Below are 57,671 nucleotides of genomic sequence, written 5' to 3' on the forward strand. Positions count from 1 at the left end.
CATTGATTAATACTTCATCTACTACAATATTTTCTGGAGCATTACACTCTCCAAAAGTGGTAAACTCAACAGCTGTAGTTAATTCGCTCTCACTAAATTCACATATAGCTTGAATATAAACTTGATAGGTGGTATTTATCTCTAAGTTATTTACAACTACTGTAGTATCTTCAGAAGTAATTGTTCCACTAGCGATTGGGGTGGCAAAATCTGGAGATTCTCCTTCTAAATAAACAGACCAATTAAAGCTTTGTTGCGTAACATCAACTTCATCCCAGCTTAAGGTAGCTTCAGTTTGAAGAATATTTGTTACTTCAACATTTATGGGTTCTGGGCAAATTGGTGGAGTACAATTTGAAGTAAAAGAAAAGATAGTTTGACCCGGTGAAATGCTTTGGGTTGAAGAGTTGTAAATTTCTTCATTAAATGGATCAATGATGCTTATTCCAAGTTCGCTAGCAGCAATTCCTGCATTATTCCAAATTAATTCGGTTGTAACATCAGCACATAAGCTTACAGTTACTGAAGATTCGCTTCCAGTTGAAAAATTTTCTCCAATAGTTTCCACTAAAATTCCATTTTGAAAGACTTGCATGCTAGCACCGTTCCAACCGTTTCCAGCAGAATCTTCAAGCAAAAAAGTATAGGTACATTTCTCTTCTTCTTCACAAACTTCAGTTGAAAAAGTAACCGATTCAGAAAGTTCACTCTCTTCATTATTGAAACAATTAGATTGAACATATACATCGTATGTTGAAGCTGGAGAAAGTCCATCGATAAGTATAGCATTAGGTGAGTTTGTTGTTCCTGTTGCTATTGGAGTTTCAGTTTCAGGATCGGCACCAGATTCAAAAGCAAACCATGTGTAACCTTCAAAAGCAGATTCGTCTTCATTAAAAGTAAGTTCAGCTGATTCTGTAGTTATATTGTCAATACTTAAACTTAGCGGCGGATTACAAACAGGTAACTCGTCTACTCGCAAATCGTCTATCGCAAAAAAGACAGAATTTGCAGCACTTCTTGTTGCCACAAAACGAATATTTACAGTTTGATTAGCAAAGTTTGCCAAATCGAATATTTCACGAACAAATTCATCTGATAAATTTGATTGTTCTGCAGTATTATATGTTTTAAGGTTCGTCCAAGTAGAAGTAGAAATCTCTTTAATTTCTACAGCATAAGTTCCAACATCACTCCCAGTTAGTGAGTAAAAGTAATTGAAGCTTGGTTCGTCTAAATTAGACAAATCTAGTGCTGGTAATTCAATGATAGCTTGATCTCCAGAATTACCAAATTGATTGGTAATTATAATAACATTATCACCTACAGGGTTATTGATAAAATTATCTGAAAAGCTTAACCAAGAATAAGTACCTATCTCAAATTCTGGACTTCTATTCCAACAATCACCAATACTTTCGTTTCCTGAGTTTTGTGGAGACCAATCATCGCTTTCAAAATCTACTACATAAGGAGTAGCTAAAGGACTACAAGGAGTATTGAAAAATAATGGGTCTGATGCTGAGCTAACTCCTGTAAAGCCACAATCTGAGCGAATAAAAGCTTTGTAATTTGTATTTTCAGACAAACCAGAAATCACTACTGAATTTACTTCAAAATTTGTACTTCCGTTTGCTACTGGCGGTGTATTTTGTGGATTATCATCTTCATTAAAGATAAACCAATTGTAGCCACTAATTGCGCTTCCGATGTTATCCCAAGATAATTCAACTGTATCTGTTGTAACTTGAACAACTTCAAAATTTAAAGGTGGGAAACATCCATCAGGAGCATCACAATCTGATGTAAATGTGGTTAGCGTACTTCCTTGAGAACCTTCGCCAGGACTTTTTTCATAAACTTCTTCATCAAAGGGGTTTAAAACTGTAACTCCTACTTCATTAGCAAAACTACCTCCAATGTTCCAGAATAATTCAACATTAACATTACTGCAAAGGCTTACTGTTTCTGTAAAATTATTTCCTGATGAAAAGTTTTCTCCTAAAACTGCTATTTCTATTCCATTTTGTAATACAGACATGGTGTTTCCATTCCAACCATCTCCAAAACCATCGAGCAATTCGAAGGTATAAACACAAGTTTCATTTGCATTACATATTAATGTAGAAAAACTAATTGGAAGTGATAAATTTGAAAATTCACCTTCATCACATTCAGCAAAAACATATGCATCATAAGTAGTGTCTGCATCTAAACCTGTAATTATGGCGGTTGTTGTATTCGAAGGAGTTGTTCCTTCGGCAACAGGTGTTGCATTTTCAGGATTGGCTCCTTCTGGGTATATCTCCCAAGTAAAACCTGTAGCAGATGCATCGGCGGGTGTCCAAGTTAATTCAGCACCATCGATATCTATATTATTTATTTCCAAGTTTTTTGGTCTCAAACATGGGTTTACTTCGTTAACTTCAATTGCATCTATAGCAATATCTGATGAAAATCCATTTCCACGGGTAGCCACAAATCTGAACTCAATTGTTTCACCTTCAAAAGCATTTAATGAAATTATTACTTCTTCCCAATTATCATCAATATTGGTTTGTTGAGCACCTACGATATTTTCTAGTTCAACCCAATTAGAAGTGTTTACCGATTTTACCTCTAGCGATAATTCGCCTATATTATTTCCACGCATAAAATAGTAGAACGAAATTCCTGGATTGGTTAAGTTTTGTAAATTTATTTGGGGAGAAGTTATAGTAGTTGTTTGGCCATTATTACCAAGTGTTCCAACAGCATAAATATAATTTGAACCCTGAAATGCTCCGCTAGGCCCAGTACTGTTAATGCTTGAAGCACCAGATTTAGTTCCCCAAAAATATCCAGTAGTTTCTCTTTCCCAACATTCACTAATTTCACTGTTGGCATTATTAAAACCTGTTCCAGATACCCATTGTGAGCTACTAAAATTTTCGAATACAGGAGCCATTAAGGTAGAGCATGACGTATTAAATGAAACTACATCCGAAAAATCACTATCATCATCTGCAGCACAATTAGCAATTACATAAGCATCGTAACTTTGTGCTGGAGATAATCCTGATATGCTTACATTATTGGTAGACTGATCTACACTTTCTGAAAAAACAGGGCTTGCTGTTGCAGGGTTTGCTCCTTGATTAAAAATTAACCAGGTGTATCCTAAACTGGCTTCAGGCTCTGCATTCCAAGATAAATCTACGCCATCATTTACTATGTTGAAGGCTTGTACATTTGTTACTTTTGGACATGTTGGTGGTGTACATGCAGACGTGAAATTAAAAATGGTACTACCTCGTTGGTTGCCAGAATCGAAATTGAGTTCGTATAACACTTCATTAAAAGGATCGACCAAGTTTAAGCCTACTTCATTGGCAAAGCTTCCTTCGTTTAACCAAATAAGCTCAATTGTACTACCTGTGCATAACAAATGTGTTTCTGTAAAATTATCACCGCTTTCAAAATCAGCACCCAAGTTAGCTACCAATTGCCCATCTTGTCGTAATTCGACAATATTACCATTCCAGCCATCTCCAAAATCATCTAATAAGTTAAAAGTAAATTCACATTGTTCTTCGATAGGACAAGCAGCTGTCGAAAAATTGATAGGCCCATCTAAAACACTAAAACCATCTACATCGCAATCGCTTCTTAAGTAAACTTGGTAATTTGTATTTTCATTTAAACCTGAAACAGTTGTATTATTACTAGCCGTAGTACCTTCTGCGATGGGTGTAGCTGTTTGTGGATTTACTCCTTCAAGAAAAACAAACCAATTTACAGGATTAGATTGTGTATTCCAGTTAATTTGTGCAGACGTATCTGAAATTTGAGTTATTGAAGCGTTAGATGGTTTAATACATGTTGTAGCTTCTCTTACTTCAATTAAATCTAAAGCAATTGCATTTGCAAATTGTAGACCACGTATTGCAGTAAATTTAATTTGAATTTTAGTATTAGTATAATTTGTCAATTCAATTTCTTGGTCTAACCACTCTTCATCAGGTGATGTCTGTTGCTCACCAGATACATTAAAAATATTAATCCAGTTTTCAGACCCAAATTCCTTAACTTCAACTTCAAGACTACCAACATCATTACCAAACATAAAATAGTAAAAACTTAATGCGGGCGTGTCTAAGTTGTTTGTATTTATAACAGGTGAAATAAATTCTGCTTGGTCTCCTAATTGTCCAAATGGTTTTGTGTATAAAAAATTATTACCTTGAAAAGCAGAACCTGGTCCTGAATTGAATATTTGAGAAGAACTATTGCCTGTTCCCCAAGCATAAATATTAATTAAGTTATCTGGGATTCTTGTCCAACATTCGTCTATACTATCTCCTGTATTTTCAAACGCGGCACCAGGAGCCCAATCTTGCCCAGAGAAATTTTCGGAAAATGGAGCTAAAGACGTAATGCATTCCCCTTGAAACGGAAGTTCTATTAAATCACCTCCTTCTGGTTGTGCTAACCACAGTCCAAATTCAGGTCCATTTTGATTTAACTCTGGATTTAAAAAACCACTTGTTAATAAAGTAACCGCTTTGTTCTGCAAAACTAATTCTGAAAGAGGCAAGTCGTATATTTCTAATTCAGTTTGTGAAGAGCTTAAAACCGGTTGAATTGAATAATTATTGGTTGCAATTTGCGTGTAATCTTCAAAATTAGTGTAAGCTAAATTGGTTATAAAATTAGGAACAGGGACTGTAATTTCATCTAAATCAATATTTGGTAAATCAGTTGCCCCATGATGGATTAATATATCTGTATTACCCGCAATGGCAATTGCATTTTCTCTTGCACCCTGAAAAACATCTAAAGAAAATTCGATATTCGAATTTTCTGAAGCATCAAACTGACCTGTATTTTGAACACCGTTGGCTACAATTAAATATTTATCTGTATCTACTAAATTTAATGTTGTAGTAAAAAAGGCTTCGGTTGCAGTTGAACTGTTCCCAAGTGCAACCCCAATATCGACTGCTTCATTAGCAGGAATACTTAAAAAAGCGGATGCAGACCTGAAATTTACATCATCTAAAAACAAACTACCATTTACATAAATATCGACTAACTCCAAATTAGGGTCTGGAGCATTATGAATAAATTGTACTTCGGTTGTTTCGTTTACAAAAAATGGTAAATAAGGGATTGTTCTCTCATTTTTAGATAACAAAATACGACCTGAACTTTCAGCATCATAAAATGATTTCGCTCCAATTGAATGAACTATTAGAAGAAATAAAAAAAGGAAAGATTTTAAGAAAAATTGATGTTGGTAATTTTTATCCATGGTTTATGATATTTTGTCGTTTAAACAATTCTGAAATATATTAAATTTATATGAATTGTAGTTTTTTTATTTATTAGACAACATAAAGACATAAACTCCTAATTTATTTTTATTTTTTTTTAAAACAAAAATAAATATCAACCATAAAAGATACTCTACATTAATTCCATTTGTACATTACAAATTATTTAATACTTTGTTGCAGAATTAACTAAATTTATCTGAAACTGTTTTGTAATATTAAAATGTTGTAACGAATAGCGATAAGAAAGAAAGGGTTTGTTAAAATTTTAAGATAATTGACAAGCTATTTTAAGATAATATTGTAATTTGCCAGAAATTTAAAATAAATATTATGAGAAATTCTATTTTATCAGTATCGCTTCTAGCTATGTTTTTTGTCTTTACATCGTGTTCTTCAGATGATGATTCTTCATCGAGCAATAACAACGACTGTTTAGTATGCGAACTAGAGTTATTTGGCCAGTCTACTAGCACCGAGTATTGTGACAATGGTGATGGCACCGTAACCGTAAACGGAGAAGGAACTGAAGACTTAGAAGGAGTTTCATTTTCTGATTTTATTTCTGCTCAAGAAGAATTTCTTGGAGCAACTTGTAATTAGGAAATTTTCGAATTTAAAATTTAAAAGCTTCCAAATTTGGAAGCTTTTTTTTGCTAAAAAAATGGTTTTTATAGAATGTAACTAAGGGTTTTATTTAAAATAATTAATCTTTATTTTTAATTATATAGGAAAGAACAGATTTTAATAAAAATTGATAGCCATATTGATTATAGTTTAATATTAATTTTTATTTTTGCAAACTCAATTGAATAACCGCTGGCGAAAATCGTGAATGTTGTTTAATGAAAACCAAATTACATATACAATGGATTTAGTACAATTTGTAGAAAACGAATTTATCGAGAAAAAAGATTTTCCTGAATTTCAGGCAGGTGACACAATCACTGCTTACTACGAAATTAAAGAAGGTCAAAAAACCAGAACACAGTTTTTTAAAGGGACTGTAATTCAGGTTAAAGGAAGTGGAGCAACTAAAACCTTCACTATTCGTAAAATGAGTGGAACTGTTGGTGTTGAGCGTATTTTCCCAATCAATTTACCTGCTCTTCAAAAAATTGAAGTTAATAAAAAAGGTAGCGTTAGAAGAGCTAGAATTTATTACTTTAGAGAATTAACTGGTAAACGAGCTAGAATTAAAGAAAAAATGACTGCTCAAACTCCTAAGGCAAAAGCCAAAAAATAATTTAAAAATCCCTTACTAAAGGGATTTTTTTTTGAACTACAAATAAATTCTTACTACAGAATCAACTCTTAGTCTATTTCCATTATTAGGCCAATTTCTTTATATTTGAAGTTCTGAATATTTAACCTAACTTTTATTAAACAACATATACAAAGCATGGAAATAAAACACAATAAAATTGTTTATACCAAAACCGATGAGGCCCCAGCCTTAGCTACCTATTCTTTTTTACCAATCATTAGAAAATTCACAAATGCCGCAGAAATTGATGTGGTTTCAAGTGATATTTCTCTTGCCGCTCGAATTCTTGCTAATTTCCCTGATTATTTAAATGAAGAACAAAAAGTTGAAGATACTTTATCTGCTTTAGGTGAATTGGCTAAAAAGCCAGAAGCTAATATTGTTAAACTTCCTAACATAAGCGCATCTATACCACAGCTTACCGCTGCCATTAACGAATTACAAGAAAAAGGATATGCAATTCCAGATTATCCAAAAGAAATAAAAACAGAAGACGACAAAGCTCTACAAAAAAGATATGCAAAAGTTCTAGGCTCAGCTGTTAACCCTGTATTAAGAGAAGGAAATTCCGACAGACGCGTAGCTGCACCTGTTAAGGAATACGCTAAAAACAATCCTCACAGTATGGGCGATTGGAGTAAAGAATCTAAAACGCATGTTGCCCATATGGAGGAAGGCGACTTCTATGGAAGTGAACAATCTGTAGTTTTAAAAAATAAAGACCAAGTTAAAATTCAATTCACGGATCAAACTGGAAAATCAAAAATTTTAAAAGATAACTTAGATTTAGAAAAAGAAGAAGTAATCGATGCATCTACCCTAGACGTTAAAAAACTAAGAGATTTCTTAAAAAAATCGGTAGACGATGCAAAGCAGAAAAAAGTACTCTACTCCATTCATTTAAAAGCAACCATGATGAAGGTCTCTGACCCTATCATATTTGGACATGCAGTAGAAGTGTTTTATGAAGAAATATTTGAAAAATACGCAAAGGAATTTGACGAAATTGGTGTAAATTCAAGAAATGGACTTGGAGATGTTTATGCCAAATTAGATCAACTACCACAAGCAAAAGCAAAGGAAATTGAAGAAGCTATTATGCAACTGTATCAAGAAAAACCAGATATGGCTATGGTAGATTCAGACAAAGGCATTACTAATCTTCACGTTCCAAGTAATATAATTATTGATGCTTCTATGCCAGCTGCAATTCGTACATCAGGTAAAATGTGGAATTGGGATGGACAACTGCAAGATATGAAAGCAATAATTCCCGATCGTAGCTACGCAAAAATGTATCAGGAAATAATTACATTTTGTAAAGAAAACGGCGCATTCGACCCAACAACTATGGGGAATGTAGCTAACGTTGGATTAATGGCAAAAAAGGCAGAAGAATACGGCTCTCACGACAAAACTTTTGAAATGGAAGCTGATGGAAAAGTAGAAGTTATTGGAAGTGAAGGTACGGTTTTAATGCAACACCATGTTCAAAAAGGAGATATATGGAGAATGTGTCAAACCAAAGATTTGCCTATTAAAGATTGGGTTAAACTAGGAGTAAGTAGAGCAAAAGCAACCACTAACCCAGCTATATTTTGGTTAGACGAAAATCGAGCTCACGATAGAAACTTAATCGAAAAAGTAAATACTTACCTAAAAAACCATGATTTAAAGGACTTAGAAATCAAAATCATGAATCCTGTTGATGCCATGCAATACACTTGCAAACGCGTAAAAGATGGAAAAGATACTATATCTGTAACTGGAAATGTGTTACGTGATTACCTAACTGACCTTTTTCCTATTTTAGAATTAGGAACCAGCGCAAAAATGCTTTCAATTGTTCCACTATTAGCGGGAGGCGGCTTATACGAGACTGGAGCTGGCGGATCTGCACCAAAACACGTACAACAATTTTTAGAAGAAGGTCACTTACGTTGGGACTCGCTTGGTGAATTTTTAGCCTTGGCAGTTTCAATTGAAGATATTGCCGATAAAGATGAAAATAAAAAGGCAGCCGTAATTGCTAATGGGCTTAATAAAGCAAATTCAAAATATTTAAGCAACAACAATTCTCCTTCTAGAAAAGTAAATGAATTAGATAATCGTGGTACGCACTTTTACATAGCTTTATATTGGGCAGAAGCACTAGCTGAACAAAATGAAGATTCGGACTTAAAGCAACAATTTGCAGAAGTAGCTGAACAATTATCGGAAAAGAAAAATCTAATATTAAACGAATTGTTAGAAGCGCAAGGAAAAGAAGTTAACATAAATGGGTACTATTTTCCTGATGAAAATTTAGTAAAAACTAAAATGAGACCAAGCCAAAGCTTGAACAAAATTATAGATTAATAATTAAAATAATTAAGATTATATCTTAGCTGCTTCTAAATTAGAAGCAGCTTTTTTTGTCGCATTTCGCAATTCATTATTTTGTATTTTTGCTATATGAAAAAGAATGTACAATTTACTCTGTTAAAATTACTTATGCTTGTATGTGCATTAATTTTGAATTTTTGCTTCATTTCTTGTAACCAAAACAAAGTAAAAGCCGAAAACTCAAACAATTTTGAATCAGATAATGTTTCTATCTCTAAAGATTTAAAAGACTATTGGTTTAGTGGTAAAGCCGAGATAACATCGTATGAACTTTCGCAAAATCGCTATGACGAAAATCATACTGGTAAGGCTGTTTTAATTTACGTAACTGAAGATTTTGACCATGAAAAACTTGTAAAAACTGATACTAAAAAAAATGAAGATTATCCAGTTTTAAAACTCAATTCTACTAAAGATTTTACCACAGGAATTTACCCTTACCACATTATGCAGAGTGCTTTTTTGCCCATCGAAAAAAATAATAGAGCTGTAAAAATAACTAGCAGTATTCAAGAATGGTGTGGACAAAGCTATATGCAACTCGAACAGAAAAATGGACAACAAATTATACAGGTTAACTCTTATTTTCAACAAATTGGAAACTTCAGCAAAAACTTAGAAAATTTCCCAACCGAAAATGCGCTTTGGCTTCAACTTAGACTATTCCCAGAACAAATTGACACCACAATTACTTCAATGATTCCTAGTTTTGAATTTCTGAGACTGCAAAATCAAGACATAAAAGCCTATCGAGTTCATATTAGCCAATTCAAAACCAATCAACTATTAAAAACACAAGTGTATTATCCCGAGTTAGAAAGACAATTAGTAATTAGTCAACAAACAACACCCCCTTTTCAAATTGAAGCTTGGAAAGAAAAAATTACAAGAAACGATACCAATTTTATAACTACAGCAAGTAAACTCAGTCTTCTTAAAATTGATTATTGGAACAAAAACACCAATCAATTTTCATTTTTAAGAGACACATTAAAGTTATAAGTATGTTTAAAAATATAATATCTGAACGTTTAGATGAAGCCATAATAAGTGTACTTTTAATATTTATACTTATTATATGGCGATTTACACTTAAAAAGTCGGCTAATCGAATTGCGCGTATTGGCGATTTTAATATTGGCCGAACAAAACTAATGTTTAAATACATTAATTTTTTAGTTTCCTTTGTTATGATTTTCGCGCTTTTATTTACTTGGGGAATAAAAGCAGAAGATTTAGCTTGGATTTTTTCTTCAGTTTTTGCTGTAATTGGAATTGGCTTATTCGCTATTTGGTCAATTTTAAGTAACGTAACTTCTGGAGTAATCATGTTTTTTTCCTGTCCGTTTAAAATAGGAGATTACATTAAAATACATGACAAAGATACTCCTATTGAAGCCCGAATAGAAGATATTAAAGCTTTCCAAATGCACTTAAGAACAGATGATGGTGAGCTCATTGTATATCCAAATAATTTAATTTTGCAAAAACCTATTTCTTTACTTAAAAAGAGTAGTACATACAACAACACTAACTAACATAAAGCTTGTTAAAGCTTCAATTATAAAATTGAATTATATTATATTTGCATTATGAAATTACTACTGATCACCATAGCCTTGTTAGGAATTGCATTTGCAGGTATTGCAATAAAAATCTGGGGTAAAAAAGACGGGAAATTTGCTGGAACTTGTGCAAGCCAAAGTCCATATTTAAATAAAAATGGACAATCTTGTAGTTTTTGCGGAAAAATGCCAGAAGAGCAAGATTGCCAAAAAGACCAAGTGAACAAAACAGCATAAATGTATGTTTTTGCTGTTTTTGAAAACCTATTTTTTTTGGCAGCTCTGCTATACATTTTTTACTTAATTAGTTTCCTTAAGTTACTCTTTTTAAAAAAAAATATTTCCTATAATAGTTCTCAGACTTTTATTAGCGTATTAATTTGTGCTAAAAATGAAGCTAAGAATCTTCAAAATAATTTAGCCTTTATTTTAGATCAAGATTATCCAAATTTCGAAGTAATAGTCGTTAATGATAAATCTACAGATCACACAGAAGCCGTTTTGCGTCAGTTTCAACAAAACAACAGCAAACTTAGATGTTTTTCTAGTACTGGTAACAGTTCTAAAAAAACAGCATTACAACTAGCTAAAACCAATGCACAAGGAAATATTTTTGTGTTAACCGATGCCGATTGTTATATTCCATCGGCTAACTGGCTAAAATTAATTACCCAACCAATAAACGATACAGAACAAGTAGTTTTGGGTTATGCTCCTAATTTTAAAAAAAATACGTTTTTAAATGCACTGCAGAACTACGAAACCTTGACAACAGCTTTACAATATCTAAGCGCTGCACTTTATAATTCGCCTTACATGGCTGTAGGACGAAATTTAGCGTATACTAAAACAATTAGCCAAGAAATTAATTTATCTAACAAAGAAAATAAACTCCTATCTGGAGATGATGATTTATGGTTGCAACATGCTGCTAAAAAAAGTAAAATTAAGATTCAAATTAAACCCGATAGCTTTGCGTATAGCCATGCTGAAGATTCCTTATTAAAATGGTGGAATCAAAAAAGAAGACATATTACCACAGCAAATTATTACAGATTAAAAGATAAAATTATACTTGCATCTATATTTATAACTAAATTTTATTTTTGGGCGTTTACGGTGGGCATGTTGTTTTTTACAACATCAACCAATTCAAAAATAGCTTTGTTGTGCGTTTTAACTTGTATGTTACTAATATACAACAAAGCTTCAACTAAGTTTAAAAGTGGGAATTTATGGCTTATTAGTCCGATATTAGATTTCAGTTTAATTTGTTTTCAAATTAGCTTATTTATATCGAATTTAGTTTCTCCAATAAAAAAATGGAAATAAATGACCGAAAATGAAATGAAACATATTCAATTAGCCCAAGAGCGAAATCAAATTGGTTTTAATTTTTTGGTGAAATACCATTGGAATTATGTGTATCATTTTATTTTTAAAAGAACTAAAAATGCCTATTTAACTGAAGAAGTCTGCATACAAAGTTTTGCAAAAGCTTTTGATAAAATCGATTTGTTTAATCCTGAATTTGAATTTAAAACATGGTTAGTTCAAATTGCTAAAAATCTTTTGATAGATGAGTACCGTAAAAAAAGTATTGAAACCCAGGAATTAAATAAAAACAGCTTACAAATTATTGAAGAATCTTCGATTGAAGATGCTCAAATTATGGAAACAAATAAGGAAAATATTGCGAGAGAACTCCGCAAACTACAAGGTGATTATCAATTAGTTTTACAAAAATATTATTTTGAGTCTATGAGTTTCAAAGAAATATCCGAAGAACTTAATATTCCGATTAATAATTTAAAAGTAAAAGCCTACAGAGCAAAACAAAAGCTTCAAAAATTACTTAAGGAAAAATAAAAATTAGGTTTTTATTAATTTTTTAGTGATTTCTTGCGAATTCGTTTTCAGTTTAACAAAATAAAAACCCGCATTAAAGTTGAAGTCTTTTAACTGGTATTTACCAGAGTTAGACAACTGAACTCTTTTTTTTAATATGAGTTTTCCAACTTGATTATATATGAGTATACTTACTTCTTGATTTGCAAAACAAGCTGATTGAATAATAAAAGAATCTTGTTTTACTGGATTGGGAGAAATTGAAAATTCTGGCTTATTGAAACCAATAGTGCTTAAAGGTTCGTCTTCAAATAACAACTGAAAACGACCATAAAATGTGCTAGCGTTTATAGATGGATTAATGGTAAAAGCATAGGTTGCATTATTTTCGTCTATAACAATTTGATCGTTAAGGTAATTATCCTTCAATTTTAATATTTTATCATCAAAATTATCATTTTGAAATTTAAACACATAAGCTGAATTGCTGAACTGACCGATATAAAGGTTTAATATTTCCCCATCGGTTGGCTGTTCTCGATTTTCAATAGTTAAAAAAGTGCCTCCGTGTAATCTTGCTAAATTTTCATCTATATTATTAATTTTAGGAGCATCACGATCATCAATACCATTAAAACCATCGTTTGTAAACTCAATTCGTATAGCGTCAGAAGATGTACTAGCAGCATCATAGGATGCTTGAGTGTAAATTTGCATTCGTAAAATACGCTCATTTTGATCTTCCTGAGCAAGCAATAATGCTGGTATACATAAAAACAACCAAGTGATTAGCGAATTTAATATGTTTCTTATAGCATGCATTTACCAAATATAGGTAAATTAAACATGAATTTTATACAAATTACTTAAAATCAGCAGTTAATCTTTTTCAAATTTCTGCTTGTAATATTACTTGCTAAAGTTGTAAAAGCAACAATACTAATTGAACTCAAAGGCATTAAAATAGCAGCAACAATTGGAGTTAATTGACCAGTTACAGCAAAATACAAGCCTATTAAATTATACAAAAAAGAAAAAAAGAAAGCCCATTTAATAATTCGTTTACCCTTTTTAGCAACTTCAATAAAAGCATCTAAGTGCAAAAGTTTTTTAGCATCAATAATAGCATCGCAGGCCGGTGTAAATACATTAATGTTTTCGGCAACAGCTATACCTAAGTTGCTTTGTTTTAATGCCCCAGCATCGTTTAAGCCATCTCCTACCATCGCTACTTTTAAGCCGCGTTCTTGCGTTTCTTTTATTCGTATTAATTTATCTGCTGGTGCCTGATTAAAATGTAAATCTTTTAAAAATGGCAACTGCGACTTTAAGTAGGCTTCTTCGGAAGCGTTGTCGCCAGAAACAATTTGAATTTGATAATTCTTAAACAAGGATTTTAAAAGTGACCAAATACCATTTCGGTAATTAGCTTGAAAGGTGAATTTACCTCGGTAAGTTTCATCTTCAGAAAAATAGACAGTAGTAGCAGTATTTTGATTTTCAGCTGGAACATTTACCCATTGAGAAGAACCTAATTTAATTTCTTTTTCGTTTACTTTAGCAACAATTCCTTTTCCTACTTCTTCTTCAAATCGATCGAGTGTATCAATTTTTTGAGATTGTAAAAAGGCATACAATTTTCGACTTAAAGGATGGTTAGAGTTTCTTAAAGTAGTTCTGAGTAAAATATAATCTTCATCGGTAAGCTGCTCGCCTTCGTATAAAATCTCATCTCCTTGCGTATGGCTTAGCGTTCCTGTTTTATCAAAAACAAATGCATCTAAATCGGCTAGCTGTTCTAGTGTATCGGTATTTTTTAAGTAAAAACCTTGTTTGCCAAAAATGCGTAACAAATTTCCTAAAGTAAACGGAGTTGCTAGGGCAATTGCGCAAGGACAAGCTATAATTAACACCGCTGTAAGTACGTTTAAGGCTAAACTAGCATCAAAAAATAACCAGAAAGTTGTTGCAATTGTTGCTATACTTAAAACAGCAATTGTAAAGTGTTTACTTATTTTATTAATTAAGCTTTTAAAAGGTATTTCTTGGTCTTTAACAAAAGCATCCTGACTCCATAATTGTGTTAAATAACTTTGTTCTACTTCCTTTTCTGCTATCAATTCGATAGCGCCGAGCTGTTGTTTACCTCCAGCGTATAATTTTTCTCCTTTGTTTTTTACAACTGTTCTTGCTTCACCAGTAACAAAACTATAATCTATTTTGGCATCACCTTCAACTAAAATACCATCTACAGGGATTAACTCATTACTTCTAATTAAAATTCGATCTCCTTTTTTAATTTCATAAATTGGTATTTTTTCTTCTAAAAGTAAATCATCATGATTTAATCTAGTTACTGCAATTGGAAAATATGATTTGTAATCTCTTTCGAATGATAAAAAAGAATAGGTTTTTTGTTGAGCTAATTTCCCTAGCAACAAAAAGAAAACTAAACCAGTTAAACTATCGAAAAAACCTGTGCCTAAATCGGCCATAATTTCGACACTACTTCTTACAAACAAAACACTTATTCCTAGTGCGATAGGAATATCGATATTTAATATTTTAGATTGAATTCCTTTCCAGGCAGAAACAAAATAACCTGCACCTGAGTAAAAAACTACGGGCAATGAAAAACAAAACATTAACCACCTAAAAATAGGTTTATATTGGTCTAACCAATATTCTGAAACTTCAAAATATTCAGGGAAAGACAAAAACATGACATTACCAAAAGCAAAACCAGCAATTCCAATTTTATAAATTAAACTTCGGTCGATATCAGTTTTCTTTTTTTCCATATTCTCTAAACTCAGATAAGGCTCGTAACCTATAGAAGCTAGTAAAAGCACTAAATCTTTTAAGCCAAATGATTTTGTTTTATACGTAACTTGAACTCGCTTTTCTGGAAAATTTACTTGAGAAGTAATAATTTGTTCGTTGAGTTTATTTAAATTTTCTAAAATCCAAATACAAGAAGAGCAATGAATGTGCGGAATAAATAACTGAATCGACTCTACTCCATCATCGCTAAAATCGATTAATTTCTCGCGTATTTCGGTTTGTTCTAAGTAATCAAATTTACCTTCTAATTCGGGTGGTGTAGCTCCTGGATTGTTCTGTAAATCGTAATAACAGGTTAAGTTGTTTTCGGTAAATAACTCAAAAACTGTTTTGCAACCAGCGCAGCAAAAACTTTTATCGGCAGAAGTTATTTCTCCTTCGACACATGCGTCTCCACAATGATAGCATTTAACCTTTTTAAACATTTAGCTTTTTGTAAACAAATTTGCGGCTATCGCTTTATTTTAAAAATGATAAACATCAGTTATTTACAGAAAACAGAAATATCAAGCAAATTCATTCTGCTCAACAAATTAAATCTTAAAAACCTATTTTTGCTGTTATTTTTATTTTATGACAGCAACAATTTTATTTTGGCTCATTATTGGTATTTTAGTTATTGAATTTGTAATAGATAAAGTACTCGATTTTTTAAACACTTCTTATTTTGATAAAGCTTTACCCGAAAGCATTAGCGATGTTTATGAAAAAGATGAATACAAAAAAGCACAAGCTTACAAAAAAGAGAATCAAAAATTTAGTCAATTTAGCAGTGCAATTATGTTTATGGTAATTCTTGCGTTTTTATTTTTAGATGGCTTTGCGTGGGTTGATAATATAGCTAGGAATTGGTTTGAACATGAAATTTATATCGGTTTAAGTTTTTTTGGAATATTATTTTTAGCCTCTAGTATATTGGGGATTCCATTTTCGTATTACAGTACTTTTGTTATTGAAGAAAAATATGGTTTTAATAAAACTACAAAAAATACTTTTTTCCTAGACATCTTAAAATCATGGCTACTCGCAGGAATACTTGGTGGCGGAATTTTAGCCCTATTAATGTGGTTTTTTGAACTCGCAGGAAAAGATTTTTGGTGGTATGCATGGATTATTATAAGTCTGTTTTCTATTTTAATGAATATGTTTTACGCAAAATTAATCGTGCCCCTTTTTAATAAACAAACTCCATTAGCCAATGGAAGTTTACGCGATAAAATTGAAGCTTATGCTAAAAAAGTTGGCTTCGAATTAAAAAATATTTACATAATTGACGGTTCTAAACGAAGTACAAAAGCCAATGCCTACTTTTCTGGCTTTGGAAAAGAGAAACGCATTACACTTTTTGACACCTTGGTTGAAGATTTAACCGAAGAAGAAGTAGTTGCTGTCTTGGCACACGAAGTTGGCCATTACAAAAAAAAGCATATTATTTTTAACTTAATAGCGTCTATACTTACTACAGGATTAACCCTATGGATTTTTTCGCTTCTGGTTAATGAAGCTTTATTAGCTGAAGCTTTGGGTACTTCCAAACCTAGTTTTCACTTAAGTTTAGTAGCTTTTGGTTTATTATACAGTCCTATTTCTACATTAACAGGATTAGTTATGAATGTTATTTCAAGAAAATTTGAATACCAAGCAGATGCATTTGCAAAACACACTTTTAATGCTAAACATTTAGTAACTAGTTTAAAAAAATTAAGTTCTAAAAGCTTAAGTAATTTAACTCCACATCCCGCTTATGTGTATTTTAATTATTCGCACCCACCATTGCAAAAAAGAATAGAAAACTTAAATTTGGAATCGTAGTTTTTAGTATCTTAGTTGTATGGAGTTAACGCAGGAATACCTCGATAAAGAGAATAAAAAAATTACGAAGCAATACAAAGAATTGCTTCGTATAAGTTACCTAAGCCTTACCGATGAAGATAAGGTAATGATTAGGAAAGCTTTCGAAACTGCTGTTGAAGCTCACAAAGACCAGCGTAGAAAATCTGGTGAAGCTTATATTTTCCATCCCATAGCAGTGGCAAAAATTGTAGCTTCAGAAATTGGTTTAGATGCCACATCGATCACCGCTGCCTTACTGCATGATGTGGTTGAAGACACACACTATAATTTAGCAGACATCGAGCAAATGTTTGGAGAAACCGTTGCCAGAATAGTTGATGGTTTAACCAAAATATCAAGCCTAAAAAAAGATGGTAATATTTCTATGCAAGCTGAAAACTTCAGAAAAATGTTACTTACCTTAAACGATGATGTACGCGTAATTATTATAAAAATTGCAGACCGTTTGCACAACATGCAAACCATGGATGCCATGCGTGCTGATAAACAAGTGAAAATTGCAAGCGAAACCTTGTACATTTATGCACCATTAGCTCACAGAATTGGTTTATACAATATAAAAACTGAATTAGAAGACCTTAGTTTAAAATATACTGAACCAGAAGTTTATAAAGATATAAAAAGTAAAATTCAAGATAGTAAAGAAGAACAAAGCAACTATATTGAAGCTTTTTCAAAAATAATAAGCGACGAAATAACAAAAGAAAATATTGATTTTGAAATAAAAGGTAGGTCAAAATCCATTTACTCTATTCGTAAAAAAATCATTAATCAAAATGTTACTTACGATGAAATCTACGATAAATTTGCTATTCGAATTATCTATAAAAGCGAACCTAAAAATGAAAAATTCTTAGCCTGGAAGATTTATTCTATAGTAACAGATTTTTTTAGACCCAACCCTACCCGATTACGCGATTGGATATCCTCACCAAAATCAACCGGGTACGAAGCCTTGCATATTACAGTAATGGGTCCAAAAGGAAGATGGGTCGAAGTACAAATAAGAAGTGAACGAATGCACGAAATTGCCGAAAAAGGCTACGCAGCTCACTACAAATATAAACACGGCGAAAACCAAGAAGACCAAGGTATTGAAGTTTGGCTTAACCGTTTACAAGATGCGCTTGAAAACAACGAAATGAATGCGGTAGATTTTGTTGAACAGTTTAAATTAAATCTCTACGCAAAAGAAATTTTTGTATTTACTCCCCAAGGAGATTTAAAATCACTACCCAAAGGTTCAACCGCATTAGATTTTGCATTTCATATTCATACCGATGTTGGATTACAAACGCGAGGCGTAAAAGTTAATGGAAAATTACGACCGTTAAGTCACGTATTAAAAAGTGGAGACCAAGTAGAAGTAATTACATCTGTATCGGCTAAACCTACCAATAACTGGTTAGATTTTGCTTCGACAGCAAAAGCACGTTCCAAAATTAAAACGGCCTTAAAAGTAAAGAAAAAGGAAATTGCAGAAGATGGTAAAGAAATTTTAACACGTAAATTACGTTCACAAAAAATACAACTTAATGAACGGACGGTTAACGAATTAGTTAATTTCTTTAAGCTAAAAACCAGTCTCGATTTATTTTATCGCGTTGGCTTAGGTACAATAGATAATGTACAGATTAAAAAATTTGCATCATATAGAAATAATGCTTTTGTTTCTTTCTTTAAAAATAAAATTCGAAGAAGCCCAACTAAAAATGAAACAAAAGAAGTAAAAGATGATGAAATTTCTGAACGATTTGACCAATTGGTATTTGGAGACGATGAGCAACACTTAAATTACCAAGTTGCCAATTGTTGTAACCCAATTCCTGGCGATAGTGTGTTTGGCTTTTTAACGGTTTCTGATGGCATGAAAGTGCATAAAAAAGATTGTCCTAATGCAATTCAACTGCAAAGCAATTTTGCATATCGAATATACAAAGCAAAATGGATAGACTCTACCCAAGAAGAATTTAATGCCGACTTAAAATTAACAGGAATTGACGATATTGGCTTAATTAATGAAATAACTTCTGTTATATCTAAAAACCTTCATGTAAATATGAAAAAAATTGCATTTAGCAGTCAAGATGGAGTTTTTTTAGGAAACATAAGGGTTTCAGTGAAAAACAAAGGAATTTTAAAACGCTTAATGGATCAACTTAAAAAAATTGAAGGCATCGATAAGATTAGCCGTGAATAAAAGCTTAAATTTGTAGCTTATGAATAAAAATACCAAACTTAACGATCAGCTCGTTGTAAAAAAAGTCTTTACCCAATTCTTAGAAGATAATGGGCATCGAAAAACACCAGAGCGCTACGCTATTCTTCAAGAAATTTACGATAACGAAGAACATTTTGATATCGAGTCGCTTTACATTACAATGAAAAATAAAAATTACAGAGTAAGTAGAGCAACATTATATAACACCATCGATTTATTGATGGATTGTGGTTTGGTAAGAAAGCATCAGTTTGGCAAAAACCAAGCACAATACGAAAAATCATATTTCGACAGGCAACACGACCATGTTATTTTAACCGATACTAGCGAAGTTGTTGAATTTTGTGATCCACGTATAGAAAGCATTAAAAAAACCATTGAAGAAGTGTTCGACATAACAATAGATCGTCATTCTTTATACTTTTATGGCACTAGAAACAAACCTAAACAATAAATTTTTATGGCAGTAGACTTGCTACTCGGTCTTCAATGGGGAGACGAAGGAAAAGGTAAAATTGTAGATTACCTTACTGAAAAATATAACATTATAGCTCGTTTTCAAGGTGGACCTAATGCTGGACACACCCTAGAATTTGATGGTATAAAACATGTTTTGCATACGATTCCGTCTGGAATTTTTCATAAAGATAGCATTAACTTAGTAGGCAATGGAGTTGTTATCGATCCGGTAATTTTTAAAAGAGAACTAGACAACCTTTCTAAGTTTAACTTAGATCTTCATAAAAAATTAGTAATTTCAAGAAAAGCACATTTAATCCTACCTACTCATCGTTTGTTAGATGCGGCGTCTGAAGCTGCTAAAGGAAAAGCTAAAATCGGTTCAACCTTAAAAGGAATTGGACCTACCTATATGGATAAAACCGGAAGAAATGGTATACGTATTGGCGATTTAGAATTGAATAATTGGAAAGATAAATATAGAAACTTGGCTGATAAACATGAAGCCATGATTAGTTTTTATAATGTAGATGTTCAATACAACCTAAAAGAATTAGAAGAAGAATTTTTTGAAGCTATTGAAGTTTTAAAAAGCCTTCAATTTATAGACTCAGAAGAATATTTGCATCAAGCTCAACTAGATAACAAAACTATTTTAGCTGAAGGTGCTCAAGGTTCTTTACTCGATATCGATTTTGGAACTTATCCTTTTGTAACTTCTTCCAATACAACAGCAGCTGGAGCTTGTACAGGTTTAGGTATAGCTCCTAATAAAATTAAAAATGTATTTGGAGTTTTTAAAGCTTACACCACACGTGTAGGAAGCGGTCCATTTCCTACTGAATTATTTGATGAAGATGGAGCAAAAATGGCCAAAGTTGGAAACGAATTTGGAGCCACAACAGGAAGACCAAGACGTTGTGGATGGCTAGATTTAGTGGCCTTAAAATATGCTGTACAAGTAAACGGTGTAACCCAATTAATGATGATGAAAGGTGATGTGCTAAGCGGTTTTAAAACGCTAAAAGTTTGCACAAGTTACCGATACAATGGCAAGGAAATTAAACATCTACCCTACAATATTGAAGAAGAAAATATTTCTCCTGTTTATACCGAATTAAAAGGTTGGAAAGAAGATTTAACGAAGTTAAAAGACATTCAAAATTTACCAAAAGAATTAAATAATTATATACAATTTATAGAAGACGAAATTGGTGTGCCCATTAAAATTGTTTCGGTAGGTCCAGATCGTACGCAAACTATTCTACGTTAAAAACATCTACTTTTAGTTGTTTATGAATTAACTTTAGGTTGTACTAATAAGAATAAACCTTTAGCACTAATGCTCAGTTTTGTAACTTATTGAATAAGTTATAAAACTGAGCATTATAATAAATGAAAATGGATATAGTAAAAGGCTTAGCATGTTAATTATTGGCGAGCATAAAAAAATCTGAACGTAAAACAAGATGACAATAATTGAAACCCGAAAACTGAAAATTGAATTCAGAATAGCGAAAACTCATCCAATTTAAATAGCATAAGTCAGGATAAATTGCAAAAATTAAAAATTTTAGTTTTTACAAACTACCAATTTTATCGAAAGATTTGTGCTTCATAAGCACCTAATTTTATAGATAAATCCTTAGTTTTCATCTAAAAAATCTTTACTCTCAACAAAATTTAGGTTCATATCGAGAACAAAATTTTTATTTATCATTTATATTTGTGAGAAGTTGCTTGTAATTAGAATAATAGCATCTTAATTAGCTAAATCTTATACTAACAATCTAACTTTAGGTTATTTACTAAAATATGCTTATTTTCTATTAAAGAAAGAAATATATATTTTCCATTTAGGAAATCATTTAAGGCTTGTCCGACTTTTGCATGATTAAAATTTGGTTTGTAGTTTTCGTAAGTTATAAATTGAATTCCATTTACATTTTCGTATTCAATGGCTTTTCTAAAACGAATTCCACCACCATTTACTTGAAATGAATATGCTAAATAAGAAATTTGAAATGTATTTGTATTGATCCAATAATAGTAAACATCTTCAAAATCCTGACCACCACCATCTTGTTGAAAACTAACTTGAATTTTATAATACGTATTTAACTCATCCTTTTCTGTTCCTATTAATTTCGTCTGAACAGCTTCATCTTTTAAGCGAAATGGCAATTGAACAAAATAATGCACAGAATTAATCGATTCTGAATATAAATTGGCCAAACTATCGGTAACTTCAATTAGCCTTTTGTTTATAATTCTTTTAAATTTTCCTTCATATAATTCATCTTTAATTGCAAATGAATCATTTTAAAAACTTCTTTGGAGCTTTATACCTGAACATGTTGGAATGCTTTTGTACGTATAATCTCTAAATTGAAATTTAACAACTGAATTTTTAAATTTTGAAGTTCCAGACGAATCGATAGCTTGTTGAATAATTTGACTAGCTGCTAATTGCTCTTGCTTACGAGATGAAGAACAAGCCGAAAGAATTAAAATGAGAACAAAACAAAGTTTATGCATTGTTTATAATTTATAGATATTCAAACGGCATAAAGAATGAAAACATTTTTCAATAAAACTTGAAAGATGCTTCTTAATTAAAGTTCATTTTTAACCACTAATCCTTCTTTTACTACCAAAACAGGTTTCATAAATGCATCAAGATTTTTTGTGTCAAAATCGCCTTCTATAGCTACTAAATCTGCTATAAAAGTTTCTTTTATTTGTCCAATTTCATGATCAATTTGAAGCAATTTTGCATTGGTTAAAGTTGCCGACTGTAACACTTCCATTAATGGCATTCCAGCTTCATTCATAAATTTAAATTCCAAAGCATTATCGCCATGATAAAAAACGCCTGCATCTGTACCAAAAGCAATGGGTACTCCTTTTGCGTAAGCTCTTCCAAATGTAGATTGAATTTTGGGCCCAATTTCTAAAGCTTTAGGTCTAACTATTTCAGGATAATATCCATCAATTTGCCCCATTTCGGAAACAAATTTTCCAGCGCTTATGGTAGGCACATAATACGCATCGTATTTTTTCATGAGCTCCATGGTTTCATCGCTCATTTTAGTACCATGTTCAATGGTTTTTACTCCACCTAAAATAGCACGTTGCATACCTTCATCTCCATGTGCATGAGCGGCCACATGAAAACCGTAATCTGCTGCAGTTTCACAAATGGCTTTAATTTCTTCTAAAGTAAATTGTGGATTATCGCCGCTTTTTGCTTCACTCAATACACCACCTGTTGCTGTAATTTTAATTAAATCAGCTCCATTTTTATAACGTTGTCGAACTGCTTTTCGGGCATCATCTTCACCATTCACCACACCTTCCTTTGGTCCTGGGTCAGCGATAAATCTTCTGCTACTCCCATTGGTAGGATCAGCATGACCGCCAGTTGTAGCAAGCGATTTTCCCGCAGTAAAAATACGCGGACCCATTACATCGCCACGATTGATGGCATCGCGGAGATTTATGTTAACACCTGTTCCACCTAAATCGCGAACCGTAGTAAATCCAGCTAGTAAAGTTCGTTTGGCAAAAACAGTAGATTTATAAGCTATATCCGCTTCATCATCTTGGTATTTTTCAAGGTATTTTTTTGGATTAGTCTCACTTTCTAAATGCACGTGCATGTCAATCCAACCTGGCATTAAGGTATGTTTTTTTAAGTTGATGTATCCTTCAAAATCAGCCTGATTTACAAAACCTTTTTTTATTGAAACTATTTTGTGACCTTCAATAATTATACTTGAATTGCCTATGACTTTTCCATTTTCAACATCTACATAATTTTTAACGTGAATTAAAGTTTGTTGAGCAATTGCCATTTGGGTAATCAAAATTGCCAGTAAAAAAATACTTTTTCTCATAGGTTTGATTTTTAATCTACTATTTTCAAAATTTCAGTAGTAATATACTCAATTTGATCTTCTTCTAATTCTGTATGCATAGGCAATGAAATTACTTCTTTTACCAACTGATTAGTAACGGTAAAATTAGCTTCATTATAACGTTTATCCGCATAAGCTTTTTGCAAATGCAAAGGAATTGGATAATAAACTCCGTGCGGAATTCCTTTTTCTTGAAAATGTTTTACCAAATCATCTCGCTTTCCATTGGTAATCCGTAAGGTGTATTGATGAAAAACATGACAATCGCAAGTATCACAAATACTACATTTTACATCACATTTTTTATGAGTAAACGTAGTTGGAGTTATGATATTTTCAGACTTTGATAAAGCTTCAGAATATTTTCGAGCAGCATGTTGTCGAGCGGCATTATACATATCTAAATTAGGTAATTTAGCTCGTAAAACAGCCGCTTGTATGCTATCTAATCTCGAATTTACACCCACTACATCGTGATGATAACGTTCGTACATTCCATGATTTACAATTCCACGAATGGTATGTGCTAAATCGTCATTGTTCGTAAAAATAGCACCGCCATCTCCGTAGCAACCCAAGTTTTTAGATGGGAAAAAAGAAGTTGCTCCTACATCTCCAATGGTTCCAGCTTTTTGTTTTTTTCCATTTTTAAAGGTATAATCTGCGCCTATGGCTTGCGCATTGTCTTCAATAACAAACAAATTATGTTGCTTAGCCAAATCCATAATAGCATCCATATTGGCTACTTGTCCAAATAAATGAACAGGAACAATAGCTTTAGTTTTAGGAGTAATCGCTTTTTCAATAGCATCTACATCAATATTGTAGGTTTTTGGGTCTACATCTACCAAAACAGGCGTTAAATTTAAAAGTGCAATCACCTCAACAGTAGCAGCAAAGGTAAAATCGGCTGTAATTACTTCATCGCCTGGCTGCAGGCCTAAACCCATCATCGCAATTTGTAAAGCATCGGTTCCGTTAGCACAAGGAATTACATGTTTTACCTCTAAATACTCTTCTAAGTCCTTCTGAAATCCATGAACTTCAGGTCCATTAATATAGGCAGTAGAATTAACAACATCCATAATAGATTGATCTACTTGCCCTTTTATCTTTTCATATTGACCCTTTAAGTCAACCATTTGTAATTTTTTCATGTATATAAGAAATAATTTAAGTAAAACTAAGTTTAACAAAGCTAACAAATAAGCGCACTAAGCACAATTCATTTTGGATTAAAAACTTATTTTAGTCAAAAATTTAGTAATTTGAAAAGAATTTATTCAATCTTTATCCAATTATTTGAATGGTTTCTTCCATTAACAACATGGATTAGCCCTAAACAGAAGCTATTTGTTGAAGGTAGAAAAAATATTTTTCAAGACTTAGCTTCAATTGAAGCCAAGCAAGTTATTTGGATACATACAGCTTCATTAGGCGAATATGAACAAGCTGTTCCGATTATGAAGCGCTTAAAAACAGAATATCCTAACCATCAACTTTTGGTTACTTTCTTTTCGCCTTCGGGTTACGAAATTAAAAAAAACGACCCACTACCCGACTTTCTTTGCTATCTTCCATTAGACACTAAAGCAAATGCTCAACGCTTTATTGAATCTTTAGATATTCAAATCGCTTTATTTGTGAAATATGAGATCTGGCCCAACTTTATAAACCAACTAACAAAAGCCAAAATTCCTACTTTTTTGGTTTCAGCTTTGTTTAGAAAAGAACAAATTTATTTTAAACCCATTGGAAGTTTTTTAAAACAAGCTTTACATCAATTTAACCACATTTTTGTGCAAAATGAAAGTGCATTTTTACAGTTGAAAAATGCTGGTTTTAACAACATGAGTATTTCTGGAGATACGCGCTACGACAGAGTTATTCAACAATTAAAAATGAATAATGTATTGGATTGTATGGACAGGTTTAAACAAGCTAAAACTTGCTTTGTTTTTGGAAGTTCTTGGCCGGAAGATGAAGCTATTTTTGTAGATTTTATCAATTCAACTAAGGATATAAAATTTGTAATCGCACCACATGAAATTAAACCACAGAAAGTACAAGGTTTAGTTGAAAAACTGAATAAGAAAGTTGTTTTGCATAGCAATATGAAAGATGAACACTTAGCTGAAGCTGAAGTATTTGTGATTGATCGGATAGGATTATTGTCTAAAATTTATGCCTATGCAGATATTGCTTATGTAGGCGGCGGAATGGGAAATGCAGGTTTACACAACATTTTAGAACCGGCTACTTTTGGAGTTCCTATTGTAATTGGTAAAAATTTTGAAAAATTCCCAGAAGCAACCGAACTCAGAAAATACGCAGGCTTGTTTAGCGTTAAAAATTCAGTAGAATTTAATGATATCGCTTCTAAGTTAATTAACAATCATCAATTTAGAAAACAAAGTGGCATAATAGCTGGACATTTTGTAGAAGCCAGAGCTGGCGCAACAGATTTGATTCTAAATAAAATAAAATTGTATTTGTAAGTTAAGCTTATGCTTAATAAAAAAATGAAGCTAGTTCTAACTTTACATTAAAATGTTACTGTACAAACTTTTTGAGATGCTTTTTTAAAACGACAAAACGGTAAATTCCGATTACCAAAAACAACACACTAAAAAAAACTCCAGCATTTCCAACCCATTTTAAGTTTCCTAAAACTTCATGGTTTAAACCAATCAGCGCCGAACCGCCTAAAAACAAATATAAAGAAGCCCGTAAATAAGAAAGCAAAGTACGTTCATTAGCCAATTTGGTTCGCTCCAAAGCTAAATGATCGCGAAGAATAATGCGTTCTTCATTAGTAAAATCATCGGTTACTTTAATCACGTTTTTAAGTTGTTTTTTCATAGTAAAAGATCTTATCAAATTTAAACAGTTACCGCTTTGTTCAAATACCTTCTAAATTTCAACATGGCTTGATAAGTTTCAATAACTAAATCATCAAAACATGAACTTTCAACTTGCTTTCTAGAGATAGGTCGGTGCGCAGCAAAACTTTTATGCCGAAGCAATTCAATATAATCGTGGTCTTTAGAAAAACCTTTAGGTGATGTTTTCAGTTTTTCATCTTCCATTAAACCATCAAATAATTTCTGAAATTCAGATTCTTTAATAATTTCTTTCAAGACTTCTCCATTGTAATCAATAGCATCGCGAATGCTTTTCAAAAAATCGGATTTAGGTCTGTAAAATCCGCCTGCTAAAAAACATTCATTTACACCTAAATGAATATAAAAATCACTGGTTTTGGGTCGCTTGTCTAAACCGGCACCAAAATGATCTTTGTAAGTGGGTTTATTAGGATGATATAACAGATTGTTGTTAATGCGGTTAATGGCTTTTTTGCCTGTGGTATGGTAATAATCTTCATCGATTTCAGCTAGCTTCATGTCCATGGAATTGAGCCATTCAATGTAATTATCGCGAACCTTTTCATATTCATCACGATTCGCATCCATCCAGTGTTTGCAATTGTTTTTCTGAAGTTTTTCTAAAAACGCAAATAAGGCTTTAAAATCCATTTTAAAAAATTAAGAAGATTGTTTAAACGAAGCTAATTGTTCTTTTAAATCTTCCATGGATGCTTCCAATTTTTTTAACACGGTATTTTCAGAATTTTCATTTAAAGTAAAAGTAAGTTTGCTTTTTACTTCCCATAATTCTTGAATAGTTGAAATTTCAACTTCGTAAGGTGGATAGGTTTCGTTAGTAGATAATAAAGCTACCGTACTTGGATTTTGGGTTTTGTGCAACTTCTTCACCAAAACAGAATCCTGCAATACAAAAACGTAAATTTTATGTTGTTTAGCTTCAGCTAAATTTTCAACCGCTTTGGCCAACACCCAATCTTCTGGACGTAAATCGGGCAACATGGAATCGCCTTCTACTTGAAAACCACGATACGTGGCGTTTCGAAATTGGGGCAAAGGCAAATCGAAAGCAGGAAGTTGTTGGTAATATTCGTTATTCTGTAAGTTTTGCGGATAACCTGCCGCTGCTTTTTGGTTAACAAGTAGTAAATTTTCTTGATCGCTGTTATTTACTGTAACCACTTTAGGCATCATGCTCTGATTTTGCAGACTAATTTCTTTTTGAAAACTCTGACCATATAACCAAAGCGGATTGATTTGGTATTCCTTTAAAAGTTGCGCAACTACAATACCTAACAAACGGGTTTTGCCCCGTTCAATATCGGCAGTAGAGTTCTTAATTCCAAGTACTTCGGCAAATTCGGCTTGGGTTAAATTTTGTTCTTCTCGAATTTGTTTGAAGCGTTTTACTTCGATGGGTAAGTCTGCTTTCATATCAAAATTATTTACCTTCCAAATATAGTGTATTTTGGAAATATTCCAAAGTTTTTGTCTTATTTCCTTTTTATTCCAACATTAGTGTTCAATTAAAATAAATGAATCTATTTCAAATGAGCACATTAATGCTTATGTTGTTATTCATTAAAATGCACTAGATTCTAAAATTTCAATACATCAAAGCTAAAGACTTTTTTGTAATTATATTTATTTGATTATGTGTAATTTACAAAAAATTCTTATCGATTTTTTCATATTTCTACATGTGCTGAGCAAGCCGAAGTAGGAAGACTAATATCTTTTATCGCAATATTTTTTTTATTAAAAGAAAGGTTTATTCCAATTACAATATAAACATGGTTTAGGCCAAAAAAAATATTGAATAGAAAACAATTAACAATATTAACAAATTTTATACTCGAATCGGCTTCGAAGCATCGAGCAACCCGCACAAAAGACTGGAAACAACAAAGACTGCAAATAAATTGCAGACTTTGAGTACACTCTATTGACCTGTTTTCGAAACAAAACATCGGTATATTCAAAAGGCTGGGATTCAAAATGGGGGATGAAATTTCATTTGAATACAAAAAATTATTCCCAAGGATAAAAAATTATTCTTGGGAATAAAAAGTACTCGGAGCGGGACTTGTAACCCCCTATTTATTTAAACTATTTTAAACCCCTAAACAAAAGCTTAACCCTTATAAACACTAGAAATCCTTAATAAATACAAGGCTTACCAAAGTTTTAAAATAATTTAATGAAATTTAATTTAATAGAATAGTTTAGTACAATTTTAGTACAACTTTGCTATTTTTGTACTAAACAATTAAAAAAAGGTAGAAATATGGCACGTATTAACTTCTTATATCGTTCTAAAAAAGACAATGCAAATTTGAAAGTAAGGCTACAAGCAAAAGAAAAAAGCCAGAATAAATATTTTCAACTTGAAGCCAGTACAGAAATTCACACAACAAAGGAATTTTTTACAACTACTAGAAATAAAAAACGTGGCTTAACTGCAAATGAAAAAAATGAGATTACAGACTTCTACAATAAAATTGAACCAATAGAAAAATTTATTTTAGAACAATACGAAAATGATTATCCAAAGCCAGACCAAAAAGACTGGTTAAAAAATGTAATGTTTGATTACTACAATCCTATTGAACTGGAAGAAAAAAGAAGCGACATATTAACTGATAATATTCAGTTGATAATAGATACAGCGAATACAAGAGAAAACGCACAAAAGCAGCTAGGAATATCAAAAAGCCGTATCAATTCATATAAAAACCTATTGAATATTATAAACAAGTATCAAAGTTTCAAAACCGATAAGCGAAAGTTTAGAATAAAAGATGTTAACCAAAGTTTTGCACGTAATTTTTTAAACTGGATGATTAACGACCAAAGTTATGCAGACAGCTACGCACTCAAAAAAGTAGATGATTTAAAGACGGTTTGTAAAGATGCTGAAATTGATAATGTAGAAGTTAGCAGCCAACTAGAGAAAATAAAAGGCGGCAAAGTGGATAATGAAAATATAATCTATTTAAGCCCTGATGAACTGGATAAAATCGAAAGTTTAGAGCTAAATAGCGAAGCATTAGAAAACGCTCGCAAATGGTTAATTTTAGGTTGCTCAATCGGTCAACGTGGTGGCGACTTGCTAAACCTTACAGAAAACAATATAAATAACATCAACGGCTTAGAAGTTATACAGCTAAAGCAGCAAAAAACAAAAGCAAATGTTACCATTCCAGTATTAGAAAAAACAGCCGAAATATTAGAAAATGGATTTCCACGTAAAATAAGTATTCAGAAGTTTAACGACTATATTAAAAAACTTTGTGAATTAGCTGAACTGGACGAACCAACAAAAGGACGTAAATACGATAAAACAAAAAAGCGTAGAATATTAGGCACTTATCCAAAACACGATTTAGTGAGCTCGCATATTTGCCGCCGTTCATTTGCGACTAATTTATACGGAGTTATGCCAACTACATTAATAATGAAAATAACAGCGCATAAAACCGAAAAAATGCTACTTCAATACATTGGTAAAAGTGATTTAGATTACGCTCAACAAATTGCAGATTTCTACGAATTACAGCGAATGAAAAACCAAAAAGAAAGCGTTTTAAAAGTAGTTGACAACAAAGAAGCCGTTAACCAATAATTTTATGAAAATGGAAACCAAAAAAGAGAATACAGCAAATAGAAACGAATTAGCAGCACTTGAAAAACAAATGAGAGTTAACAACGCTGAAAATATAATCAATCAAAGAAAGGATTTTGAAGCCTATTTTAGTGGCTTATATGATAGTTTGAACACTCAATATAATAGCGAGAAAAACCACGCTAAAAGCGGCAAAATTAAGATGCTAGAAAGATTTATTAATGAAATAAACGAAGCTTTATATAAGTACAAAAACAACTCTAATGTTAACGTAAATAATGAAGATTATAAAATCGAAGCTTTACAAAGTCTTAGAAATAATTTCGAGAAGCATTTAACTGATTTACATACACCAGATAAAACTCAATCTAAAGGCAGCAATAAGCAGAAACCAAAACAGCTTAAAGACTTTTTAATTAACGCTAATAAATTTAATGACAAAGAAGTTGAAAAAATTGAAAACTCATTAATAAAGCACTTTCAAAAGCCAATTATAAAGGCATATTCAAAGGGTAAAAAATTTAGCAAACAGCCGTTTAATTTACTTATTCTTAAATTACAAAACAACTATATTGACACAACAAAGCATAACAAAAGCGATGTTGTCAAATACTTTAAAAAGTTGTTTTTTGGTACTGAATGGGAACAAAATATTGACAAAGATACAAGAGCTTATACCAAAGCTAAAAATGAATACAAATCCCAAAAAGAACTATCTAAAAGAGCAAAAAGTATTTATAATGATGTTATTGAGCCAAATTTTGAAGCGTTTAAAAGTGATATGATGTTTCTAAATCCAAAGTTTAAATAATGGTTACTAAAAAAAAGATAGTTACATTGTAACTATGTAACTATAAAACATTTAAAATCAATTAATTAGATTTAATATAGCTTATAAGTTTGCACTATGATTTAATTTAAAATTATAGTGTTATGAACTTAGAAATTCAAATTCCTGAAAGCCTTACAAACGATATTAAGGCACTCAAAGAGAAGCTCGCAAATATTGAGCTTAACTTACAGCCAAAACAAGCACCGCAATACTACACACGCAAAGAAGTGGCTAAAATGTTTAATGTGGATTTATCTACTATTCACAACTGGACTGTAAAAGGAGTACTCACAGCCTATCAAATTGGCGGCAGAGTTTTATACAAAGCCAACGATATAGAAAACGCTATTGTAGAACTGAAAAAATAAAGGCAATGGATAACACAATTACCCAATGCCTTGAAAGCTTTTTATTCTCAAACAACAAAAGCAAAGATAAACAATTATCAAAGATTATAAATTGCTATTCAGTAGGCGACAAAGGCAGAGTTATTTTGAATACTCTAATGGTAGCAAACTATTTAAGCGAACTAGGTTTTTATCAACAAAAAGTAGGAGACAAAATTTTGTTTTCACTTTATTACAATGGAGTTTTAACTACAAACATTTCCAGAGACCATATTTACAGCTATCTAATGAAGCTTATAATTAAGTATGACCCGAACGCTAAAAATAAAGATAGTCAAGTATTAAACAAGCTAAATATTGAGCTTAATAAGCATATCAAAAAAGAAACAACCATAGTAAGTAATTTAGATGTTTGTATGCTTAAAGAGTATCGAGATACTAAAAATACAACAAGGTTTTTCTTTAAAAATTTGATAGTTGTAGTTGAGGTTAAAAATGATATGAAAAATATCAAAACTGAAAATTACAACGAATTTGCAAAGCGTAAAAAGTATATTAATTCTAGTAAAATAATTGATTTTGATTACGACCCAAAAAACCCACAACCTGAAAAATCGGTTTACGCTGAATTTGTCCGTAAGGTAACTAATGAATCTAAGCATTATTTATCCGTTGTAACTTCAATAGGTTTTTTCTTAAACTCATTTAAGAGCAAAAAAGACCCTGTTATATTTATCCTATCGGACGAAAATTCACAGCTTAAAAATGATGCATACGGACAAAGCGGAAAAAGCGAGATTTTAGAAGCTGGACTTCAATTTGCAGTAAGCTCATATTTCTTTGAAAATGCGCAAAACTTCAATAAAAACTTTCCATTTCAAAATATAAGACCTGAACACGATTTATTCATTTTTGGAGATGCACCTAAAGACTTCAATCTAAAAATAATGTATGAAGCTAAGCGAGGTATTGATGTGGAACAAAAAGGACGCTCAAAAGCAGACTTTTTTATTCAATTTGAATACAGCCCTAAAATTTTGGTAGATACCAATTTCAGACTAGGCAGCAATAAATCAAGCGACAAAGGGCGAATTTTCAGAATTACAATTAATAACTACTTTGATGCAGACTACACGCCAATAGAAGAGTTTAAACACGAATTATTCACGGACTGGGATAAAACCGAATGGAATAACTTTTACAGCTTTATGATTGAATGTGCTGCAAGTTATTTAAAGTACGGACTTGTTAAATATTCAAATCCAAAAATCGAAAGCAAAATTTTAGCAACCTCAACTTCAAGTAAATTTGTGGAATATATGAGTAATTCTTTTGAATTAGATAAGTGGTATGTATTACCCTATTTAGCTAAAGAGATAATTGAAAAAACATACAAAGAAAGCCCTGTTAAAGCTTCAAAGGTTCTATTAAATTGGCTGCAACAATATGCAGATGACAAAGGCTTGAATTTGACAAAAAGAAAAGGAGCGCAAAATAAAAAATCTATTAAAATTAGTAAAATCAACTTGTTTACAAATCGAGAAAATCAATAAAAATGACTGATATAACCATTTTCATAAATGCACCCTAACTTATTAATATGCTGAATATCATACACTTATTTTTTTAAGGTTAGGTTAAGAAAACACAACCTAACTGTTTAAGATATTGATATTCAGTTAATTAAATCCAATAGTTAGGTTAGTTAGGTTATTTTAAAACATACGTGTATAGAAAAAAAGTAATTCATATATATATAATAACTTCATTTTATCCTAACTATCCTAACAAAACAGCGTAAAGCATAGTAAAATTAAGGGTTTACAAGGTTAGGTTTAAAAATCAATCCTAACCTAAACCTAACTAAATAACAAATATTAACAAGGGCAGCAAATGAGAAACTTTTAATATGCCGCCAAAAATCAAATAAATATGAATTTATCAATTTTCAAAACAAAAAAGGAATTACAAATACAATCCGACCAACAAGGGTATGATGTTTTAGTTAAATCGGTTAACGCACCCATTGAATGTATAAAGGATGCTAGAGATGAATTTAAGCGCAATAAAATTGAGATTAAAACCTTAGAGGAATTAAGCAAAGGCAATTTTATTGAAATACTTAACCAATATGTAGATGCTGAATATAAAAAATCTACAACGGTTAAAGATTTAAAATTAAGTCCAGAAGATTTTAAGGAACGTAGAAAAATTGAAACTTCAAAGCTCGAGAGTTTGCAAAGCATATATAATAATCTAATCAATAGAAATGAGCAGTTATATGATTTCAATGATGGATTTTTTAAGCATTGCGAGAATGCATACCATAGCAAAGACCCATATAAGCAAAAGATATTCAAAAAAGCACCAAAGAAGCGAGATTATCGTATTGGCGATATGTTTACCATTACTGGCAATAAAGTGAAGCTAGACATACCTAAAAAGCCGTTTGAGATGTATTTATTGAATAATGAGCAAAAGGAGTTAATCGTATCAATTAATAAATTTATCGAAGCATCAAAGGAATTAGAATTTGAGCCGAAATTTATTTATGATGCAGTTAAGAAATACTTAGCAAGTGATACTGGATACCTGCTAAACAATGTTGTTTTCAATTACAACGAAATTCTAACCCATAAACTATAATTATGAATGAAGTAAAAATTTTACGTTTCACCAGTTCTGAAAAACTGGAAACCGAAATAAACGCACTACTCAAAACTGGGTACAAACTGGATACTAACTTTAAAATCGAAAACGATGGAACACAATTTTATGCATTAATGTTTAAGTAATTGGCACGTCATACCTTACTTAGATTTTGATTAATTGAGAGAGACCCGCTTTAATAGGCGGGTTTTTTGATTTTACAGCCAACGGAGTTAAGGCGAAGCAGCACCAGAACCACAGCAAATAAAATTTAATTCCAGTATCTTAATTCAGTTGTAACATTTTATAGCATAACACTAGCAAACTAGGCAGCATATAGAGAAATTTCTACATAAAACCCTTATTTCTTTGAAAAACAAGTATATAAGTAACAAAAAATATAACAGGTCTCAAATCAATGCAGAATGCCTATAAAATGCAGAGCGTAAAATATTGCTTCACATAGGGGGAACTTTCTTAAAACTTAGCTTTTTTTTATTACCACAGCATCACAGCCAACGCCTTAACAGCTTACAACAAACGAATGATAAAGTTATAAGCAAAAACATTTGAGCGCATTAGAACGCTTTGTTTGAAGTCAAAGAAATAAGCTAAGATTATGCGAGATTAAAAGCTATTCAGATAAACAGCTATTGAATTTTATTAGCTTCACCAGATGCAGCCTTAGAACTGATTAAGAGCTAAGAAACAAACCAATTTAACAAAAGACTAATTTATATTTATTCTCAATAGTTTAGTACAAATATAGTACAACTAAATAAAAAACCCTTGCTAACTAACTGATTAACAAGGGTCTTAAGTACTCGGAGCGGGACTTGAACCCGCACGGCCATAATGGCCATTGGATTTTAAGTCCAACGTGTCTACCAATTCCACCATCCGAGCAGAATATTTTTTTGAGCGAAAGACGGGATTTGAACCCGCGACCCTCACCTTGGCAAGGTGATGCTCTACCCCTGAGCTACTTTCGCGTTTTATTTGACTTAAGCAATAAAAAATCTTAAGGCAAGGTGATGCTCTACTTCCGTAACAATCAAAAGTTTTTTTTGCTCTGTTACGAAAATTCTCGGCAAAATACGAAATCTACTATTTCTTTTTGACGGAACCCTGAGCTACTTTCGCATAATGTATAAGAACTTTTATTGCGGGTGCAAATTTAATCTTTTTATTCAATTCACAAACTATTTTCTATAGAAAAGAATGGAAATTTTTAAGTTTTATATTTCTAAAAAATAACTAACTAAAAATCAAATAAGTCTGATGACAAATATCGGTCGCCGCGATCGCAAACGATACTGACTATTGTACCAGATTTTAGCGTATTGGCTAATTTTATAGCAGCCGCTGTAGCTCCTCCACTACTCATGCCCGAAAAAACACCTAGTTTTGATGCTAATAAACGTGCTGTTTTTTGGGCTTCTGTTTCATTCACTTCGATAACTTGATCTACTTTTTTAGCATCAAATATTTTAGGTAAATATTCAGGTTTCCATTTTCGAATACCTGGAATTCGTGCTTCATCATCGGGTTGTACACCTACAATTTGAATGTCTTTATTTTGTTCTTTTAAATAAGTAGAAGTTCCCATTATGGTTCCTGTGGTTCCCATAGATGATACAAAATGGGTGACTTCATGATTGGTATCTCGCCAAATTTCTGGACCAGTGGTTTTATAATGCGCTTTCCAATTATCTGGGTTGGCAAATTGATTTAACGTATAATACTCCCCTGTTTTCACTTTATCTTCTACATAATCTCGTGCGCCTTCAATTCCAATATCTGCGCTAGTTAGTGTTACTTTTGCACCGTAAGCTCGCATAGTTTTTACCCGTTCTATGGTTGCATTTTCTGGCATCACCAGTTCAATAGATAGTCCAAAAACGCTAGCAATCATGGCTAAGGCAATTCCTGTGTTTCCACTGGTGGGTTCAATTAATTGGGTATTTTTATCGATTTCTCCGCGCTCTAATGCAGACTGAATCATATTTAGTGCTGCTCGGTCTTTTACACTTCCACCAGGATTGTGTCCTTCTAGCTTCAGCAGTAGCTTTACATTTTTGTTTTGCAATAAACTAGAACCGTCTACTAAAGGTGTATTTCCGACAAGGTCTATAATTTTATTCGACATTCTTTTTTGTTTTAATTGTGGTTTTTGACTGATTAGAAACTAAAGAATTGGCATCTACAGATTTGGTTAACCAAACGTTCCCACCAATTAACGAATGAGCTCCAACAATAGTTTCTCCACCTAAAATAGTAGCATTCGCATAAATAGTTACATGGTCTTCTATCGTAGGATGGCGTTTGGTGGCTTGCATAGATTTATTAACCGAATGAGCTCCCAAAGTTACACCTTGGTATATTTTTACATAATTTTTAATAATTGATGTTTCACCAATTACTACACCTGTTCCATGGTCTATAAAAAAAGGCACGCCAATTTCTGCGCCAGGATTAATATCAATTCCTGTTGAACTATGCGCGCATTCGGTCATTAATCTCGGCACTAAAGGCAAACCAAATTTTAACAATGCATGACTTAAACGATATGTAGCAATGGCATAAAAACCGGGATAAGCCAAATATACTTCTGCTAAGGAATTCGCAGCAGGATCATTTTCTAATATAAACTGTGCATCTTCATTTAATTGCTTTTGGATTTTGGGAATTTCAGAAATATAATCTTCCCAAATATTCCTACAGCTTTGCTCTGGTTTATAGCAAACTAAGTCGGCTAATTCTTCAAAAGAAGTCTCCAGTTCTTGTAGAGTTTCATCTGCTACAGTATCGGAATCGAATAAACATAAAAATAACTTCCTTGTAAAAGCAGTGGTTTTGTCTTTTATAATGTAGGAGTGCTTTAACTTGCTTTTTATTTCTTGAATATCTTCTTGAATGCTTTTCGTAATCAAATGCTTTATTTTTAAGCAAAATTAAGGTAGATGGTGGATTACATCTAAAGATTATCATTTTATTAGGGATTAGGTAAATTCAGAATTGGGAATGTCACCCCTAACGGGGTTGAATTACTTTACCATGCTTTTGTTAATGATATTTCGCCCCTAATGGGGCTATTGTTATTTCGCTCCTACAGAGCTTAATATTATTTTTTTCTATCTTTATTTTTTGAATTTTAATATGTTGTTTTGCAATTGATTAACTAGCTTTTATTTAAAGATAAATTATGGCTAATACATTTACACAAGTCTATATACAAATCGTAGTTACTGTTAAGGGTAGACAAAATCTAATTCATAAAAAATGGAAAGATGAACTATATAAATACATATGTGGTATTGTCAATGCTAAGCAACAAAAAGTTTATGCTATTGGTGGAGTTGCTGATCATATACATATCTTGGTGAGTATAAAACCAAATATTTCAATTTCAGAGCTGGTAAGGAGCATAAAGGCAAATTCATCTAAATGGATCAATGAAAAAGGATTGGTTTTAGGGAAATTTCAATGGCAAGGTGGTTTTGGAGCTTTTTCATATGCACAATCTCAGTTAGATACTGTAATTAAGTATATCAATAACCAAGAAAAACATCACAAAGTGAAAACCTTCAAAGATGAATATACTGAATTTTTAGAAAAATTTGAAATTGATTATGATGAAAAATATTTATTTAAATTCATTGAATAAATACAATTAATAGCTCCGTTAGGAGCGATATAATATTAGCTCCGTTAGGAGCGATATAATATTAGCTCCGTCAGGAGCAACATCACAATAGCTCCGTCAGGAGCAACATCACAATAGCTCCGTCAGGAGCGACATAATTTCAGGAAACAATAAAATTCAACAGTTTATAAAGAAATCCCTTTTTTTTTCGCAAAGTCCGCAAAGGATTCGCTAAGAACACGAAGAAAATTCTTTAATTAAAATTAGACTAACTAATATAATTCCAAAACTGCTTATTTTTCATGCTGCTTTGGTAGGTAAAATTAACCATGCTATTTTCGGGCGATTCCAAGCTCGGGTCTTCTTTTAATAATAGGTGTGCTTCTTTTCTAGCTAAAGCTAAAATAGAACCATCTTGCACCAAATCGGCTATTTTCAATTGCAAAACACCGCTTTGCTGTGTTCCCATTAAATCGCCTGGACCACGTAATTTTAAATCGACTTCCGCAATTTTAAAGCCATCGTTGGTTTGCGTCATGGTTTCTAAGCGGGTTTTTCCGTCTTTGCTAATTTTATGTCCCGTAAGTAAAACACAATAACTTTGTTCTGCTCCACGTCCTACTCTACCACGTAATTGGTGCAATTGAGACAGTCCAAAACGCTCCGCGCTTTCAATTAACATGATGCTGGCATTCGGGACGTTTACGCCCACTTCAATTACCGTAGTAGCGACCATAATTTGGGTTTTTCCTTCTACAAAACGCTGCATTTCAAAAGCTTTATCTTCTGGCTTCATTTTACCGTGAACTATAGAAACTTGGTAATCGGGTTTCGGAAAGTAGCGTACAATACTATCGTAGCCATCCATTAAATCTTTATAGTCAAAATTAGCTGATTCTTCAATTAAAGGATACACCACATAAACTTGTCTTCCTTTGGTAATTTCATCTTTTAAAAATTTAAAGACTTTTAAACGATTGGAATCATACCGATGAACCGTTTGAATGGGTTTTCTGCCGGGTGGCAATTCATCTATTACCGAAATATCTAAATCGCCATACACGCTCATCGCTAAAGTTCGTGGAATGGGCGTCGCCGTCATTACCATAACATGCGGTGGTAAGGTGTTTTTCTTCCATAATTTTGCCCGTTGTGCCACACCAAATCGGTGTTGTTCATCGATAATGGCTAAACCTAAATTTTTAAATTTTACTTTGTCTTCAATTAAGGCATGCGTACCGATTAAAATCTGTAATTCACCCGATTCTAGTTCTTCGTGCAAAATTCTTCGAGCTTTCGTTTTGGTTGAGCCGGTGAGTAATTTTACGTGTATACCCATTTTCTCAGCTAACTCAGAAATGCCTTCATAATGTTGTATCGCCAAAATTTCAGTAGGCGCCATCATGCAAGCCTGAAAGCCATTTCCAAGTGCAATTAGCATGCTTAAAAATCCAACAATGGTTTTGCCTGAACCCACATCGCCCTGTAACAATCTGTTCATTTGTGCGCCACTGTTTAAGTCGCGACGAATTTCTTTTAAAACGCGTTTTTGCGCATGGGTCAATTCAAATGGCAGGTAGTTTTTATAAAAATCTAAAAAATAATCGCCCACTTCGGGAAACGGAAAGCCTTTAATTTTCTTTTTAGCCAGTAAATTTTTACGTATCAATTGCAATTGAATGTAGAAAAATTCTTCAAATTTTAATCTGAATTTTGCTTTTTCTAAATCATTAATTGTAGCCGGAAAATGCACATTAAATATCGCTTTGGTTTTAGAAACTAACTTGTGTTTCTGCAGAACGCTTTCTGGTAAAGTTTCAGTAAAACCTGCTGTGCATTGCTTTAGCAAATTAAACATAATGTTGTTCATGCTGCGGTTGGTCAAACCTTTTTTCTGTAATTTTTCAGTAGAAGGATACACCGGCTGCATGCGTTGAGCTTTTTTGCTTTGGTATTCTTCTAGCAAATCCAATTCTGGATGTGGCATACTCGCTCTGTTGCCAAACCATTTCAATTTCCCAAAAGCCACATAAGGCGTGTTGGTTTTTATATTTTCTCGTATCCATTTATGGCCGCGAAACCAAACCAACTCCATTTGCCCAGTTTCATCTTCAAAAACGGCTACCATTCGCTTTCCGCGTTTTTGTGGCACCATTTTTACAGTGGTAATTTTACCGATAATTTGCACTTCGGCATTCGCATTTTGCAATTCAGCTATTTTATGAAAACGCGTGCGGTCGATGTATCGATTCGGAAACAAACTCAACAAATCTTGAAATTTATGAATATTCAATTCCGTTCGCAACAAGTCAGCTCTTGCCGGACCAACACCTTTTAAATAATCTACGGGAGCTTGTAAATCTTGCGCATTCATTAAACGAAAATACAAAAACTAACTTTTTCTTACAGCACTAAAATTAGAATGTTTTTTTGGGCGCAACCCCAATAAAAAAAATTGGGGTCGGGCTTTCCATTTAAAAGACTTCGCAAAAACAAAGCTTTGTTGGCAATGCTGCGGCTCATAAAATCGCCACCACATCACCGCAAAGCTAACTGTTTTTTGCTGCAGGCTTACATTGCAATCCCTTGCGCAAGTAAAATTGAAATTGGTTTTTAAGTTGAAAATCAAGTTTAAATGCTAATTTTAAAATTACCTTTGTGTAGAATTTAAAGAAATATGAAAATTCTTTTTGCAGGAAAATCGAAATTAGATTACAATCGAGTAAAAGTTATCAAAGCAGGTTTAGAACAGCTAATTGATGTTGAAGTAATTGAATTAAAGATTAAAAAAGGGAAAAGCGATAACTTGAAATTGCTAAAGCAATTGGATAAAGAAGTTGATTATATTTACATTCCACCAATGCGTCATGCCGATGTAAGTTATATTAAGAAACATACCAATAAACCCATTGTTTTTGATCCATTAATTTCAAAATACCTTACCAAAGCAGACTATGGCCAATTTTGGAAATTACCCGTAAAATATTTTTTAGATAAAATTCCATTTTCAAAAGCAGATATTTTACTAGCAGATACCAATGCACATCGAGACTATTTTATTAAAAAGTTTCAACTAAAAACTCAAAAAGTGCATACATTGTATATTGGTGCAGATACAAAAACTTTTTTTAAGCAAAAAAAAGAAAGTAATGCCAATCCTAATTTTATTGTTGGCTTCTATGGGAGTTTTATTCCTCTGCAAGGAACCGATAAAATTATAGAAACTGCCTATTTACTGAAAGATGAAAAAGATCTGTTTTTTGAAATTATCGGCGATGGATACACCTTCAAAAAAGCAAAACAACTAGCCAAAAAATGGAATCTAACCAATATTCATTTTCATGGTAAAGTTAAATACGAAAAACTCAGTCCACTCATTAATTCGTTCGATTTGTGTCTTGGAATTTTTGGCAACTCAAAAAAAGCAGATATGGTAATACCTAATAAAGTTTACCACTATGCATCAATTGGTAAGTGCATACTAACGAAGCACACAGACGGAATTAAAGAGCTTTTTACAGATCAAAAAAATATTGTACTTTGTGATAATTCGCCTAAAGACATGGCAGAAAAAATAAAAAATTTAAAAGAAAATCCAGAGCAGATTAAAAAAGTAGGTTTAGCAGCAGAAAAATTATTGCGAATCGACTATAACGAAGTTGAAGTTGCTCAGCGATTTCTTTCAATTTTAAAGCAACACAAAAGTGCTAACTAAGGCAAATGAATATTAAAATATCGCCTTAATCATTCTAGGTTTATGGAAAATATCTTTTTTTAGACTTACATCTTTAAATCCAGCATTTTCAAACAAAGCTCGTGTTTCATCTCCTAAAGCCTGATTGATTTCTACATAAACAGTTGGGATTTTTTCCTGCTGTAAAGCCAATTCAATTATTTTTTCATAAAAAATCAAAGCTGAATCGTTTTCTACAAATAAAGCCAAATGCGGTTCATAATCGAATACGTTAGATCGAATTAATTTGCGTTCATCCATTTTTACATAGGGCGGATTTGAAACCAAAACATCTACTTGATCTGGAAGCTGCTGAAGTTGTAAAATGTCTTGTTGCTTAAAATTGATTGTAACTTGATTAAGCTTTGCATTTTGTTCGGCAATGGCAAGCGCTTCCGTAGAAATATCGTAGGCAGTTAGCCTAAAGTTGGTGTTGTTTTTGGCTAAGCTTGTAGCAATGCAGCCGCTTCCGGTTCCAATTTCAGTAATATCAATTTTTTCTGTAGTGTTTGTATAATCTTCTATAATCCAATCGACTAATTCTTCGGTTTCTGGCCGTGGAATTAAAACTGAAGCATTTACTTTAAAAGGCAAGGCATAAAATTCTGTTTCACCCAAGATATATTGTATGGGTTTTTGCTTTTTTAATTCGCTTAAAGCTTCTTGAAAAAGTTGTACTTTTTCTTTAGCTAATTCTTCCTGCGAGTTTAGTAGCATTTGGGTTGTATTCCAACCTAAATAAGCTTCAACTAACCAATTTAAAAAAGTCCTAATCTCTGTTTTAGGATAGATTTCGGTTAATTCTTTTGCAAATTGACTTTGTAATTCTTTTAGTTTCAAAATAGTTAAATTGAATTAAGCGATTAATTGATATAATTTAACCAGTAATGCATTATTTAAAAAACATGTCAGTTCGAGTAAATTTCAGTAAGAAATTTGTATCGAGAACAGCGTTTTTTGTTCATAATATTATTCTCGATAGTTCTGCTGAGCTTAGTCAAAGTGCAATTTTTTTCACTAACGCATAAAAAAAATCATCTGCCTTCTGCAGGCAGGCTACCATTGACATTTTAAAATAAAAAACAGATTATCAATACGTTGTTTTAAGTTCGAGCGAAGTCGAGAACGGTATGCATCTCGACTGAGTTTATGCCGAAGTACTGAGATGCTCGATGCTGAAACATATATTAAACGTAACTTTATATCAAAAAACAAACGGCCTAAGTTGGCTTAGACCGCTTAAAAGTACGATTTCCTATTGATATTTTTTGGAAGTCTTTTCTCCTTCTGTCTTTTCTGCTTTCGTTTCTTCTCCTTCCGTCTTTTCTCCTTTTTCCTTTTCTTCTGTAGAATTTTCAGTTGACTCTTCTTCAGCTTCCACAAAAGTGGTAAAACCTTTTTCTGCTAATATATTATACCATTGTATAATTTTTTTAATGTCGCTTTGGTAAACGCGATCTTCATCAAATTCCGGTAAAATTGCTCTAAAATATTCAATTAAATCCGTTTTAGACGATTTGTGATCTATGGCTTTTCCGAAGTTTTCTTTCTCTCCTATTTTTTGAAAAATTTCGCGTAATGGAACTTCTTCTGCGTAGGTATAAATTGAAATTTCACCCAACATACTTATGTTGTTCTTTACATTCACAGGAATTTTTTTTCCATCGATTAAAGATTCGGCTAGCACACCACCACGAGTTTGTGCTTTCATTTCCCATAAACCTGGGCGTCCTCCAATGGATAAAATTTTATTGATGTCCATGTATATATTTTTTGGTTGGCAAATATGCAATCTAAGTTGCTAATAGCAATGCTTAATAACTGCTTAATTTTAAAATTATCTTCTTTTTTTTGCTTTTGGAAACTTCATGTTATAAGAAACTTTTACTTTCCCTTTTTCAATGTTAGCCAATTTCCCTTTAATTAACTGCTTTTTAAAAGCAGAAAGTTTATCGGTAAACAAAACACCTTCAATATGGTCGTACTCGTGTTGTACTACTCGAGCGGCTAAGCCATCTAATTCTTCTACATGCTTGTTAAAATCTTGGTCAAAATATTCAATTTTTATTTTAGGCTTTCTAAACACGTCTTCGCGTACATCCGGAATACTTAAGCAACCTTCGTTAAAATCCCATTCGTTACCTTCTTCTTCTAAAATAGTTGGATTAATAAACACTTTTTTAAAATCTTTTAAATCTTCTTGGTCGTTTTCTAACAAATCATCATCTTCGGCAAAAGGAGTTGCATCTACTACAAACAAACGGATAGGCAAACCGATTTGTGGAGCAGCTAAGCCTACACCACTGGCATTGTACATGGTTTCCCACATATTGTTAATCAATTCGTTTAATTGGGGATAATCTTCTGAAATCGATTTGGCTTTTTTCTTTAAAACTGGATTTCCGTAGGCAATTATGGGAAGTATCATAGCTTATTTTTTTTGTAATTAAAATATTCAAAATCTAATTTATAAAGTTGATTAACAATTTCATTCATGGATTGGTCCCATTGTAAATCGAATTTCGCTTTTTCGGTTGTATTTACTTTTTTACTTAAGTCTAACTTTAATTTTTGTTCAACAAAATCTCGGTCGGCTTGCATTTCCATTTTCATTTTTTTAGCAACCTTCAAGTTTTTAAAAATTTTATATTGCGGATGCAAATGTCTATTATTCATATAAACCTCAGGCAATAAATGAATGAATTCTGAAAAACTAATCGCTTTTAATGCTTGGTATTTTTCGTCAATACTTGCCGATTTTTTTATTCCTAAAGGCTCAAAAAATATTTTCTGACTGCGCAACCAATAACTAGTTTGGTCTAAATCTTTATTCAATTTATCACGGTAAAAAGACTCTAAACGCGTGTATGGATTTCGACCAATTACATATTTGGGTTTGGAACTAAGTTGCAACCAAAAAGGCTTTACTTTTTTTAAATGCTTCTGTTTACGCAAGCTAGAATACATCACTTTAAAGTTGACGCTGATGTAATATTTTTCCTTTTTGTTATAAAAATGCGGCATAAATTAATGCATATAAGATTGTAAAATAAGCGTAGCACTAACTTGATCGATGGTAGCTTTATCGCGTCTTTTTTTTCGTTTTAATCCACCATCAATCATGGTTTGAAAAGCCATTTTGGATGTAAAACGTTCGTCTTCTCTTTTTACTTGAATTTCTGGGAATTTAATTTCAAAATCTTCAATAAAAAATTGAATATTTTTTTCGATAGGCAAAGGGATTCCGTCGGCATGCGTAGGTTGACCAACTACCAACTCTTCTACTTTTTCTTTATTGAAGTAATCTTCTAAAAAAGACATTAAATCTTTGGTTAAAACCGTAGTTAAACCCGATGCGATTAAACGCAATTCGTCGGTAACAGCAATACCTGTTCGTTTCATTCCAAAATCGATAGCCATAATTCGACCCATCATCTAAATTTTATGCAAATGTAATACTTCTATCACAATTGTATAGATTTGCTATTTGAAGCTTTATATTTGCGAAAAAATTGAAGATGCAAGATTTACAAAATACCATACTACAAGCTTGGGAAAGCCGAGAACTTTTGAAAGATGAGCAAACCATTTCAGCAATCCGAGAAGCAATTGAACTTCTAGATCAAGGAAAATTACGTTGTGCAGAACCTACCGAAAAGGGTTGGCAAGTAAATGAATGGGTAAAAAAAGCCGTAGTCTTATATTTCCCGATTCAAAAAATGCAGACCATGGAAGCCGGCATTTTTGAATACCACGACAAAATGCCTTTAAAAACAGGCTACAAAGAACGTGGAATTCGGGTTGTACCCAATGCAGTTGCTCGCCACGGTGCTTACATCTCTAGCGGTGTGATTATGATGCCGAGTTATGTAAACATTGGTGCTTATGTAGATGAAGGCACCATGGTAGACACTTGGGCTACCGTAGGAAGTTGTGCACAAATCGGTAAAAACGTACATCTTTCTGGCGGTGTAGGAATCGGTGGTGTTTTAGAGCCACTTCAAGCTGCACCTGTTATTATAGAAGACAATGCTTTTTTGGGCTCAAGGTCTATTGTAGTAGAAGGTGTAAAAGTTGAAAAAGAAGCGGTTTTAGGAGCCAATGTGGTATTAACTGCTTCAACAAAAATTATAGATGTTACTGGAAACGAACCTAAAGAAATGAAAGGAATTGTTCCTGCTCGTTCAGTGGTAATTCCGGGTAGTTATACCAAACAATTTCCTGCTGGAGAATTTAATGTGCCTTGTGCGTTGATTATTGGGAAACGCAAAGAAAGCACCAATAAAAAAACATCTTTAAACGATGCATTGCGAACCTATGATGTAGCTGTTTAATCGAACTAATTTAACGATTTTTTAAAAAAGAAGGCAGCTTGGTCTCCTCTGCTTTCTTTATTTAAGTTTTGAGCTTTACGCTCATATTTTTTCTGTTGTATTTTAGATTTAGTAAAGTCTACTAATCCAATATTTTTCGACCTTCTTAAAGGTATATTCTTTATATATTTTTCACTTCCCGTAAACTGAAAATGATAAGAATCGTAAACACACTTAAAAAGTTTTAATTTACACTTTTTACCTAGCAATTTAATGCTTTTGTAAGAATGAAGTAATAAATGCCTTGGTGCATCCAGTTGCACCCAATTCACTCCATAATGTTCCCATGCATATGATGAAACGGTAGGAATTCTAATAATGCAAATCCCATCTGGTTCTAAGAGTTCATATACTTTATTTAAGAAATCTAATGGGTTTGGCACATGTTCAAAAGAGTGGTGAAAGGTAATTATATCCCAATAACCTCTTAAGTCGAAAATGGATGATTTTTCTATGGTTAATCCATTTTCATATTGTATTGTATTTTTTAAGAAAGGATCACATCCTTTAATATTTATAAAACCAGCTTCAGCTAAGGGGTACAAAAACTTCTTACCGCCTCCGCAACCAACATCTAAAATCTTTGTTTTTTTATCAATATTAAGGTCATTAAAAATAAAAAATTTATTTCCAGAAAATAATTTTAAAATAGCTTTTATGAGCTTAGGCCCTGTCCATAAATGCTGATAGCGTAGTTTATTGAGCCGCCCAACTATTCCCCTAAACTTTTTACCATTGTATTTACCAAAACTGTAATAATTATCTGGATAATACTTATTTAATTTATTAGGAACTTCATCTATTTGCAAGCAACCACAATCTGTACATTGAAAATAAGTAAACTCATCTCTAAAACCAAACATCATTTCTTTAACTAAAAATTGCTTGTGTTTTTTTGTACTAGTACATACTTTACATATGTGTTTTTTAGTAACATTATACATTAATATATTTTAATTTTTAGTACTTAACAGGCTTATTTTAAGCTTAAAATGCAATATAAATAAAATGGTTTTATTTTTTCCAAAAACGATACTTCTTTTTCAATTCGTGTTTTTTATTAAATTTTGTCTGGAAAGCTTCTACTTCGTTCCACATTTGTGCAAATACTGCTTCGGGATTTTTTTGAATTAATTTCGCATATTCATCAGCCATGATTTTTACCATGTTGTAAGTAGGAGATAATCTTGCAAAATTTTTAAGTCGTTCTTCGTAAGTTAAAGTTTTAAACTGCATGCGATTTAAATCGACTAAATAAAAAGCATAATTTCCATATCCTAGTTTTTCAATTAAGGTATTTCCTGGTGAATGATCCAAGAAAAAAACGCCTTGATTATGAAAATGAAAAGTAAAGGCGGTAAACTGTCGCAAAATTTCTTCCCGATTTGGATAATCCGGTAGTTCTATTAACTCTCTAAAAGTTAAATCATATGCTTGTTGTACACTTATATAGTAACTTTTAAGCAAACCAAAAGCATTAAATTTTTCTTGATAAGCAATGGGTTTCGGGGTTCCGACATTTTTTTCTAAAAGCATTTTTGCATATAAAAATGAACGTTCTGCTTTCGATTTTCTAAACCATCGATAAGCGATTCGGTTAACCAAATGCGGTGTTTTAAATCGTTTTATATTAATGGTTAATTGCTTTATTTGATGGGTTTTTAATTCATTTCTATTGCCTTTATAAATAGTTTCACCAACCACATCAAAATTATTGATGAAGCTTTTCACTTCGTGTTCTATATTTATAAATTCTTTCTGAATTTGAAAGTTTTTACCCATGCATGTTGTATCCTAAATGCAAATATACTTTTTTTTGGATGCTAAGCATCTTCAATTGGAAGGCTAACTATTATTGCTTTAAGAGTTTTATTTTTTCTCTAAATTTTATTTTGCTTCGTTTTAATAGTATTTTTGGCAAACTTGTATTTGTTATAAATTTAATTTACTGAAAACATAATTAATCTAATGATTCAACTTTCTGCTGTAATAATTACTTTTAATGAAGAAGAACATTTGGAAAAGTGTTTACAATCTATAATCGATGTTGCAGATGAAATTGTGGTAGTAGATTCCTATTCTACAGATCGCACTAAAGAGATTTGTCAAAAATTTAAAGTCAAATTCATCGAGCAAAAATTCCTTGGTTATTTAGAACAAAAAAACTTTGCCATTACACAAGCTTCAAACGATTATATCCTGTCGCTCGATGGTGATGAAGCACTTTCTGAAGACTTACAAAAATCAATCTTAAATTTAAAAAAGAATTGGGTTTACGATGGTTATTTTTGCAACCGCAGAAACAATTATGGTGGCTATTGGGTAAAACATTCGCATTGGTATCCCGATAAAAAATTACGCTTGTTTAAAAAAGGAAAAGGTGAATGGAGAGGTATTAATCCGCATGATTCTTACAAAGTATACAATTCAAAAAGTATTGGAAAAGTAGAAGGTGATATTTTACATTGGATTTACAGAGATTTTACAGAACATAACCAAAAAGTAGATCGATTTTCTACTATTTCAGCCAATGCATATTACCAACTTGGTAAAAAATCTTCTGTTTCCAAAATTGTTTTTAGACCTGCTTGGGCTTTTTTTAAAGCTTACTTTTTAAAACTTGGTGTTTTAGACGGTTTATATGGTTGGGTAATTTGCAAACAAGCTTATTACAACACTTTCCTTAAATATTTAAAATTATATGAGCTTCAACAAAAAAATAAACACTAAACTTTAGCTTAGACCATAGGCCTTATCTTAAACAACTACTTTGTTTTAATTTTTTCTTTAAAGCAACTTTAATACAAGCAAAATAATCTACAAAGCTGTAACTTTGCAAAAAAATTGAAATGCGCGAAGAAATCGAACAAACCATACAAGTGCTAAAGCGCGGTGGACTTATTTTATACCCAACCGATACCGTTTGGGGAATTGGATGCGATGCAACCAATGCCAACGCAGTAGATAAAGTACTTGCATTAAAAAAACGAGCTCAAGCAAAATCCTTAATTTGTTTGGTTAGCGATTTTAAAATGCTGAATCAATATGTAGAAGAAATTCCTGAAATGGCATACGATATTTTAAAATATGCCGACAAACCGACAACCATAATTTATCCTGACCCTATTCGTGTGGCTATGAATGTAATTAACGATGATAACACGCTTGGCATAAGGGTTTGTCGAAATGCATTTTGTAATAAATTACTGAAAAAATTTAGAAAACCCATTGTTTCTACATCTGCAAATTTTAGCGGCGAACCAACACCTATGCGTTTTAGTGAAATTAGCCAACGCATTAAAGATAGTGTAGATTATATAGTTGATTTTGATCGCAACCTTAAAAACGACAAGCCATCTACCATTATAAAACTAGATTTAGACGGAAAAGTACAAGTGATTAGAAAGTAAAGAATATGGCAATACCCAATTACAAAGAAGCCTTAACACATCCTATTTTTGAATTTATTACAGAAGCAGCAGACGAATTGAATTTGTCAACTTTTGTAATTGGTGGCTTTGTTAGAGATTTCTTTTTAAATCGTGGAAATAAAAATGATATTGATGTTGTTGCTGTAGGTAACGGAATTGAATTGGCAAAATTAGTTGCTGCTAAATTACCCAACAAACCTAAAGTACAAATTTTTAAAACTTATGGTACAGCCATGCTCAAAGCCTTTGATGCTGAAATTGAATTTGTAGGAGCTAGAAAAGAATCATACAACGAGAATTCTCGTAATCCAGAAGTAGAACAAGGGACATTGACAGACGATCAGAATCGTCGTGATTTTACCATTAATGCACTAGCGCTTCAACTGAATAGCGATGATTTGGGCAACTTATTAGACCCGTTTAATGGCATTTCAGATTTAGGACAAGAGTTAATTAAAACCCCATTAGACCCTGAACTTACTTATTCAGACGATCCGCTACGGATGATGCGCGCCATTCGCTTTGCAAGTCAGTTAAACTTCAAAATTGAATTGCAATCTTTAAATGCAATTACCACAAATGCAAACCGCATAAAAATCGTTTCTAAAGAACGCATCATGACGGAATTCAACAAAATTATGTTGAGTGAAGTTCCTTCTGTGGGTTTAAAGTTATTACACAAAACCAAATTACTTCATTCCATTTTACCAGAGCTGTTAGCTTTAAAAGGTATCGATGAAATTGATGGCCAACGCCATAAAGATAACTTCTGGCATACCTTAGAAGTAGTAGATAATATAGCTAAAGAAACTGACGATTTATGGCTTCGTTGGGCAGCATTACTTCACGATATTGGAAAAGCACCTACCAAAAAATTTACTAAAAGAAACGGCTGGACTTTCCATGGACATGAATTTATGGGCGCTAAAATGGTGTTTCAAATTTTTAAACGCTTAAAGCTTCCGCTGAACGATAAAATGAAGTTTGTACAAAAATTGGTCTTGCTAAGTTCTAGACCTATTGCGGTTGTAGATGAAGAAACAACCGATTCGGCAGTTAGAAGATTAATTTTTGATGCTGGCGATTACCTAGAAGATTTAATGATGCTTTGCGAAGCAGATATTACCACCAAAAATCCTAAGCGTTTTAAAAAATACCACAACAACTTCAAAAAAGTTCGGCAAAAAATAAAAGAAGTAGAAGAACGAGACCATGTGCGTAACTTTCAACCACCTATTTCAGGTACAGAAATTATTGAATGGTTCGATTTAAACCCAGGTAAAGAAGTTGGTCAATTGAAATCTACAGTTAAAGAAGCTATTTTAGATGGAAAAATCCCTAATGAATATGAAGCTGCAAAAAACTATATTTTTCAACAAGCAGAAGACTTAGGATATAATGTGAAGAAAAGAGAAGATGTATAGAAAATGGATTAAAATTTCGCTAATAATTATTTATTTAGTTATCGTTGCTGGTGCGGTTGTGCGTATGACGGGCAGCGGAATGGGTTGTCCTGATTGGCCTAAATGTTTCGGATATTTAATTCCTCCAACCCAAGAAGCTAAAATAACCTGGCAAGCCAATCAAGATTATTTTAAAGGACAAATTATTGTGTATGGTGAAGCTTTAAAAGTAGCCCAAACCAATTTTACTTCTGGAAAAGATTTTAATCTAAACAACTGGAAAAAATACGAAAAACACTCCTACTCTACCTTTAATGCAACCCACACTTGGATTGAATACATAAACCGTTTACTTGGTGCTTTATCGGGTTTAGCGGTCTTAATAATGGCTTTACTTTCTATTAAAAAATGGAAAGTAAGAAAACGCATTACGCTAGTTTCATTTTTCACCTTAGGTTTATTGTTATTTCAAGCTTGGCTGGGAGCAACTGTAGTATATTCAGAATTATTGCCTTCCAGAATAACCATGCATATGTTGGTTGCCTTAATCATTACCGCTTTATTAATTTACTTGCTCAATGCAACAAGTATTGATAATCGTTTACACCGCGCAAGCGCAAGGTTTAGAAGTTTATTAGGTATTGGCATTTTACTTTCGTTAATTCAAGTAGCCTTAGGAACACAAGTGCGCCAAAGTGTAGACGAAATGGTTCGAGCAATGGGAAGTAATGGAAAAAGCGAATGGCTATTAGACCCAGGTATTAAATTTTATATTCATCGCTCATTTTCAATAATTGTTGTTTTAATTAACTTGGGAATTTGGTATATCAACAAAAAGAAAAACTTAGGATTTAATTGGACTAATGCATTAATTTTACTTGTAATTGTTGAAGTTTTATCAGGTATGGCTATGTATTATCTAGATTTTCTTTTTGGCATGCAAGCTTTACATTTAGTCATGGCAGCTCTATTTTTTGGGGTACAATTTTATATCTTTATGCAAGCACAAAAAGCACAACTGAAATCAGCATAATTTTCAAAAACAAAACAAATTAAGATGAAAATTTTTAGAATACGAGCAATATTAGATGTATTGGATGATGTTTTTCGAGATATCGAAATAAAAGAAGACAATACTTTAGAAGATTTACACAATGTAATTAACCAGTCTTTTGGATTTGATGGTACCGAAATGGCATCCTTTTATATCGCCAATGAAGAATGGAATCAAGGCGAAGAAATTGTACTGTTCGATGTGAGTGAAGGCAGAAGTAGTACGAGATTAATGAATGAAACTAAACTAACCGATGTACTTTCAAAATCGCAAACTAAATTGATTTATGTGTACGATTTTTTAAATATGTGGACTTTTTATGTTGAATTGGGAGATATTGCTACGCCTGTAGATACCACCGACTATCCAAATTTACTTTTTGCGCAAGGACAATTGCCAGACTCACCTCCAGAAAAACAATTTGAAGCTGAAAAGTTAGATGACTTTGATGATGAGTTGAAGGATGATTTTGATAATGAAGACTTTGAAAATTTAGATGATTTCGACTTTGACCAAAATTGGAATTAGGTAAATTATTTTTTATACAGTCATTTGTTTCTTCTAAGTTATGCTTCGGTATAAATGCTATATTTGTGCAAAATTCAAGAATAGATGATTAACTTATTTTCAGCTCAAATAGAAAGCCTATCCGTTCACCGTGTAGGAAACAAAAGTAGAAACGAAAACCTATTTATATCTAAAGAAGCTTATCCACTTTCAGATGAATTAAATCCGCTAATTAAAGAGTACTTTTTAAAATCTTTTCGCGATAAAGAAGAAAATTATTATCAATTTGTGCATGAAACTGATTTAGAATTTCATGCCTTATACAATTTAGTAAAAGAGATTTTTTTGAATCCACTGCAAGCGCACGAAGTTTCGAAAAAAATAACTACTTTGTTGTACGAACAATCGCTTCATCAACATATAAAAGGTGGTGAAGTGTACGTTACTTATTTTGAAAATGTAATTATCGATAACGAAAAAGTAGATGCAGTTGGTATTTTTAAATCTGAATTAAAACACGATTTTCTTCAATTTAATGAGAAAGAAAACAACTTAGACATCATCCTGCAACAAGGTGTTTATTTGAATAAGCTAGATAAAGGCGCACTCATCATTAATAAAGAAGATGACAAAGGCTATAAAATTTTATCGGTAGATTCTAATAAATACGATACAAAATATTGGCTAGAAAGTTTCTTGGGAGTTGACTTCTTTCAAGATGAAAATTTTTACACCAAGAAGTATTTAAAATTTTGTGAGAACTTTGCTAAAGATGTGGTTTTGCCTGCCGAAGATAAGCAACAAGAAGTGTTATTTATGAATCGTGCCATGAATCATTTTGCCAGTAATGATGATTTTGATGAACAAAAATTTATTGGTGAAGTTATTGAAAATCCAGATTTACAACCTGAGTTTAAACACTACAAAGAACAACAAGGCAATAAATATAATATTGAAGATTTAGCCAATTTTCCGATTTCAAATTCTGCGGTTACTGATGCCCGAAAAAAGGTGAAAAGTGTCATCAATTTAGATACGCATGTGCAAATTAAAATGGATTTTGTAAGTGGTGAAAGCGCTGAAAAATTCATAGAAAAAGGTTGGGACGAGGAAAGACAGATGTACTATTATTTGGTGTATTTTAATAAAGAAGAGAAGAAGTAAGGGAATTCTGATTTACGATTTTTGATTTAAGATTGACAATTTAGTTTTTTTTGATTTTTGATTTGAAAATTTGATGATTGGTTTTCAGTTTTAGTTTAGCATAATAGGTAGAAGGTAATATTAGTGATGTATGCACTAGATTTTATTTGATTTAAAAATTAAACATCAAAATAATATAGAATTAAGCTAAACTATTTGCTCAATCTCAAAAGAAGTATTTCTAAAATTTATTTTTTTTCCTTTCGCTTTTCCTAATAATTCCTGTGCAATGGGTGTTTGTTTAGAAATGGCATAAAATGAAAAATCACCCAAATGAATTTCGCCTAAACTCACCGAAATAAAATAGTTGAATTGACTAGTTTGTAAAAAGCTTCCCAATTGAATTCGTCGATGCTTTTGCTCAGTAGAAATTGCATTTAAAAAAGCTTGTAATTGTTCTAATTCTAAAAGTTGTTTTCCCAATTTTTCACGTTCAATTTGTAACATAGCTCGTCCTGTTTCATATTTATCACCCGCGCTACTTTTAGTTTCGTTAGCTAAATCTTGTTGAATTTGATTTAATTCTCTTTGGCAAATTTGCATTTTAGCTTGTACTTTTTCTAGACAAGCTGCTTTTGCTTCTATTTTGGTGTTTAGTTTTAAATGCATTTTTTTAATTGAAATTTTAGTTTATACAAAGTTTGTAAAGAAGGAAAAGCTAAGAGTCATAAAATTTTGATTATCAGAAACATAAAAACCAACCTTCTTTGCAAAATGTTTTAGGGTCTCTGGATGAAAAGTATTCACAAATTAGAGATAATAAAAATACTTATATTTTAATTTACTGAACTCATATTTTTTCGCAACTATTCATCATTTTTCAAAACTAATTTATAATTTCTAATTCAAAATTTATAATTTAAAACCTCATTCCATTAAATTAGCTAAATCTTTTCCAATTTGGCTTCCAATTGCTACGCCCATTCCGCCTAAGCGAACTGCACAGTACACCTTGTTTTTAACTTGTTTTACGATGGGTTTTTTCTGTTTGCCTACACCCAAAATACCACTCCAACGTTGGTCAATTTCAACTTCTCGATTGGGTAAAATTACGTTTTTTAGCAAATCTTCTAGAGCTGTTTGAATAGCTTCTGTGGTGCCCATTTTTGAAGTAGTTTCTCCTGCTTTATCTATATTTCGGCCGCCACCTAATAAAATACGATTGTGAATATTTCTAAAATAGTAAAAACCTTCATCTAAATGAAATGATCCTTTAATATGTAAATTTTCAATAGGTTGAGTAATTACTACTTGATTTCGAGCAGGAGTAACCTCCACATCTAACAATTCACTTGCAAAAGCATTGGTAGCTACAAAAAGTTGTTTCGCTTTAAAACTAAAGTTTTTTAAATGAATTTCGACTGCATTGGTTTCATTTATAACCGACTTAACTTCAACCGAATTCAATATCAAAATTCCTTGACTTTGTACTTTCTTCAACAAAGCTTGCATCATTTTACCGGTATCGATTTGGCCTTCAAAAGCATTAAAAATTTGATGTGGAATAGTTTTATTAAATGCAAAAGTATCAGGTTTCAAATGAAAGACATTTTCTTTGAAAACAGGATAAAGCAATTCATTTAGATAAGGAATTTGCTGCTTACAATTTTCAAAAAGTGAATCATCTTCTTTCAAAAAAACTTCATAACCACCTTGTTGATCGTAATCGATCTGTTTTTCACCTAAAGTAGTTTTTAATAATTCCAGTCCTGCAACGCGTTGTTTTACCAAATCTACCACTTCATTTTCGCTGTGATTTTTTAAATCTGAAAGCAATTCGCTTACACTACCAAAACAGGCGAAACCTGCATTTTTAGTACTGGCTCCTTGTGGTAAAATTCCTTTTTCTAGAATTAAAATATTAGCTGCAGGATGCTTTTTTTTCAATTGAAGCGCGCAAGATAAGCCAACGATTCCGCTGCCAATAATGCAAAAACCTACATTAATAAACCAAGATTTTTGTTCCCAATAGGATAAATTCAATTTGAATAATTTTCAACAAAGATAAGTTAGTCAACTCCAATTTTTGCTTTTTAGTTAAATGAGTCTGGATATGGTCTAAAAAATAGATGATTTGTGTATTTTCAACATCAAAATAATCCGTCATGAAGATCGTTCACACCGCCGACTGGCATATTGGCAAAAAGCTACATAAACAAGACTTAGCTGAAGATTTTGAGCTTTTCATCAATTGGCTTTGCCTAAGAATTGAAGATCAAAAAATAGATGTTTTGTTAATTTCAGGCGACGTTTTTGATTTGGCAAATCCTTCAAACGAAGCTAAAAGTTTATATTATCAATCATTATTGAAGTTGAAAAATTTGGGTTTACAAATCATCATCACGGGTGGAAACCACGACTCTCCAGCCATGCTTAATGCACCAAAATCTATTTTAGCTGAATTAAATGTACAAGTTTTTGGAAATCTCCCCAAAAAAATAGAAGATATTTTGGTGCCGATTTATAATGCTAAAAAAGAAGTAGAATTGGTTGTTGCTGCATTACCTTTTTTAAGAAACAAAGATTTACAAACTGCTGAAGTAGCTAAAAATTACGAAGAACGTTTACAAAATTTAAAGAAAGGAATTGCTAAATATTATACAAAGGCAGCTGAATTAGCTGAGCGCAATTATCCTAAAATTCCGTGTATTGCCATGGGGCATTTGTTTGCTCACGGGGTAAGTACTTCTGAAAGTGAACGCGACATTCAGATTGGTAATCAAGCAGCGGTAGAGTCGAGAGAATTTGGAAATTACTTTAAGTATGTGGCTTTAGGACACATCCACAAACCACAACAAGTAAAAGCAGAAATTCCGATACATTACAGTGGTTCGCCTATTCCACTCTCGTTTAGTGAACGTAAAGATGAAAAACGAATTTTAGTAATTAATACCGAAATTAGTTTTGAACCTACTTCCATTACAATTCCTGTATTTCGAAAACTAATTAAATTAAAAGGAAGTTTGAAGGACATTGAACTTAAATTGAATAAATTAGAAAAACATTCTAATCTAACACATTTTATTGAAATTGAATTGGTAGAAGAGAAATACAATCCGCAACTTATTTTTGAATTAAACAACTGCATCGAAAACTTTACAACAGAAGGCTACCAAATTGTAAAACACCGTATCCATTTTAAAGAAAAACAACAAAAATTAGGAGCACTTGCCAAACCCAACCAAAATCTAAGTGAATTAAAAACCAAAGATGTGTTTGAAAAACGATTGTTAGAAACTGAACTCAATCAAGAGCAAAAGTCGAATTTACTTTCCCTTCTTGAAAACATGCTACAAGAAATTGAAGAAACCAACTAACCATGAAAATTTTAGAAATTCGTTTTAAAAACATCAATTCGCTAAAAGGTGAACACCACATAAACTTTGAAGCAGAGCCGCTTCAATCGAACTCTTTATTTGCCATTACTGGACCAACAGGAAGCGGTAAAAGTACCTTGTTAGATGTTATTTGTTTGGCATTATTCAATCAAATTCCACGAATGAATAAAGTTTCGAAATCTGAATTAGCCAAAACAAAAGCAGTCATCACTCGACACCAAAAAGAAGCTTTTGCTGAAGTAATTTATGAATCTGCAGCGGGAAAATTTCTATCGCATTGGGATATTCAATACAACCGAAACGACAATTTAAATGATTACGAAATGCGAATTAAAGATTTGCATTCGAATGAAGAATTTGACTTAAAAAAGTCTGAAGTACCTGCTCAAAATGAAGCTTTAATCGGTTTAAGCTACAAACAATTTATCAAGTCTATTTTGTTGGCCCAAGGCGAATTTGCCAAATTTTTACAAGCCAAAGACAGTGAGCGAAAAAAAATATTAGAACAAATTACCGGCACCGAAATTTATCGAAAACTAGGTATGTTAGCATTTGAAAAAGCAAAGCACATACAAGATGCAATTAAAGAAAATAAACGCCGAATAGCGGACACCCAAGAAGAACTTTTAGGTAATAATGAAATTGATGAAAAAAAAGTAGCACATCAAAAATTAGAAGCTGAAAAAGAAAAACGAAGCAAAGAAAAAGAAGTTTTGTTACAGCAACAAAACCTGTTAAACGAGAAAAACAGACTTGCAAAAGACCTAGTTTCAACTAAAGAAGAAAGCTTCAAATTTGAAAATGAATTAAAGGTTTTTCTAAACGTTAATGAAGTTAAAATTCAAAAACATAGTAAAACACAAGCTTTTGCAGAAGAACTACAGCAGTGGAAAAACAAAAAAACAGAACTAGAAAGATTATATATTGAAACTGAACAGATTCAAAAAAACATATTACAACTTAAAAA

Annotated in this window: 52 protein-coding genes and 2 tRNA genes (2 of these 54 cut by a window edge); 30 read left to right on the forward strand and 24 right to left on the reverse strand. The window is 32.2% G+C overall.

Going from position 1 to position 57,671, the window contains the following annotated elements; genetic code table 11:
- Positions 1–5,293: the 5' portion of a fibronectin type III domain-containing protein gene (locus IEV63_RS05900; protein ID WP_188405867.1), read on the reverse strand. 2,093 nt of this gene lie to the left of the window's left edge; 5,293 of the gene's 7,386 nt are visible here — the first part of the coding sequence; it begins with the start codon at positions 5,291–5,293; its stop codon lies off the left edge, out of view.
- Between the two features lie 355 nt (positions 5,294–5,648).
- Between IEV63_RS05900 and IEV63_RS05905 the strand changes: the two genes are divergently transcribed.
- The 8 genes from IEV63_RS05905 to IEV63_RS05940 all read left to right on the forward strand — a co-directional run bounded on the left by IEV63_RS05905 (position 5,649) and on the right by IEV63_RS05940 (position 12,401).
- Positions 5,649–5,918, forward strand: a complete 270-nt coding sequence (locus tag IEV63_RS05905; protein ID WP_188405868.1) for a hypothetical protein — start codon at positions 5,649–5,651, stop codon at positions 5,916–5,918.
- Between the two features lie 265 nt (positions 5,919–6,183).
- Positions 6,184–6,561, forward strand: a complete 378-nt coding sequence (rplS, locus tag IEV63_RS05910; protein ID WP_188405869.1) for a 50S ribosomal protein L19 — start codon at positions 6,184–6,186, stop codon at positions 6,559–6,561.
- A 156-nt stretch (positions 6,562–6,717) separates the two neighbouring features.
- The gene (locus IEV63_RS05915; protein ID WP_188405870.1) at positions 6,718–8,940 is read left to right on the forward strand and encodes an NADP-dependent isocitrate dehydrogenase; all 2,223 of its coding nucleotides are present in this window, start codon (positions 6,718–6,720) and stop codon (positions 8,938–8,940) included.
- A gap of 96 nt (positions 8,941–9,036) precedes the next feature.
- A complete protein-coding gene (locus IEV63_RS05920) occupies positions 9,037–9,969 on the forward strand; it encodes a septum formation inhibitor Maf (RefSeq protein WP_188405871.1) in 933 nt (310 codons plus the stop codon).
- Between the two features lie 2 nt (positions 9,970–9,971).
- Entirely contained in the window at positions 9,972–10,505 is a 534-nt protein-coding gene (locus IEV63_RS05925; protein WP_188405872.1) for a mechanosensitive ion channel domain-containing protein, read from the forward strand.
- 54 nt (positions 10,506–10,559) lie between these two features.
- On the forward strand, positions 10,560–10,769 hold the full coding sequence (locus IEV63_RS05930; protein ID WP_188405873.1) for a membrane or secreted protein: 210 nt from the start codon (positions 10,560–10,562) through the stop codon (positions 10,767–10,769).
- A gap of 36 nt (positions 10,770–10,805) precedes the next feature.
- Complete coding sequence (locus IEV63_RS05935) at positions 10,806–11,864, forward strand: glycosyltransferase (RefSeq protein WP_188405874.1); 1,059 nt, start codon at positions 10,806–10,808, stop codon at positions 11,862–11,864.
- A complete protein-coding gene (locus IEV63_RS05940; protein ID WP_188405875.1) occupies positions 11,865–12,401 on the forward strand; it encodes an RNA polymerase sigma factor in 537 nt (178 codons plus the stop codon). It begins immediately after the preceding gene.
- A 3-nt stretch (positions 12,402–12,404) separates the two neighbouring features.
- On the opposite strand, the gene IEV63_RS05945 is transcribed toward IEV63_RS05940, so the two are convergent.
- A complete protein-coding gene (locus IEV63_RS05945) occupies positions 12,405–13,202 on the reverse strand; it encodes a T9SS type A sorting domain-containing protein (protein WP_188405876.1) in 798 nt (265 codons plus the stop codon).
- A 50-nt stretch (positions 13,203–13,252) separates the two neighbouring features.
- Entirely contained in the window at positions 13,253–15,649 is a 2,397-nt protein-coding gene (locus IEV63_RS05950; protein ID WP_188405877.1) for a heavy metal translocating P-type ATPase, read from the reverse strand.
- 148 nt (positions 15,650–15,797) lie between these two features.
- On the opposite strand from IEV63_RS05950, the gene IEV63_RS05955 reads away from it, so the two are divergent.
- From IEV63_RS05955 to IEV63_RS05970, 4 genes are read left to right on the forward strand one after another with little or no spacing between them, the layout of a single operon-like run.
- Positions 15,798–17,036, forward strand: a complete 1,239-nt coding sequence (locus IEV63_RS05955; RefSeq protein WP_188405878.1) for a M48 family metallopeptidase — start codon at positions 15,798–15,800, stop codon at positions 17,034–17,036.
- 19 nt (positions 17,037–17,055) lie between these two features.
- On the forward strand, positions 17,056–19,278 hold the full coding sequence (locus IEV63_RS05960) for a RelA/SpoT family protein (RefSeq protein ID WP_188405879.1): 2,223 nt from the start codon (positions 17,056–17,058) through the stop codon (positions 19,276–19,278).
- Between the two features lie 19 nt (positions 19,279–19,297).
- A complete protein-coding gene (locus tag IEV63_RS05965; protein ID WP_188405880.1) occupies positions 19,298–19,753 on the forward strand; it encodes a Fur family transcriptional regulator in 456 nt (151 codons plus the stop codon).
- 6 nt (positions 19,754–19,759) lie between these two features.
- Positions 19,760–21,031: an adenylosuccinate synthase gene (locus IEV63_RS05970; RefSeq protein WP_188405881.1), complete on the forward strand. Its 1,272-nt coding sequence runs from the start codon at positions 19,760–19,762 to the stop codon at positions 21,029–21,031.
- A 509-nt stretch (positions 21,032–21,540) separates the two neighbouring features.
- On the opposite strand, the gene IEV63_RS13090 is transcribed toward IEV63_RS05970, so the two are convergent.
- From IEV63_RS13090 to IEV63_RS05990, 4 genes are all read right to left on the reverse strand, one after another.
- The gene (locus IEV63_RS13090) at positions 21,541–22,065 is read right to left on the reverse strand and encodes a DUF6503 family protein (RefSeq protein ID WP_373283722.1); all 525 of its coding nucleotides are present in this window, start codon (positions 22,063–22,065) and stop codon (positions 21,541–21,543) included.
- 15 nt (positions 22,066–22,080) lie between these two features.
- Complete coding sequence (locus IEV63_RS13125; RefSeq protein WP_188405883.1) at positions 22,081–22,296, reverse strand: DUF6503 family protein; 216 nt, start codon at positions 22,294–22,296, stop codon at positions 22,081–22,083.
- A 77-nt stretch (positions 22,297–22,373) separates the two neighbouring features.
- Positions 22,374–23,657 carry a metal-dependent hydrolase family protein gene (locus IEV63_RS05985; protein ID WP_188405884.1) on the reverse strand — a complete coding sequence of 428 codons (1,284 nt, stop codon included), beginning with the start codon at positions 23,655–23,657 and terminating at the stop codon, positions 22,374–22,376.
- Between the two features lie 11 nt (positions 23,658–23,668).
- Positions 23,669–24,835 (reverse strand): DegT/DnrJ/EryC1/StrS family aminotransferase, encoded by a 1,167-nt coding sequence (locus IEV63_RS05990; RefSeq protein WP_188405885.1) that lies wholly within the window; start codon positions 24,833–24,835, stop codon positions 23,669–23,671.
- 111 nt (positions 24,836–24,946) lie between these two features.
- Here IEV63_RS05990 and IEV63_RS05995 point away from each other — a divergent pair, with 111 nt between their 5' ends.
- Entirely contained in the window at positions 24,947–26,176 is a 1,230-nt protein-coding gene (locus IEV63_RS05995; RefSeq protein WP_188405886.1) for a 3-deoxy-D-manno-octulosonic acid transferase, read from the forward strand.
- 55 nt (positions 26,177–26,231) lie between these two features.
- Here IEV63_RS05995 and IEV63_RS06000 read toward each other — a convergent pair whose 3' ends face one another.
- Genes IEV63_RS06000 through IEV63_RS06010 form a run of 3 tightly spaced genes read right to left on the reverse strand, consistent with a single transcriptional unit; the run spans position 26,232 to position 27,997 of the window.
- Positions 26,232–26,540 (reverse strand): DUF202 domain-containing protein, encoded by a 309-nt coding sequence (locus tag IEV63_RS06000; protein WP_188405887.1) that lies wholly within the window; start codon positions 26,538–26,540, stop codon positions 26,232–26,234.
- Positions 26,541–26,560: 20 nt separating this feature from the next.
- Positions 26,561–27,214 carry a DUF2461 domain-containing protein gene (locus tag IEV63_RS06005; RefSeq protein WP_188405888.1) on the reverse strand — a complete coding sequence of 218 codons (654 nt, stop codon included), beginning with the start codon at positions 27,212–27,214 and terminating at the stop codon, positions 26,561–26,563.
- A gap of 9 nt (positions 27,215–27,223) precedes the next feature.
- Positions 27,224–27,997 (reverse strand): LexA family transcriptional regulator, encoded by a 774-nt coding sequence (locus tag IEV63_RS06010; protein WP_188405889.1) that lies wholly within the window; start codon positions 27,995–27,997, stop codon positions 27,224–27,226.
- Positions 27,998–28,850: 853 nt separating this feature from the next.
- On the opposite strand from IEV63_RS06010, the gene IEV63_RS06015 reads away from it, so the two are divergent.
- The 6 genes from IEV63_RS06015 (at position 28,851) to IEV63_RS06040 (ending at position 34,162) form a co-directional block, all read left to right on the forward strand.
- Positions 28,851–30,188 (forward strand): tyrosine-type recombinase/integrase, encoded by a 1,338-nt coding sequence (locus tag IEV63_RS06015; protein WP_188405890.1) that lies wholly within the window; start codon positions 28,851–28,853, stop codon positions 30,186–30,188.
- A 10-nt stretch (positions 30,189–30,198) separates the two neighbouring features.
- Complete coding sequence (locus tag IEV63_RS06020) at positions 30,199–30,999, forward strand: hypothetical protein (protein ID WP_188405891.1); 801 nt, start codon at positions 30,199–30,201, stop codon at positions 30,997–30,999.
- A gap of 122 nt (positions 31,000–31,121) precedes the next feature.
- A complete protein-coding gene (locus IEV63_RS06025; RefSeq protein WP_188405892.1) occupies positions 31,122–31,388 on the forward strand; it encodes a helix-turn-helix domain-containing protein in 267 nt (88 codons plus the stop codon).
- Positions 31,389–31,393: 5 nt separating this feature from the next.
- The gene (locus tag IEV63_RS06030; protein WP_188405893.1) at positions 31,394–32,920 is read left to right on the forward strand and encodes a hypothetical protein; all 1,527 of its coding nucleotides are present in this window, start codon (positions 31,394–31,396) and stop codon (positions 32,918–32,920) included.
- Between the two features lie 379 nt (positions 32,921–33,299).
- A complete protein-coding gene (locus IEV63_RS06035; RefSeq protein ID WP_188405894.1) occupies positions 33,300–34,013 on the forward strand; it encodes a hypothetical protein in 714 nt (237 codons plus the stop codon).
- A 2-nt stretch (positions 34,014–34,015) separates the two neighbouring features.
- Positions 34,016–34,162 (forward strand): hypothetical protein, encoded by a 147-nt coding sequence (locus IEV63_RS06040; RefSeq protein ID WP_188405895.1) that lies wholly within the window; start codon positions 34,016–34,018, stop codon positions 34,160–34,162.
- A 675-nt stretch (positions 34,163–34,837) separates the two neighbouring features.
- Here the strand turns inward: IEV63_RS06040 and IEV63_RS06045 are convergent.
- From IEV63_RS06045 to epsC, 4 genes are all read right to left on the reverse strand, one after another.
- A tRNA-Leu gene (locus IEV63_RS06045) sits at positions 34,838–34,922 on the reverse strand.
- Positions 34,923–34,936: 14 nt separating this feature from the next.
- Positions 34,937–35,008, reverse strand: a tRNA-Gly gene (locus IEV63_RS06050).
- 269 nt (positions 35,009–35,277) lie between these two features.
- The gene (gene cysM, locus IEV63_RS06055; protein WP_188405896.1) at positions 35,278–36,165 is read right to left on the reverse strand and encodes a cysteine synthase CysM; all 888 of its coding nucleotides are present in this window, start codon (positions 36,163–36,165) and stop codon (positions 35,278–35,280) included.
- A complete protein-coding gene (epsC, locus tag IEV63_RS06060; protein ID WP_188405990.1) occupies positions 36,155–36,958 on the reverse strand; it encodes a serine O-acetyltransferase EpsC in 804 nt (267 codons plus the stop codon). Before epsC ends, cysM begins: the two co-directional genes overlap by 11 nt.
- Before the next feature lie 263 nt (positions 36,959–37,221).
- Between epsC and tnpA the strand changes: the two genes are divergently transcribed.
- A complete protein-coding gene (tnpA, locus tag IEV63_RS06065; protein ID WP_188405897.1) occupies positions 37,222–37,683 on the forward strand; it encodes an IS200/IS605 family transposase in 462 nt (153 codons plus the stop codon).
- Between the two features lie 247 nt (positions 37,684–37,930).
- Here the strand turns inward: tnpA and recG are convergent, their stop codons facing one another.
- Complete coding sequence (recG, locus tag IEV63_RS06070; protein WP_188405898.1) at positions 37,931–40,036, reverse strand: ATP-dependent DNA helicase RecG; 2,106 nt, start codon at positions 40,034–40,036, stop codon at positions 37,931–37,933.
- A gap of 303 nt (positions 40,037–40,339) precedes the next feature.
- On the opposite strand from recG, the gene IEV63_RS06075 reads away from it, so the two are divergent.
- A complete protein-coding gene (locus tag IEV63_RS06075; protein WP_188405899.1) occupies positions 40,340–41,377 on the forward strand; it encodes a glycosyltransferase family protein in 1,038 nt (345 codons plus the stop codon).
- 12 nt (positions 41,378–41,389) lie between these two features.
- On the opposite strand, the gene prmC is transcribed toward IEV63_RS06075, so the two are convergent.
- From prmC to ruvX, 5 genes are all read right to left on the reverse strand, one after another.
- The gene (gene prmC / locus IEV63_RS06080; protein WP_188405900.1) at positions 41,390–42,235 is read right to left on the reverse strand and encodes a peptide chain release factor N(5)-glutamine methyltransferase; all 846 of its coding nucleotides are present in this window, start codon (positions 42,233–42,235) and stop codon (positions 41,390–41,392) included.
- Between the two features lie 415 nt (positions 42,236–42,650).
- Positions 42,651–43,157: a DUF5606 family protein gene (locus IEV63_RS06085; protein WP_188405901.1), complete on the reverse strand. Its 507-nt coding sequence runs from the start codon at positions 43,155–43,157 to the stop codon at positions 42,651–42,653.
- A 75-nt stretch (positions 43,158–43,232) separates the two neighbouring features.
- The gene (def, locus tag IEV63_RS06090) at positions 43,233–43,823 is read right to left on the reverse strand and encodes a peptide deformylase (protein ID WP_188405902.1); all 591 of its coding nucleotides are present in this window, start codon (positions 43,821–43,823) and stop codon (positions 43,233–43,235) included.
- Complete coding sequence (locus tag IEV63_RS06095; RefSeq protein WP_229737194.1) at positions 43,820–44,419, reverse strand: sulfotransferase family 2 domain-containing protein; 600 nt, start codon at positions 44,417–44,419, stop codon at positions 43,820–43,822. Before IEV63_RS06095 ends, def begins: the two co-directional genes overlap by 4 nt.
- A 3-nt stretch (positions 44,420–44,422) precedes the next feature.
- On the reverse strand, positions 44,423–44,827 hold the full coding sequence (ruvX, locus tag IEV63_RS06100; protein ID WP_188405991.1) for a Holliday junction resolvase RuvX: 405 nt from the start codon (positions 44,825–44,827) through the stop codon (positions 44,423–44,425).
- Between the two features lie 86 nt (positions 44,828–44,913).
- Between ruvX and IEV63_RS06105 the strand changes: the two genes are divergently transcribed.
- Positions 44,914–45,729 carry a 2,3,4,5-tetrahydropyridine-2,6-dicarboxylate N-succinyltransferase gene (locus tag IEV63_RS06105; protein WP_188405904.1) on the forward strand — a complete coding sequence of 272 codons (816 nt, stop codon included), beginning with the start codon at positions 44,914–44,916 and terminating at the stop codon, positions 45,727–45,729.
- Between the two features lie 5 nt (positions 45,730–45,734).
- Here IEV63_RS06105 and IEV63_RS06110 read toward each other — a convergent pair whose 3' ends face one another.
- Together IEV63_RS06110 and IEV63_RS06115 are read right to left on the reverse strand one after the other, a co-directional pair.
- A complete protein-coding gene (locus tag IEV63_RS06110; RefSeq protein ID WP_188405905.1) occupies positions 45,735–46,712 on the reverse strand; it encodes a class I SAM-dependent methyltransferase in 978 nt (325 codons plus the stop codon).
- A 70-nt stretch (positions 46,713–46,782) separates the two neighbouring features.
- Positions 46,783–47,550 carry a lipopolysaccharide kinase InaA family protein gene (locus IEV63_RS06115; RefSeq protein ID WP_188405906.1) on the reverse strand — a complete coding sequence of 256 codons (768 nt, stop codon included), beginning with the start codon at positions 47,548–47,550 and terminating at the stop codon, positions 46,783–46,785.
- 186 nt (positions 47,551–47,736) lie between these two features.
- On the opposite strand from IEV63_RS06115, the gene IEV63_RS06120 reads away from it, so the two are divergent.
- From IEV63_RS06120 to IEV63_RS06145, 6 genes are all read left to right on the forward strand, one after another.
- The gene (locus IEV63_RS06120; protein WP_188405907.1) at positions 47,737–48,498 is read left to right on the forward strand and encodes a glycosyltransferase family 2 protein; all 762 of its coding nucleotides are present in this window, start codon (positions 47,737–47,739) and stop codon (positions 48,496–48,498) included.
- A gap of 119 nt (positions 48,499–48,617) precedes the next feature.
- Positions 48,618–49,178 (forward strand): L-threonylcarbamoyladenylate synthase, encoded by a 561-nt coding sequence (locus tag IEV63_RS06125; protein ID WP_188405908.1) that lies wholly within the window; start codon positions 48,618–48,620, stop codon positions 49,176–49,178.
- Between the two features lie 5 nt (positions 49,179–49,183).
- Positions 49,184–50,623 (forward strand): CCA tRNA nucleotidyltransferase, encoded by a 1,440-nt coding sequence (locus IEV63_RS06130; RefSeq protein ID WP_188405909.1) that lies wholly within the window; start codon positions 49,184–49,186, stop codon positions 50,621–50,623.
- Positions 50,616–51,635, forward strand: coding sequence for a COX15/CtaA family protein (locus IEV63_RS06135; protein ID WP_188405910.1), 1,020 nt, complete (start codon positions 50,616–50,618; stop codon positions 51,633–51,635). Before IEV63_RS06130 ends, IEV63_RS06135 begins: the two co-directional genes overlap by 8 nt.
- A gap of 24 nt (positions 51,636–51,659) precedes the next feature.
- A complete protein-coding gene (locus IEV63_RS06140) occupies positions 51,660–52,184 on the forward strand; it encodes an IS1096 element passenger TnpR family protein (protein WP_188405911.1) in 525 nt (174 codons plus the stop codon).
- Positions 52,185–52,268: 84 nt separating this feature from the next.
- The gene (locus tag IEV63_RS06145) at positions 52,269–53,327 is read left to right on the forward strand and encodes a nucleoid-associated protein (protein ID WP_188405912.1); all 1,059 of its coding nucleotides are present in this window, start codon (positions 52,269–52,271) and stop codon (positions 53,325–53,327) included.
- Between the two features lie 186 nt (positions 53,328–53,513).
- Here the strand turns inward: IEV63_RS06145 and IEV63_RS06150 are convergent, their stop codons facing one another.
- Both IEV63_RS06150 and IEV63_RS06155 read right to left on the reverse strand, forming a co-directional pair.
- On the reverse strand, positions 53,514–53,975 hold the full coding sequence (locus IEV63_RS06150; RefSeq protein WP_229737195.1) for a hypothetical protein: 462 nt from the start codon (positions 53,973–53,975) through the stop codon (positions 53,514–53,516).
- Positions 53,976–54,233: 258 nt separating this feature from the next.
- Positions 54,234–55,349: an NAD(P)/FAD-dependent oxidoreductase gene (locus IEV63_RS06155; RefSeq protein ID WP_188405913.1), complete on the reverse strand. Its 1,116-nt coding sequence runs from the start codon at positions 55,347–55,349 to the stop codon at positions 54,234–54,236.
- A gap of 122 nt (positions 55,350–55,471) precedes the next feature.
- On the opposite strand from IEV63_RS06155, the gene IEV63_RS06160 reads away from it, so the two are divergent.
- Positions 55,472–56,683 carry an exonuclease SbcCD subunit D C-terminal domain-containing protein gene (locus IEV63_RS06160; protein ID WP_188405914.1) on the forward strand — a complete coding sequence of 404 codons (1,212 nt, stop codon included), beginning with the start codon at positions 55,472–55,474 and terminating at the stop codon, positions 56,681–56,683.
- Between the two features lie 2 nt (positions 56,684–56,685).
- Positions 56,686–57,671, forward strand: the beginning of a protein-coding gene (locus IEV63_RS06165; RefSeq protein WP_188405915.1) for an AAA family ATPase. The gene runs 2,041 nt beyond the window's last position; only the first 986 of its 3,027 coding nucleotides appear in the window; it begins with the start codon at positions 56,686–56,688; the stop codon falls past the right edge of the window.

Source organism: Psychroflexus salis (genome assembly GCF_014640175.1).
Taxonomy (GTDB): domain Bacteria; phylum Bacteroidota; class Bacteroidia; order Flavobacteriales; family Flavobacteriaceae; genus Psychroflexus; species Psychroflexus salis.

Coding starts and splice junctions, on each gene's coding strand:
- IEV63_RS05925 (WP_188405872.1), top strand. CDS start 9,972: ATGTTTAAAAATATAATATCTGAACGTTTAGATGAAGCCATAATAAGT.
- IEV63_RS06130 (WP_188405909.1), top strand. CDS start 49,184: ATGGCAATACCCAATTACAAAGAAGCCTTAACACATCCTATTTTTGAA.
- IEV63_RS05945 (WP_188405876.1), bottom strand. CDS start 13,202: ATGCATGCTATAAGAAACATATTAAATTCGCTAATCACTTGGTTGTTT.
- IEV63_RS05930 (WP_188405873.1), top strand. CDS start 10,560: ATGAAATTACTACTGATCACCATAGCCTTGTTAGGAATTGCATTTGCA.
- IEV63_RS06125 (WP_188405908.1), top strand. CDS start 48,618: ATGCGCGAAGAAATCGAACAAACCATACAAGTGCTAAAGCGCGGTGGA.
- IEV63_RS06015 (WP_188405890.1), top strand. CDS start 28,851: ATGGCACGTATTAACTTCTTATATCGTTCTAAAAAAGACAATGCAAAT.
- IEV63_RS06020 (WP_188405891.1), top strand. CDS start 30,199: ATGGAAACCAAAAAAGAGAATACAGCAAATAGAAACGAATTAGCAGCA.
- IEV63_RS05920 (WP_188405871.1), top strand. CDS start 9,037: ATGAAAAAGAATGTACAATTTACTCTGTTAAAATTACTTATGCTTGTA.
- IEV63_RS05985 (WP_188405884.1), bottom strand. CDS start 23,657: ATGAGAAAAAGTATTTTTTTACTGGCAATTTTGATTACCCAAATGGCA.
- IEV63_RS06150 (WP_229737195.1), bottom strand. CDS start 53,975: ATGCATTTAAAACTAAACACCAAAATAGAAGCAAAAGCAGCTTGTCTA.
- IEV63_RS05960 (WP_188405879.1), top strand. CDS start 17,056: ATGGAGTTAACGCAGGAATACCTCGATAAAGAGAATAAAAAAATTACG.
- IEV63_RS05955 (WP_188405878.1), top strand. CDS start 15,798: ATGACAGCAACAATTTTATTTTGGCTCATTATTGGTATTTTAGTTATT.
- IEV63_RS06115 (WP_188405906.1), bottom strand. CDS start 47,550: ATGGGTAAAAACTTTCAAATTCAGAAAGAATTTATAAATATAGAACAC.
- IEV63_RS06030 (WP_188405893.1), top strand. CDS start 31,394: ATGGATAACACAATTACCCAATGCCTTGAAAGCTTTTTATTCTCAAAC.
- IEV63_RS06025 (WP_188405892.1), top strand. CDS start 31,122: ATGAACTTAGAAATTCAAATTCCTGAAAGCCTTACAAACGATATTAAG.
- ruvX (WP_188405991.1), bottom strand. CDS start 44,827: ATGGGTCGAATTATGGCTATCGATTTTGGAATGAAACGAACAGGTATT.
- IEV63_RS06145 (WP_188405912.1), top strand. CDS start 52,269: ATGATTAACTTATTTTCAGCTCAAATAGAAAGCCTATCCGTTCACCGT.
- IEV63_RS05990 (WP_188405885.1), bottom strand. CDS start 24,835: ATGAAAAAATTACAAATGGTTGACTTAAAGGGTCAATATGAAAAGATA.
- IEV63_RS06000 (WP_188405887.1), bottom strand. CDS start 26,540: ATGAAAAAACAACTTAAAAACGTGATTAAAGTAACCGATGATTTTACT.
- IEV63_RS06005 (WP_188405888.1), bottom strand. CDS start 27,214: ATGGATTTTAAAGCCTTATTTGCGTTTTTAGAAAAACTTCAGAAAAAC.
- IEV63_RS06040 (WP_188405895.1), top strand. CDS start 34,016: ATGAATGAAGTAAAAATTTTACGTTTCACCAGTTCTGAAAAACTGGAA.
- IEV63_RS06105 (WP_188405904.1), top strand. CDS start 44,914: ATGCAAGATTTACAAAATACCATACTACAAGCTTGGGAAAGCCGAGAA.
- IEV63_RS06095 (WP_229737194.1), bottom strand. CDS start 44,419: ATGCCGCATTTTTATAACAAAAAGGAAAAATATTACATCAGCGTCAAC.
- IEV63_RS13125 (WP_188405883.1), bottom strand. CDS start 22,296: ATGCATAAACTTTGTTTTGTTCTCATTTTAATTCTTTCGGCTTGTTCT.
- IEV63_RS06140 (WP_188405911.1), top strand. CDS start 51,660: ATGAAAATTTTTAGAATACGAGCAATATTAGATGTATTGGATGATGTT.
- IEV63_RS06075 (WP_188405899.1), top strand. CDS start 40,340: ATGAAAATTCTTTTTGCAGGAAAATCGAAATTAGATTACAATCGAGTA.
- cysM (WP_188405896.1), bottom strand. CDS start 36,165: ATGTCGAATAAAATTATAGACCTTGTCGGAAATACACCTTTAGTAGAC.
- IEV63_RS06160 (WP_188405914.1), top strand. CDS start 55,472: ATGAAGATCGTTCACACCGCCGACTGGCATATTGGCAAAAAGCTACAT.
- tnpA (WP_188405897.1), top strand. CDS start 37,222: ATGGCTAATACATTTACACAAGTCTATATACAAATCGTAGTTACTGTT.
- IEV63_RS06035 (WP_188405894.1), top strand. CDS start 33,300: ATGAATTTATCAATTTTCAAAACAAAAAAGGAATTACAAATACAATCC.
- IEV63_RS05970 (WP_188405881.1), top strand. CDS start 19,760: ATGGCAGTAGACTTGCTACTCGGTCTTCAATGGGGAGACGAAGGAAAA.
- IEV63_RS05905 (WP_188405868.1), top strand. CDS start 5,649: ATGAGAAATTCTATTTTATCAGTATCGCTTCTAGCTATGTTTTTTGTC.
- IEV63_RS05965 (WP_188405880.1), top strand. CDS start 19,298: ATGAATAAAAATACCAAACTTAACGATCAGCTCGTTGTAAAAAAAGTC.
- rplS (WP_188405869.1), top strand. CDS start 6,184: ATGGATTTAGTACAATTTGTAGAAAACGAATTTATCGAGAAAAAAGAT.
- IEV63_RS06120 (WP_188405907.1), top strand. CDS start 47,737: ATGATTCAACTTTCTGCTGTAATAATTACTTTTAATGAAGAAGAACAT.
- IEV63_RS06085 (WP_188405901.1), bottom strand. CDS start 43,157: ATGGACATCAATAAAATTTTATCCATTGGAGGACGCCCAGGTTTATGG.
- def (WP_188405902.1), bottom strand. CDS start 43,823: ATGATACTTCCCATAATTGCCTACGGAAATCCAGTTTTAAAGAAAAAA.
- IEV63_RS05915 (WP_188405870.1), top strand. CDS start 6,718: ATGGAAATAAAACACAATAAAATTGTTTATACCAAAACCGATGAGGCC.
- IEV63_RS06110 (WP_188405905.1), bottom strand. CDS start 46,712: ATGTATAATGTTACTAAAAAACACATATGTAAAGTATGTACTAGTACA.
- IEV63_RS06135 (WP_188405910.1), top strand. CDS start 50,616: ATGTATAGAAAATGGATTAAAATTTCGCTAATAATTATTTATTTAGTT.
- IEV63_RS05950 (WP_188405877.1), bottom strand. CDS start 15,649: ATGTTTAAAAAGGTTAAATGCTATCATTGTGGAGACGCATGTGTCGAA.
- IEV63_RS06010 (WP_188405889.1), bottom strand. CDS start 27,997: ATGAAAGCAGACTTACCCATCGAAGTAAAACGCTTCAAACAAATTCGA.
- recG (WP_188405898.1), bottom strand. CDS start 40,036: ATGAATGCGCAAGATTTACAAGCTCCCGTAGATTATTTAAAAGGTGTT.
- IEV63_RS05940 (WP_188405875.1), top strand. CDS start 11,865: ATGACCGAAAATGAAATGAAACATATTCAATTAGCCCAAGAGCGAAAT.